The organism is Bradyrhizobium sp. 2TAF36 (assembly GCF_052114925.1).
GTDB lineage: Bacteria > Pseudomonadota > Alphaproteobacteria > Rhizobiales > Xanthobacteraceae > Bradyrhizobium > Bradyrhizobium barranii.
Genome location: NZ_JBFRFR010000051.1, coordinates 1 through 55,642, shown reverse-complemented (window position 1 = coordinate 55,642; position 55,642 = coordinate 1). Strand labels below are relative to the sequence as shown.

Genomic DNA, 55,642 nt, shown 5'->3' with positions numbered 1-55,642 from the left:
CGAGCAGCGGCAGCGACTGGTTCTCCTCGCCGACCAGCGCGATCACCGGCAGCCTTGGCCGCGGCCATGCGATGCGCTCAACGTCGAGCTGTTCGGCGAGCTGCGGAAACGAGGCGAGCACGCCCTCGATCAGCGCGCAATGCCAGCAATAGAAGCGCTGACCCGGAAAGGCGGGGTCCTCGAAGCCAGGGCGCAGCAGAAACAGGCGGTCGCGCGTCATGAATCGCTCCAAAGCATGGCGCGATCATACATGCCGGCAGCAGCGGATGATGCCGTTACTTGAACGGATCCTGGATCGATGGCGACGATTGCCGGATGCGACGTACGCTCACCGGCTTGCCGTCGGAGACGAACAGCAGCTCGTATCGGCGGCCCTCGCTGTCGGTCGCCGTGCAGGTGACGTCCGTCACCTTCCTTGCGGCGAAATTGCCGGTCTGGCGGCAGACGCCGGTCGAGGTCTGCTCGGCCGGCACCGGCAGGCCGTCGACCTTGGGCCGGTCCTTGGAATTGAGCAGCATGCGGTCGATTCGCAGCTCGTAGGAATTGTCGTCCGCGCGCTGGCCGTTCTCGCCGGAGAACGACACGACATGGTTGGCGTCGGAGGGATCGTCGACGGCGACCGCGAAATTGACCCGGCCCTTGTCACCATGGGCGTAAGCCACCGTCTTGCACGCGAAGGTGCGCCCCGCGACCTTCAGCGTCTTGCAGTGGCCCGACATCAGCGCCAGCAGGTCGATGAAGGCGTTCTGCGCCGGCGGGTTGTTGACGGGGATGGGCGCGGAAGACTCGGCAAAACAAGGGCTTGCGAGAGTCGCGAGGGCCGCGGCGAGGACCGGTCGGCGGAGGCGCATCATCAGGCTCGTATGCCAGGGGGCCACGGCGGCGGAAAAGTTCCGCTCAACAACGAGCGAACCACAAATTGGTTGCGATCCCGTTTGTTCAGCTAAACCCGACTGGAATACCACCGCACCACCCATCGGCGATTCATCCGATCGCCCCATCCCGTCCTAGCAGGCCACTTGCTGCCAGACCGATGTTTTTTTCGTGGCAGAGCTAAACGGTCGCCGCCTGCCAGCGCGTATCGCGAAGCGAGGGCCGGCGGTGCAGGCGGGCGTCGAGCAGCGCGCGGGCGCGGGGCAGCTCGCCGCTGCGCATGAGCGCGACGATGTAGGTATCCTCGATCAGTTCGCGCTGGGCATGGCTGCCGCCGATGCGCACGACCTCGCCGAGGACGGGCCCGAGCGTTCGCACGCATGAGGTGTAATCCTCGCGGGCAAAGGCCACGAGCGCACGGCAGATTGCCGGCACCACGGGACCGGCCGGCAGCCTGCCGTCGCCGAGCCGCTGCTCGATCGCCGCGAGGCGCGCGGCGAGCGCCTCCTGGTTCTGCGTCGCCGCAGCGAACAGTGCCATGTGGACGTCGGCAAAGGGCAGGCTCGATTTTGGAAACAGTTTTTGCGCGGTGGCATCGGCCTCGAGCCAGAGCGCTTCCGGCACGGTGTGGCCGTAAGCCGACAGGCGCCAGAGCAGCGAGGCGCCGTCGGTGACGACGTTGAGCGGCGGCGCCTTCGTGGCGGAGGGCCGAAGTACGTCGGCATAGATCGCAAGCGCGCGCGCCGCATCGCCATGCTCGAGCGCGCCGAGCGCCTGGTGCCAGCGAATATGGCCGTGCAGGATGCCGGTACGGTCGTAAGAGGGGATCCATGCGTCGACGAGACGGTCAGCCGCGTCGATCGAGCCGTCCTCGAACATCGCATGCAGCACGGCGTGCGCGGCGTGGGCATTCTGGCGGCGCAGGTCAAAACCGCGCTCGGTGACGCCGCGGCCGCGCGCGACGTCGCCATTCTCCGTCATCGCCCAGCCGGACATGGTGAGAAACCACCAGTCCTCGCCATAATGCTGCGCGACGCGCTCGCACAGCTCGTGCCGGGCGCGGTCGTGATCGGGCATGCCGGAAAACGCGAACAGGCCGAACGCGCCGAGCGGCAGCGACAGCACCACAGCGTCGCGCGGCCAGCTCTCGACATGCTTCAGCGTCGATGCGATGGCCTCGGGCAGCCGGCCCTCGATCGCAAGCGCCAGCGTCTCGACATGCGAGCGCTCGCGCTCCGTGCCGCGTTTCGCTGTGAGCTCGCGCGCGCGTGCCGCCTTCTGCCGCGCGAGGTCGCCCTGCTGATAGAAGGCATGCACGCGGGCGCGGGCGATATGGGGAAGCGCGAAATCCGGATCGGCCGCAATCGCGCGTTCCAGCGCCTCCGCCGTACCGGTCCAACCGGCCAGCATGAGATCGACGCCTTCGCGATAGGCGCTTGCCGCCTCGTGCGAAGACGTCGAGAGTGAAAGGCCGTAGCGGTCTTCGTGCGCCGTCATCGTCTTCAGCTCTCAAGCCGTCCGCGCGCGGCGTCCCTCGATCGGATAGGCGGGGTCGTTGTAGCCCGGCGTCGAGGGATGGCCCGGCACGACCAGCCGGTCGATCAGCGCCTCGTCATTCGCCGTGAAGCGGTAGTCGAGCGCGCGGATGTAGCCGTCCCACTGCTCCTCGGTGCGTGGGCCGGCGACGATCGAGCTGACAAAGGCGGAGTTCAGCACCCAGGCGACCGCGAACTGGCCGGCGGTGATGCCTTTCTTCTCGGCGTGGGTCTTGATCTCCTGCGCGAGCTGGAGCGATTCCGGTCGCCATTCCGTCTGCATCATGCGGGTGTCGTTGCGGCCGGCGCGTGTCTCCTTGTCCGGCGCGGCGTCGGGCTTGTACTTGCCGGTGAGCACGCCGCGCGCCAGCGGGCTGTAGGGCACGATGCCGAGGCCGTAGTAGGAACAGGCCGGGAAGTGCTCGACCTCCGGCATGCGATTCATCGCGTTGTAATAGGGCTGGCTCACCGCGGGCCGGTCGATGCCGAGCCGGTCGCAGATGTTGCAGATCTCGGCGACGCGCCAGGCGCGGTAGTTCGAGACGCCGAAATAGCGCACCTTGCCGGCGCGGATCAGATCGCCCATCGCGCGCACCGTCTCCTCCAGCGGTGTCGCATGGTCTTCCTTGTGCAGATAGTAGATGTCGATGTGGTCGGTGCCGAGCCGCTTCAGGCTCTCATCGGCGGCCTGCAACACCCAGCGCCGCGACAGGCCGACACGGTTGGGATCGTCACCCATGGGGTTGGCGAGTTTTGTGGCGAGCACCCAGGCGTGCCGGTTGTTGCCGATGGCGCGGCCGACGACCTCCTCGGATGCGCCCTTCGAATAGGCATCCGCCGTGTCGATGAAATTGATCCCGGCCTCATGCGCTTTCGCGATGATCCGGTTTGATGCGGCTTCATCGGTCGGCCCGCCGAACATCATGGTGCCCAGACAGATCGGCGAGACTTTCAGGCCGGTGCGGCCGAGCTGGCGGTATTGCATGGGCTGTTTCCTCAACGCTATCGAAGCTGGCAGCATAGCCAGCTAATTCCGTCATTGCGAGCGCAGCGAAGCAATCCAGAGATGCATCCGCGGAGAGATACTGGATTGCTTCGCTGCGCTCGCAATGACGAGATTGGGGAGGCCGCTTGCCAAACTCTCAGCTGTCATCGCCCGACTTGATCGGGCGATCCAGTATTCCGAGGAGGCAAAGATTGAACCGATAGGCCGCGGCGTACTGGATTCCCCGCTTTCGCCGGGAATGACGGCGGTGGGTGTGGTTGGAGCGGCAGCCCGACCGCGCGCCGCTACCCCGGCCCCTTCAAGATCTTGAACACGCCATTCGCCATCACGATGCAGCGGCCGTCGACGGTGACTTCGGTGCTCATGAAGATGAGGCTGCGCGTCGAGCGCACCACGCGGGGGCGGGAGATCAGGATGTCGCCGATCTGCCCGGCCTCGACGAAATGGGTGTCGAGCTGCACCGTCGCCATGAATTCCTTGCCGGAAACGTAGCGGGCGGTCATGCCGCAGGTGCGGTCCGCGAACGTCATCATCACGCCGCCCTGGACCATGCCGCGGCGATTGTGGTGCTTGTCCTCGGTGGCGAGCGCGAATTCGTAATGGCCGTCGACCTTGCGCTCCCACAAGGGGCCGATCAGGTGCAGGAAGCCCGTGGTCTCCAGGATGCTCCAGCCGTCCGATTTGAGCCTTGCGGCGGCCTTGTTGGTCATGTCGTCGTCCATTGCTGCGCGGGCCTTGCGAGCTCATTTCATCGGGGCCTGACGTGGTGTAGTCAAGCATCATGAGACCGTTCGACGATGCCACACGGCGGAATATCGCGGCTGCCTGCGCGGCCTTCACGCGCCTGCCGGAGGATGATGCGCCCGCCGCATTGAAGCACGCCGCGGTGGCGGTCGCGCTGACCGCGGCGAGTGACGGCGATGACACCGCATTCCTGCTCACGCTGCGCGCGTCACACCTGCGCGCCCATCGCGGCCAATGGGCCTTGCCGGGCGGCCGCTGCGATGCCGGCGAGACGCCGGTCGAAGCGGCGCTGCGCGAGCTTGATGAGGAGCTTGGCCTCCGCCTTTCGCATGCGGAGGTGCTCGGCACGCTCGACGATTATCCGACTCGCTCCGGCTATCTGATCACGCCGGTGGTGGTCTGGACGGCCGACAGTGCCGCGATCCGGCCGAACCCGGATGAGGTCGCCTCGGTCCACCGCATCGCGCTCGCGACGATCGAGCGCGAAGACGCGTTCGACTTCATCGCGATTCCCGAAAGCTCCCGCCGCGTGATCCGCTTCCATCACGAGAAGAGCCTGATCCACGCGCCGACCGCGGCGCTGATCTACCAGTTCCGTGAGGTGCTGGCGGGACGTCACACCCGCGTCACCGAGCTGGAACAGCCGGTGTTCGCCTGGAAGTGACGATGGTAAACGGCGCGTTAACGTGACGGTTACCGGATGCCTGCTAAGAGGGCAGCATGCATCATTCGATTCGAAAACATCTCGCGCTAGTTCCATTCGCGCTCGTCCTGCTCGCGCCCACTGCGCGAGGCGGCGAGGCCGACGCGCTGCCGCCGGCCGTCCGCGATGCCAAGGCCCAGTTGCTGTCGCAGTTCTTTGCGCAGGGTGGCGCGTCGCCGGCCGTGCTCGAATATCGCCGCAAGCTGCAGGAATATCAGGCGGCGCGCGGGGCCTTCGACGAAGAGGCGGGTGCCTATTGGAGCCAGATCTCCGAGAAGCGGAAAGGCCGCAACGCCAAGCGGCGCAGCGGACAGCAGGTGACGCTTGACGATTATGTGCTGCAGCATCCGCCGCTCTATAACGGGCCGAAGCGGCCGGTGAATCCGGAGCCGGAAGAAACGCCGGATCGTCCGACCAGAAAGCCGATACCGGTGGTCGCCGATCTCCTGCAGGCGGCACGCGAGCTCTATCAGTTCACGCCGCAGCGGCCGTCCAGCGAGGTCGAGTTCAAGCGCGCCTATGCGCGCTACGCGCTCGCCTCGGGGCTGACGCGCGAGCAGGCGGTGCGGGTCTATTCGTTCGAGACCGGCGGCACCGGCAATTACGACGTGCAGGCGGGTATTGAGCATGGCGGCAAGCGCGCGATCTCGACCGCGATGGGCTACAACCAGCTCCTGACCACCAACAGCGTCGAGCTGCTGGCCGAGCAGGGCCATGAACTCATTCGCGCGCTTTCCGACAAGGTGGCGCGGACGTCCGGGCCGGCGCGCCAGCCGCTCGAGCACAAGCTTGCCGTGCTGAAGAAGATGGTGGCGCAGGCGAAATCGGTGCCGGACACCTGGTCGGAGCACGAGAAGATCGGCAACACCGCGCAGGGCTGGGCCATGCATGCCATGGTGCTGGACATCGATATCGGCCCGATGCTGCAAACCCATAAGCTTTTGACTTCGGTGCTGTTCGCGCGCACCAAGGGCTACACCCGGCCGCTCACCGCCGCCGAGCTCGAGATGATGAACCTCACCGGCGACGGCACCGGCCTCGACATGGTGACGATGCCGCAGGCGATGCGCGAGCAGGTGCCGACCTCGAACTTCTTCCAGCGCGGCGGCTACGAGCGCAACCCGGTCGCGATCCGCCACAACACGGTGGCCAAGCTGCTGGCGGTGACGGATACGCGGATGGACTCGAACAGCAACAATGCCGGCGCACGGGAGCTGGCGGGGGCGTTCTAGTCCTCGCTGCCACATCCTCCGCTGTCATGCCCCGGCTTGACCGGGGCATCCAGTACGCCGCAGCCTCTCGATTGAAGCACAACGGCCTCTGGAATACTGGATCACCCGCCCCAGTGCGCAAGCGCGCACAAGGCGGGTGATGACACCGAGTGCTTGGGTTGGCCGTCGCCCCTTACTGATCCGACCCGAACTTGAACTTGCCGTCGCCTTCGAGATACGGGCCGCTGCGCATGTAGAGCTGGCCGTTGTGGCCGATGAAGAACAGCGTGCCTTTCGGCACCTTCTTGGCGCCCTTCAGGAGTTCACCGGCATTGTTGGTGCCCATCTTGTAGGAGAAGGTCTTGCCGTCCTTGTCATAGGCATAGCCGGTGTCGGGCTTGAGCTCCCAGGGCGTTGCCGCGGTCTGCGCCAATGCGGGTGCGCTGAATGCGCCGAGCGTTGCTGTGAGTGCAAGTGCAAATGTCTTCGTTGAAAATGCCATCATCCCATCCTCCCCATCGTTGGGGTTGCCATCTTGAACAAATCACGAACGGCGTTTACAGGTCAATTTGCGAAAGCGCCGCAGCGCATCACGTCCTGCCCAGCAGTTTGTGATTTTCCCTTCGTCCCCGCGCGACTATGTTCCGCTTTCAGTCTAGAACGCAATTCGACAAAAATATTGGTAGGGGGATGATTCGGATGAACCAAGTCGTGAAAGCCTGCTCAGCCGCCGCGCTGTTGGTGACGGCGCTGGCGCCCGTCGCCCGGGCGGATGACTACCAACTCAGCCACAACCAGCGGATTTCGTGCAGCCGTGGCCTCGCCCCGGGCAAGCTGAACACCGCGACCTGCAAGTCTTACACCTACCTGTTCAACACCAAGACCTCGGAATATTTCCGCTGCCAGGTCTCGCTGGCGCTGACCCGCGACAACAAGGAAGTCATCAACGTCCAGACCGACGGCGGCTGCACCAAGAAGCCGCGCATCTTCGAGACCGACGGCAAATACGATTTCGACGCGACCGAGACCGAACCGCCGAACACCAACTCGTTCTTCGGCCCCGGCGGCTATTCGGTCTGGGCCGCCGACGTCACCGCGCAGAAGGTGCGCGGCTGCATCATCATCTCCTCCGGCCTCGGCTCCGACATCTCCAAGTGCCTGGACATGACCTTCCAATAAGGGCTTGCCAGCAAGAGCTTGCCAGTAAGGCTTGCCGGCGAGGGCGAGACACGCGCCAGACCCTGATTGCGCCACCTCGCCGCACCCGCGGGTTCCCCAAAAATCGAGCCGGGTCAGCCGTTTACCGCAGTCCTGTTGTGACTTTTGGATGGGTTGACCCGCTTCCCCCATCCGGCCAATTTCCCGGCCGGTTTGGGGAGTACAACAACCATGAAACGGACGATTTTCGGCGCGGCCGCGGCTCTTGCCCTGGCGGCGTCGGCACCTTGCGCGCATGCGCAATCCTTCATCAACGTGCTGACCGGCGGCACCTCCGGCGTCTACTATCCGCTCGGGGTCGCGATCGGAAAGATCTACGGCGACAAGATTCCGAATGTGAAGACGCAGGTGCAGGCCACCAAGGCGTCGGTCGAGAACCTGATCCTGCTCCAGCAGGGCCGCGGTGAAATTGCGTTCACGCTGGGTGACTCGCTCAAAGCCGCCTGGGAGGGCGACGAGGAAGCCGGCTTCAAGTCCAAGCTGGACAAGCTGCGCACCATCGGCGCGATCTATCCGAACTACATCCAGATTGTCGCGACCGCCGAATCGGGCATCAAGACGCTCGCAGACCTCAAGGGCAAGAGCCTCTCGGTCGGCGCGCCGAAGTCGGGCACCGAGCTCAATTCCCGTGCGATCCTCGCGGCCGCAGGTATGACCTATCAGGACCTCGGCAAGGTCGAATATCTGCCGTTCGCCGAATCCGTCGACCTCATGAAGAACCGCCAGTTGGGCGCGACGCTTCAATCGGCCGGCCTTGGCGTCGCCTCGCTGAAGGATCTCTCGAGTTCGGCCTCGATCACCGTGGTGTCGGTGCCGAAGGAGACCATCGACAAGATCGGCCCGCCCTTCATCTCGGCAATCATTCCGGCCAATACCTATACCGGCCAGGACAAGGACGTGCCGACCGCGGCCGTGGTCAACTATCTCGTGACGAGCTCCGCGGTGTCGGACGACCTCGCCTACCAGATGACCAAGCTGATCTTCGAGTCGCTGCCCGAATTGCAGAACGCCCATGCCGCGGGCAAGGAGATCAAGCTCGAGGCGGCCGCCACCGGCAGCCCGGTTCCGCTGCATCCCGGCGCGATCCGCTATTACAAGGAAAAAGGGCTGATCAAGTAAGATCAGCTCCATTCGTGTCGTCATGCCCGGGCAAAAGCGCGAAGCGCGTCTTCGCGCAGATGTCCCGGGCATCCACGTTCTTGGCGACACCGTAGGCCGTGGATGGCCGGGACAAGCCCGGCCATGACGCGTGCGGTGGCACTGCCAATGTTATAATGACGCACCATAAGGGCTCGGGGACATATCGATGTTGCAGGCAGAGGGCTCCGCAGGGCCTATCAAGGTTGAATTCGACAATTTCGAGCACGGTTTTCCGGAAGGTTTTGGTCCGGGCTGGTGGGGCACTCTCGCCTACTGGATCGGCATTGCCTTCGCCACCTTCCAGCTCTATGTCGCCGCCTTCAACTATCTGCCGAGCCAGGTGGTGCGCGGGGTACATGTCGGTTTCCTCGTTCTCCTCACTTTCGGCCTGATCGCCAACTTCACCGCGAAGAGCGATGTCGGTCGCGCGCTTGGCTGGGTGATCGGCGGCGCCGGCTTCTTCTGCGGCCTCTATCAATGGATCTTCTATGCCGACCTGATTGCGCGCGACGGCGATCCGACGCGGCTCGATCTCGCGGTCGGCACGCTGCTCGCGGTGCTGATCTTCGAGGGCACGCGGCGCCTGATGGGCGCGGCGCTACCGCTGATGTGCGGCGCGTGTCTCGTCTACTGGTTCTTCGGGCAATATCTGCCGTCGCCGCTCAACCATCGCGGCTACGACTTCGACCAGATCGTCACGCATCTGTCGTTCGGCACCGAAGGTTTTTACGGCGTGCCGATCTACGTCTCGGCGACCTACATCTTCCTGTTCATCCTGTTCGGCTCGTTCCTGGAACGCGCCGGCATGATCCAGCTCTTCACCGATGTCTCGCTCGGCCTGTTCGGCAGGACGCGCGGCGGACCTGCGAAGGTTGCGGTGTTCGCCTCGGGCATGATGGGCACCATCTCCGGCTCCGGCGTCGCCAACGTCGTCACCGTCGGCCAGTTCACGATTCCGCTGATGATCAGGTTCGGCTATCGCCGCGCCTTTGCCGCCGGTGTCGAGGCGACGGCCTCGATGGGCGGGCAGATCATGCCGCCGGTGATGGGCGCGGTCGCCTTCATCATGGCGGAGACGCTCGGCGTCCAGTACTCGGAAATCGTCAAGGCGGCGGCGATCCCCGCCATCCTCTATTTCGCGTCCGCCTTCTGGATGGTGCATCTGGAAGCCGGCAAGCACGGCCTCGTCGGCATGAAGCGCTCGGAGATTCCGAGCGCCTGGAAGGCGCTGGTGACGCGTTGGTATCTCGTGCTGCCGCTCGCGGCGCTCGTCTACATGCTGTTCGAGGGCTTTACGCCGCTCTATGCTGGCAGCATGGGCCTTGCGCTCACGGTGACACTGATCCTCGGCGCCAGCATCACGGCCGGYGCCTCCTCGATGGTCGTCCGCTCCATCTTCTGGATCGGACTTGCGCTCGTCGTCGGCGCGCTGTCGCGCGACGGTCTCCAGATCGTGCCGGTCGCGAGCGTCGTCGTCGGGCTGATCGTGATCACGGCGTTCGTGCGCGGCGGGTTCGCGGCCTTGCGCGAATGCCGCAATGCGCTGGCCGAGAGTGCGAAGTCGGCGATCACGGTGGGTATGGCCTGCGCCATCGTCGGCGTCATCATCGGCATGATGTCGCAGACCGGCGTCGGCACCATTTTTGGCAGCTGGGTGATCGGTCTCGGCGAGAAGAGCCTGTTCCTGGCGTTGATCATGACCATGCTGCTGTCGATCCTGCTCGGCACCGGCATTCCGACCATCCCGACCTACATCATCACCGCCGCGCTCGCCGCGCCGGCGCTGGCGAAGCTCGGCGTGCCCCTGATCGCGAGCCACATGTTCGCGTTCTATTACGGCATCATGGCCGACCTCTCGCCGCCGGTGGCACTCGCCGCATTGGCGGCGGCGCCGATCGCGAAGGAGAATCCGGACAAGATCGGCTGGGAGGCGATGCGTATCGCGCTAGCCGGCTACGTCATTCCGTTCATCTTCGTCTATTCGCCGGCGCTGATGCTGCAGGCCGGCGATCCCATGGCGGCCAAGCTCGGCTTCTATGGTGCGGTGGCGCTCGCGACCTTCAAGGCGCTGGTGGCGATCGGCCTGTTCGGCATGGTCGCGATCGGTTTTCTGTTCACGCGCATGACGCTGCTCGAACGCGTGCTCGCGCTCGGAGCCGCGCTCTGCCTGCTCGGTGACTTCGCCTTCAGCGACACCGCCGGCTTCGTGCTCTCCGCCGCGCTCTTGCTGTGGCAGTGGCGGCAGCGTCCGCCCGCCGTCGTCGAAGCCGCGTGAGCCTCTGCTTCGCAACAGCGGGTGGCGTGAAAGCGCTGGCGCTTTCCGCCTTCACGCTGGTGTGGACGCATTCGATCGCGAAGGTCGACTGGCAGGAGGACTGGCGCGTCACGCCTGCCGGCCTCGACCTGGTGCAGGCGCGGGTCAAAGGCACCGGGCCCGGCATGGAGCCGCCGCCCGAGGCGCGCCTCGTCGACGGCTGGTTTCAATGGCAGCCGCAGCGTGCACCGATGCAGGAGGTCGTGCTTGGCAATTCCGGCGCGGCCGGGGAATGGCGGTTATGCCATGATGGAAGCTGCCGGACTCTTTCGGAGATTGTCGGGCATCCCATCGGTGCTAACGTCACCACGATGAAGGTCTGTAACGATCCGTAGCTCGCCACGCCCGGGCTACAATTAACAACAACACGGGAGACACGCGATGGATCGGCTCAAGGGCAAGGTTGCGATGGTGGTGGGCGCCGGCTCGATCGGGCCCGGCTGGGGCAACGGCAAGGCGACCGCGGTGACCTTTGCGCGCGAGGGCGCGCAGGTGTTTTGCGTCGATCGCAACGGTGCCGCAGCCGAGGAGACCGCGAAGATCATCACGGGTGAGGGCGGCAATGCGACTGCCTTCACCGCGGACGTCTCGCGCGCGAGCGAGATCGAGGCGATGGTGGCGGCGTGCCTGAAAGCCTATGGCCGCATCGATGTGCTCGACAACAATGTCGGCATCGCCGAGATGGGCAGCGTGGTCGAGGTCGCCGAGGAGAGCTGGGACCGCGTCTTCACTGTCAACCTCAAGAGCGCCTATCTCGCCATGAAGCACATCGTCCCCGTGATGGTGAAGCAGGGCGGCGGCTCGATCATCAACATCTCCTCGATCGCCTCGATCCGGCATGTCGGGATTTCCTATGTCAGCTACAACGCCAGCAAGGCGGCAATGAACCAGCTGACGCGCTCCACCGCGATCGAGTTCGCGAAGAACCATGTGCGGGTGAATGCAATCCTGCCCGGCCTGATGAAGACGCCGATGGTGGAGCATTCCGCGGGTCTCGCGAACAGCTACGCCAAGGGCGACGTCGAAGCGATGTGGCGCGCGCGCGATGCGCAGGTGCCGATGGGGCACATGGGCGAGGCCTGGGACGTCGCCAATGCCGCGCTGTTCCTGGCGTCGGACGAGTCGAAATATGTGACGGGGATCGAGCTGGTGGTCGACGGCGGGATCACGTGCAAGGCGGGGGCGTAGCTCCAATTTCCTTCGTCGTCCCGGGACGCGCAAAGCGCGAACCCGGGACCCATAGCCACAGGACGAAGTTGCCGCGCGAGCTAGCAACTCCGAGTCTTCGCCAAACCACGTCCTGTGGCTATGGATCCCGGATCTGCGCTGCGCTTGTCCGGGACGACAGCGGTGACTACTGCGCCAGCGCCAGGATGCCTCCGGCAAACGAATGCCACGCCGCACTCTCGCTGATCGGCCAGTTCAGCACCTTCACCGCCAGCAGCGCGAGCGTACCGTAGATGTAGACCGGGTGCACGCGGCCATCGGTGCGCCAGTCGCGCACCATAGCGACGACGAGCAGGAGCGAAGCGACCACGGCCGGGGCGATCGTGACGGGCACCGGCGGCGGGCCGGGCGGTCCGGGAGGCGCGAGGAAGGTAATGAACCAGCGCGCGATCGCGGCGTCGAGGATCGAGACCGCGGCAAGCAGCATAAGGCGCTTGTGAATCTCGGGCTTTCGCGTGTTGATGATCGCGAGCACGAACACCACCGCGAAGAACGCGATGCCGCTCATCGGCACGATCGAGAAGCCGATGCCGGCATCCTTCTGCCCAAGTGCGGCGGCGTGCTGCATCACGTGCACCGAGGCGAGGAAGCCGAAGATCGTCATCGCGGTCGCAAGCGACACGCCGGCAATCCCGAGCGCGCGGTGATTGACCACGCGGCCCGACGCCGCGAGCCAGGTCTGGATCGCGAAATAGAGAGACCAGGTGAAGAACAGGAGTCCGTGAAAATGAATCACCGGGCTCGCGGAAAACGTCCGCTGCGCGAGCGGTACGAAATAGGTCGGCGCGAAGCCGAGAAACGCGGTGGCCGCGCAGGCCAGTGCCATATTGAGATAAAAATATCGTGCAGGCGACGCATCACGCGCGCGTACACGACGGTCGTCGATCAAGGTCGTCATCTGGAATGAGTCTGGAGAGGCGGTGTTTGGTTCAAGCTCCTGACCACCTGGATAGGCCGGGACGCCGCTCAACGCTCGAGCGGAGTTTAACCGCCCGCGCTCAACTCTGCGCGATCGAGCTCTTCCTCGATCCGGTGAAACGCGTCGTCGCCGATCACTTCGGTATCGCGAAGGCCGAGGATCGATTTGCGCGCGGCCTCGATGGCGCGGCGGCGCAGCGGATCGGCGGGCAATTCGCCGCTGGCGATGCCGCCGTGCGGATCGTCGTCGGCCTGCATCAGGATGGCGCGGTATTCGAGCCGCAGGATTTCCGCCTCCTCCGACGGATCGTCCTCGATCGCATCGAGCGCGGCGCGATAGGCGACTGCGCGGGCGCGCGCGACCTCGATACCGACGGGATCGTCGTCCTTGAGGCCGAAGGCGAGAATCAGCGGCCGCAGCGTCAGGCCCTGGATGACCAGCGAGCCCAGCACCACCGCAAAGGCGATGAAGACGATGAAGTCGCGATAGGGGAAGCTTTCCGGCAGGGCGAAGGCGGTGGCGAGCGTGACGAGACCGCGCATGCCGCACCAGGAGATGATGAGGCCACCCTTCGGCGAGGCAACCTGCTTGGGATCCTTCGGATGATAGAGCCCGTGCGCGATCAGGACGCGCAGCGTCGCGCGGTAGAACGTGATCCAGGCAAGCCGCACCAGGACCACTGTGAGCAGGATCCAGGCGGCCGCCACGCAATATTCCCAGCGGACCTCCGCGTCGAGCCGCGTCCAGATCGGCCGCATCTGCATGCCGATCAGCATGAAGGCGAGCACGTTGAGCACGAACACCATCGTCTCCCAGACCGCATAGGACGGCACCCGCAACCGCGCCGGCATGCGCGCCCCCGCGGTGCGCGCGACGGTGATGGCGTAGACGACGATGGTGAGGATGCCGGAGAGGCCGAGATGCTCGGCTGCGATCCAGACCATGAAGGTGGTGGCGAACTGCACGATGATCGCGCTCGGCGCTTCCTTCACGCGTTCCAGGAACAGCGGGATGATGCGCCCGGCCAAAAGACCGGCGAGGACGCTGCCGACCAGCCCGAGTGCAATCGTCGGCGCGACCTCGCTCCATTTCAGATGCTCCATGACGACAGCGCCGACCGCGATGCGATAGATCAGAAGCGCGCTGGCGTCGTTGAGCAGGCTCTCGCCTTCCAGCACCTTCACCATGCGATAGGGCAGCTTGACCTGGCTCAGGATCGCGACCGCGGCCGCCGCATCCGGCGGGGCCACGATGGCGCCGAGCGCAATGGCGGCGGCCCAGGGCATGTCAGGCATCAGCCGGTGCGCGACGAAGGCCACGCCGACCGTGGTCAGGCCGACCGCGGCGACCACCAGGGTCGAGACCGGAACCCAGTTGTTGCGGAGATCGCGCAGCGAGGTGTCGAAGGCGGCATCCATCAGCACCGGTGCGACAAAAAGCGCCAATGCCAGGTCGGGTTCGAGCGTCCAGGACGGGCTGTTCGGCACGAACGCGATCAGCGCGCCGCCGATGGCGAGAAAGGTCGGGTAGGGGACCTTGATCCGCCGCGCCAGCGCCGATAATGCAACGGCGCCGAGCAGAAGCACGATGATCCATTCGAATGTCGACACGTTGATCCCCGAAACCGATTTTGGCTGTGCCACAAGCTAGCACCAATCCGGCCGTATGATGGATAGTGCACCCTCAAGGCAAGGCTCAAGCCAAGACCCAAGCCAAGACCCAGGCCAAGATTCAAGCCAAGACTTTCCGACTGCAGCTAGCATGCGTTCTCAAAATCTCATTCGATTGTCCGGTGCGGTGGCGCTCTTTGCGCTTTCGCTCGGGGCGGCCCGTGCCGCGACCGGCGGCGAGCCCGCCGCCGTCGTGCAGGTCGATGTCGCGCCGTGCCTCGCTGCTGCTGCCGCCGACGACATGGACAAGGCCGGCTCCGCCTGCGCCTCCGTCATCGACAACGAGAAGACGGCCAAGGCGGACCTGGTCAAGGCGCTGGTCGCGCGCGGCGCGCTTTATGCGCGGCATGACCAGGTCGACCGTGCGATCGCCGACGACAGCCGCGCTCTTCAACTCGATCCGACCCTGGCCGACCTCTTCAACGCCCGCGGCGAGCTCTGGCTGAAGAAGGGCGACAAGCCGAAGGCGGTGCAGGATTTCGGCGCCGCACTGAAGATTGATCCGAACCACGAGAAGGCCAAGGCCAATCACAAGGCGATGGCGCGCGAGCTCGAGCGGATCGGCGCGCAGATGGCTGTGGCCGGCAAGCCAAGCTTCAATTGCAAGAGTGCGGCCCGGGCGGTCGAGAAGGCGATCTGCGCCAACCGCGAGCTCGCCGATCTCGATCGGGAGATTTTTGCATCGAATGCCCGCGTGGTCCGGGAGGCGCGCAATCCTGCGGAAGCCAAGGCACTTCAGCGCGAGCAGGACGAATTCATTGCCCGCCGCAATGCTGGTTATGGGCGGGCCGGGTACGATCTGAAGAAGGCGATGCAGGAGCGGCTGCAGCGGATCAACGGGGTGGACGGGTATTGAGGGCTTCCTTCGCCTCTCCCCGCAAACCGGGCGAGGGAGTGCAGGCGCCCGTGCGTCCCTAACAGGCCCGAATTGAACCCATTCCTCGCCCGCCGCGACAATGGTGAACACCTGATGTCACGGAGTCTTCCCGATGTGCGGCACGCGTTCTTCCGCGCAAATGTTCCCGTTTGCCAAAATCCCGCTTCGCGCCTTCCTGCTCAGCGCCGCGATGAGCCTTATCCTCGCCGCCCCGGCCTCTGCTACCGTCGATTGCGTGATGGGCAGCAAGACTGCGCCCGCCGAACTGATCACGGCGTGCGGCGCCATCATCGACCAAACCACCAATTCGAGCTCCGACCGCGCCGCCGCGCTGCTGGTGCGCGCCGACGCCAATGCGCGAACCTCAGGCGGCCTCACGCAGGCGCTGCGGGATATCGACCGCGCCATCGCGTTGGACGGCAAGAACGCAAAGGCCTGGCGCCTGCGCGGCGACCTGCTGCGCGAGGCCGGCGGCGATCTCAACCGTGCCGCGGCTGATCTCAGCAAGGCCATCGAACTCGATCCGCAGGACGCGGAAGCCTACGAGCTGCGCGGCGTCGTCTACACCAATCAGCGCCGGCTCGACCGCGCGCTCGCCGATTACGATCAGGCGATCAAGCTGAAGCCGGATGATGCGCAGGCCTGGTCCGACCGCGGCGTGAACTATTATCTCGGTGGCGACAACGAGAAGGCGATCCGCGATCTCAGCGAGGCGCTGCGGCTCGATCCGAACCGGCCGCGCGCCTACACCAATCGCGGCGCGGCCTACAAGAAGCTCGGTCAGCTCGACAAGGCGGTCGCCGACGACGGCGAGGCGATCAAGCTCGATCCGAAGGTCCCCGAATATTACGACAATCGTGGCCTGGTGCTGGCCGCGATGGGTGAGTACGACAAGGCGATCGCCGACTACGACCAGGCGCTGCGGCTGGCGCCGCGGCCGAACTTCTTCACCAACCGCGGCGACTCTTACCAGCTCAAGGGCGAGCTTGGCGCGGCGCTCAGCGACTACGAGGCTGCGCTCAAGATCGATCCGAATTTCGCGCAGACCTTCAACAACCGCGCGGTGCTTTACAAGAAGATGGGCGAGCGCAAGAAGGCGCTGGCCGATTACGAGACGGCGCTGAAGCTCGATCCCGGCAACGAGAACGCGGCCAACGGCCGCCGCACCATGATGGCGGAGATCGCGAAGTTCGGCGCCGAGCCGCTGCGTCCGCTCGCGGCGAATTCCGGCAACGGCCCGTCGTTCGATTGCGCCACGGCGAAGCGCGAGGTCGAGAAGGTGATCTGCGCCGATCCGCAACTCGGCGTGCTCGATCGCCAGATCGCCGAGACCTATGAGCGCGTGCTGAAGGCCACGAAAGGCCGTTCGGCCGGCGACCTGCGCAAGACCCAGCGCGATTTCCTCGCCACGCGGAATACGAGCTTCGGCCGGCCCGGCTATGATCTGAGGAAGGTCATGCAGGAACGGTTGCAGCGGCTGAATGCGATGGAGAGTTGAGGCGCCTCTACGCGCACACTGCGTTCCCTCCCCCCTTGCGGGGGAGGGTTAGGGAGAGGGGTGGCCACAAACTCCAGACAGAGTTCGTGGCCACCCCTCTCTCCCGCTCTCCCCCGCAAGGGGGAGAGGGCTCACCTTTGTCGTGGCTCCAGCTTGCTGCGATGGCCTTTCTTCCCTCCCTCCCAAAGACCCATCCTTTTCAGCTTGAACCGCGGCCCGTTCCCGGGAAAATACCTCTCAAACAACGCCGGCACTTGATCCCTGTCATGGCGGGACGCTCGTCCTGTCGGTCAAGTCAAGGCTAGGCGAAAGGGATGGGAGCGCGGGAATGAACGTCAAGGGAACGAGCCTCTATCACGAGGTCCATGCGCGCTCGCTGGCTGATCCCCAGGGCTTCTGGGCCGAGGCGGCCACGGAGATCGACTGGATCGAGCCGCCGAAGACGATCTTCGATGCCTCGCAGGGCGTCTACGGCCGCTGGTTCATGGGAGGCGTCGTCAACACCTGCTACAACGCGCTCGACCGCCATGTCGAACGCGGCCGCGCCGACCAGGTCGCGCTGATCCATGATTCGCCGCTGACGGGCTCGGTCACCAGGTTCACCTATGCCGAGCTATTGGGGGAGGTGCAGGCGCTCGCCGCCATCATGCAGGATTTTGGCGTCGCCAAGGGCGATCGCGTCATCCTCTATATGCCGATGGTGCCGGAGGCCGTCGTCGCGATGCTCGCCTGCGCGCGCATCGGCGCGGTGCACTCGGTGGTGTTCGGCGGCTTTGCCGCCAAGGAACTCGCCACCCGCATCGACGACGCTCAGCCGAAGCTCATTCTCTCCGCAAGCTGCGGCATCGAGCCCGGCCGGATCGTGCAGTACAAGCCGCTGCTCGACGAGGCGATCAAGCTTGCGAGCACGAAGCCGAAGGCCTGCATCGTACTGCAACGTTCCCAGCATATCTGCGACCTCACACCGGGCCGCGACTACGATTGGGAGAGCCTTCGCCGCAAGGCGATGAACGACGGCAAGAAGGCCCCTTGCGTGCCTGTCGCCGCCACCGATCCGCTCTACATCCTCTACACCTCAGGCACGACCGGCATCCCCAAGGGCGTGGTGCGCGACAATGGCGGCCATCTCGTCGCGGTCAAATGGTCGATGTTCAATCTCTATGGCGTCAAGCCGGGCGAGGTCTGGTGGTGTGGCTCCGACATCGGCTGGGTGGTCGGCCACAGCTACATCATCTATGGCCCGCTGCTGCATGGTGCGACGTCGATCATGTACGAGGGCAAGCCAATCGGCACGCCCGATGCCGGCGCGTTCTGGCGCGTCATCAGCGAGCACAAGGCGGTCGCCTTCTTCACCGCACCGACGGCGTTCCGCGCGATCCGCAAGGAGGATCCGGAAGGCAAGTTCATCCGGCAATACGACCTGTCGCAATTCCGCACGCTGTTCCTCGCCGGCGAGCGCGCCGATCCGCCGACGGTGGAATGGGCGGAGCAGCAGTTGAAGGTGCCGGTGATCGACCATTGGTGGCAGACCGAGACGGGCTGGTGCATCGCCGGCAATCCGGTCGGTCTCGGCATGCTGCCGGTGAAGCATGGCTCGCCGACGGTGCCGATGCCGGGCTACCAGGTCGACGTCGTCGACGAAGCCGCAAAGCCCGTCGGCCCCAACACCATGGGCTCGATCGTCATCAAGCTGCCGATGCCGCCGGGTTGCCTGCCGACGTTGTGGAATCAGGACGCGCGCTTCAAGGACGCCTACCTCACTGAATTCCCCGGCTACTACAAAACCTCGGACGCCGGCTACAAGGATGAGGACGGCTATGTCTTCGTGATGGGCCGCACCGACGACATCATCAACGTCGCCGGCCACAGGCTCTCCACCGGCGGCATGGAGGAGATTTTGGCCTCGCATCCGGACGTCGCCGAATGCGCCGTGCTCGGCGTCAAGGACGCGATCAAGGGCGAGGTGCCCTGCGGCTTCCTGGTGCTCAAGGCCGGCGTGAAGCGCGCGCCTGCGGAGATCGAAAAGGAGATCGTCGCGCTGGTGCGCGACAGGCTCGGCCCCGTCGCCGCCTTCAAGCTCGCCATCACCGTCGGCCGCCTGCCGAAGACGCGCTCGGGGAAGATCCTGCGCGGCACCATCAAGAAGATCGCCGATGGCGAAGCCTGGACCATGCCGGCCACGATCGAGGATCCCAAGGTGCTGGACGAGATCGGCGAGGCGCTGAAGGGCAGGGTGTGAGGCGATCTCCGCTGTCATCACCCGCGAAAGCGGGTGATCCAGTACGCCGCGGCCGGAGTTGTGTGACCCAATGACCGCCGCGGAGTACTGGATTCCCCGCCTGCCGCCTACGCTAAAGCTTCGGCGCCCCTGGACCTCAACCCCGGCGAAGCCTTGGCGTAGCCGGGTCGCGGGGAATGACAGCGCGTGGAGAACGACGCCCAGGGACTTACAATCTCCTCATTCCGGGCTAAACAGGGCCGGCCAACAGGGGACCTCGTATGCCACTCGCCACCGCGCCGCGCCTGCTTGTCGCCGTGCTGCTCGCCATCGCTGTCTCCGCCTGCTCCGCGCGCTACCAGACGCCGGTGGCGGTGGGCGGTGACGATGACGACGCGGTCTGTCAGAGTCGCGGCTATGCGCAGGGCTCGCCCGAATACGTGGCATGCCGCAAGGACCGCGACGTCCAGCGCAACGCTGCCACCGCCCGGTCCGACCGCCGTCAGCGCGATCTCGGCGAGTACATGCTGAACCATCCCGAGCGGCCGTGACATCGGCTACGGAATTATCCTGCGCATTCATTCGCGTTTCTCGTGACACATCGGCAACGCCACAACCAAATCGTGTCGCGTCAGTCCTGATTTGATCGGCGTCAAATCCATCACCATCCCCTTTCTGCTCTGACGCTGATGTCGCGCAACGACGCGCGAGAGATGGCTGAAGGGGAATGCAATGAACGGAACGACAAAAAACCTGGCGCGGCTTGCGACGGTTGGCGCGATGCTCGTGGGGACTTTTGGCTCGGTGCAGGCGGCCGATCTGCCTGTCTATAAGAAGGCACCGCCGCCGGTAGAAGCGTTCAATCCGTGGATGGTGCGTCTGCGCGTGCTCGGCGTGTTGCCGGATGCCGGTGGCTCAACCGTCAATGTCGCAGGCGTGCCGTCGCTGTCGTCGCCGAATTCCGGGCTCTCGATCAGCGACCAGGTCGTGCCCGAGCTCGACATCAGCTATTTCTTCACCAAGAACATCGCGGCCGAGCTGATCCTCGGCGTGACCAGGCACTCGATCAGCGGCAACGGCTCGCTCGCGAACCTGCCGATCGGCAAGACCACGCTGCTGCCGCCGACGCTGACCTTGCAATATCACTTCGACAATTTCGGCGCGTTCAAGCCGTATATCGGCGCCGGCGTGAACTACACCGTGTTCTTCAACAATTCGGCTGCCAATGCGCCAGCCGCCATCGTCGGTCCGCCCGCGATCGTTGCCACCACCACCAGCGTGCACGTCAGCAACGCCTGGGGCGGCGCCGTGCAGTTCGGCTTTGACTACATGCTCGACCGGCACTGGGGTCTCAACGTCGACGTCAAGAAGCTCTGGCTGCGGCCGGATTACTCAGCGACCGTCAGCGGCCTGCCGGTCACAGGCACCGCGCATATCGATCCGTGGCTGGTCGGTGGTGGTGTGACGTACAAGTTTTGACGCGTTGTTTGAAGACGAGCTGTGGCCGCGGTTGACCCTGCGCTCCCTCCCCCCTTGCGGGGGAGGGCGGGGGAGAGGGGCAGCCCAGCAAAAGGCGCGAGAGAGCTTCGCCAGACGCTTTGAATTGATGGAGGAAGTCCCCGTGGGGCAACCCCTCTCCCTAACCCTCCCCCGCAAGGGGGGAGGGGACTGCAGCTTGCGTGTGGCTGCATCTGTGCCGATCGCGAGGGTCTCCGCAAAACAAAAACGCGGCAGGTTTCCCTGCCGCGTTCGAATTGCGTTCGATCGTAACCGGGAGCGGAGCCTTACTCCTCCTCCTCGTCCTGCTTCTTGCCGCCGAGCGTCTTCAGCTTGGCGAACACGGCGTCGACGTTGAGATCGTCGTTCGATCGCTCCGCCGGCTCGAACTCGTCCTTCTTGGTGGTCTCGGAGGCCGGCAGCAGGGTGGCGCCGCCATAGGCTGTGTCGATCGGCTTTTCCTTCGCCGCGCGCGCCACTTCGAAATCGAGCTCGATCTGCGAGCAAAGGCCAAGGGTCACCGGGTCGATCGGGGTCAGCTGGGAGGTGTTCCAGTGGGTGCGGTCGCGAACGCTGGCGATGGTGCTCTTGGTGGTGCCGACCAGGCGCATGATCTGGGCGTCCTTGAGCTCTGGATGGCTGCGCAGCAGCCAGAGGATGGCGCTCGGGCGCTCGTGGCGGCGGGAGACCGGGGTGTAGCGCGGGCCCTTGCGCTTGGGCTGGGGCGGCAGCACGACCTTGCTCTCCTGAAGGCGGAGCCGGTAATCCGGGTTCTTCTCGCCCTTTTCGATCTCCTCGCGGGTCAGCTGGCCGTTGGAGAGGGGGTCCATGCCCTTGATGCCCTGGGCAGCGTCGCCGTCGGCGATCGCGCGCACCTCGAGGGGATGCATCTTGGTGAAATCGGCGACCTGGTCGAAGGTCAGCGCGGTGTTGTCGAGCAGCCAGACGGCGGTCGCCTTGGGCATCAGAGGTGCGTTGCTCATGGCAAATCTCCTTTGTGCTTCGCCCACCCCTCTGGAGGCGAAACCGGTGGTCATCAGCGATGACAGGGAATTCGCGCTATATAAGCCCGGAGGGGCTAGCCACGCAATGGTTCTGCTATAGATAGTGCCTTGACAGAGCCCGAAAGGGGGCCCAATTCCCTTGGAAGCGCCTGTAAAGTCCTAGCAGACCCATTAAAGCCCAATTCCATCCATTGACCGCCCCCGCCAGAAGGCGAAACGGGTGATTCGGTCCCGAGATCGCTCAATGTCAGCCAAACCAGACCTCAAGATCGTGCTTTGTTCTCCCCGCGGCTTCTGCGCCGGGGTGGTCCGGGCGATCGACACCGTGGAACGGGCGCTCGATAAATACGGCGCCCCCGTCTATGTTCGCCATGAGATTGTGCACAACAAATACGTCGTCGACGGGTTGAAGAAGAAGGGCGCGATCTTCGTCGAAGAGCTCGCCGAAATCCCGGAAAACACCACCGCGCCGGTGGTGTTCTCGGCCCATGGCGTGCCGAAATCGGTGCCGGCCGACGCCACCTCCCGCAATTTGTTCTCGCTGGATGCGACCTGCCCGCTGGTGACCAAGGTGCACYGCGAGGCCGCGATCCACTTCAAGCGTGGCCGCGAGATCTTCCTGATCGGCCACTCCCACCACCCCGAAGTGGTCGGCACGCTCGGCCAGCTTCCGGTCGGCGCCGTAACCCTGATCGAGACCGCCGAGGACGCCAAGACCATCGTCCCGAAGAACCCCGACAACATCGCCTTCGTGACGCAGACCACGCTGTCGATCGACGACACCGCGGAGATCGTGGCGCTGCTCAAGGAGCGTTTCCCGAACATCAACGGCCCGCACAAGGAAGACATCTGCTACGCCACCACCAACCGCCAGCTCGCGGTGAAGAAGGTGGCGCCGGTGGTCGACGCCCTGATCGTGGTCGGTGCGCCGAACTCGTCGAATTCGCAGCGCCTGCGTGAGGTCGCTGAGCGCGAAGGCTGCGGGATCGCGGTACTGGCGCAGCGCGCCACCGACATCGACTGGACCAGGTTTGGCAACATCAAGAGCCTCGGCATCACCGCGGGCGCGTCCGCGCCGGAAGTGATCGTCGAGGAGATCATGGATGCGTTCGCCGAGCGCTACACGCTGCATGTGGAGACGGTCTCGGCCGCGGAAGAGAACGAGTTCTTCCCGCTGCCGCGCCAGGTGCGCCCCGAAGCCGCCGCCGAGTAGACTTTTATGGCGGTCTACACCGACGTTGCCGCCGACGAGCTTGCGGATTTCCTGAAGCAATACGATCTCGGCGAATTGCTCTCCTACAAGGGCATCGCCGAGGGCGTCGAAAACACCAACTTCCTGCTGCACACCAGCAAGGGCTCGTTCATCCTCACGCTCTATGAGAAGCGCGTGGCGAAGACCGACCTGCCGTTCTTTCTCGCGCTGATGACGCATCTCGCTGAGCACGGCGTCACCTGCCCGCTGCCGGTGAAGGCCGGGGACGGCGAGGCGTTGCGCGAGCTGTCGGGCCGGCCGGCCGCGATCATCACCTTTCTCGAAGGCGTCTGGCCGCGCAAGCCGAACGTGGCCCATTGCGCCGGCGTCGGCGAGGGGCTGGCCAGGATGCATCTGGCCGGCGCCAATTTTGCGATCAAGCGTGGCAATGCGCTGTCGGTCTCCGGCTGGCGGCCGCTGTTCGACGCGGCGGCAAGCCGCGCCGACGAGGTCCAGCCGGGCCTGCATGCGTTTCTCGCCGCCGAGCTCGACTATCTCTCGAGCGGGGTCTGGCCGAGCAATCTGCCGGAGGGCGTGATCCACGCCGATCTCTTCAACGACAACGTCTTCTTCCTCGGCGACAAGCTCTCCGGCATCATCGACTTCACCTTCGCCTGCAACGACATGCTGGCCTATGACGTCGCGATCTGCCTGAATGCCTGGTGTTTCGAGCCGGACCATTCGTTCAACGTCACCAAGGCGCGCGCCTTCCTCAATGCCTATCGCCGGGTGCGAAAACTCTCCGAGGCGGAAGAAGCCGCGCTGCCGCTGCTCGCGCGCGGCGCCGCGATCCGCTTCCTGCTGACGCGGCTGGTCGACTGGCTCAACGTGCCTCCGGGGGCGCTGGTCAAGCCCAAGGATCCGCTGGAATATTTTCGCAAGCTGCGCTTCCACCAGAGCGTTTCCAGCGTGCGCGACTACGGGCTGATGCCGTCAGGACTGGTCGCGTGAGCGAGCTTCCCCTCGTCACGATCTATACCGACGGCGCCTGCTCGGGAAATCCCGGGCCCGGCGGCTGGGGCGCGATCCTGAAGTTCGGCGACAAGGAAAAAGAGCTGAACGGCGGCGAACGCCACACCACCAACAACCAGATGGAATTGATGGCGGCGATCTCCGCGCTCGAAGCGCTGAAGAAGCCGTGCACCGTCGATCTCTACACCGACAGCCAGTATGTGCGGCAGGGCATCACCGGCTGGATCCACGGCTGGAAGCGCAACGGCTGGCGCACCGCCGACAAGAAGCCGGTGAAGAATGTCGAGCTATGGCAGCGCCTCGATGCGGCGCTGAAGCAGCACGAGGTCCGCTGGCACTGGGTCAAGGGCCACGCCGGGCACCCGGAGAACGAGCGCGCGGATCAACTGGCGCGCGACGGGATCGTGAAGGCGCGGTTGCAGCAGCGGGTGGCGGAGTAGGCGACGCGCTGTCGGCGGCGTCGCCCGGTTTCGTAGGGTGGGCAAAGCGAAGCGTGCCCACGGCTTTTTCTCAATCGAGGAAAGATGGTGGGCACGGCGCTGACGCGCCTTTGCCCACCCTACGGGACTTCCTGCTTGGAAGGAGCCGGGGCCTAAAGCTTACAGCTGCCCCAGCAGCGTATCGCCACCGGAGACCTCGACCTTGCCGGGCATCGCTTCGAGGTTCAGCTTCTTCACCACGCCGTCCTCGACCAGCATCGAATAGCGCTTGGAGCGGATGCCGAGGCCGTTGCCGGAGGCGTCCAGCTCCATGCCGATCGCCTTGGCGAAGTCGGCATTGCCGTCGGCGAGGAAGATGGCCTCGTCGCGCTGGTCAGTATCGCGCTTCCAGGCGTTCATGACGAAAGCGTCGTTGACGGAGACGATGGCGATGGTGTCGACGCCCTTGTCCTTCATGGCATAGGCGTTGAGGAAGATGCTCGGCAGATGCATCTTGTGGCAGGTGCCGGTGTAGGCGCCGGGCACTGCGAACAGCGCCACTTTCTTGCCCTTGAAGATGTCGTCGGTGGTCTTCACCTGCGGACCCTCGGCCGTCATCACGCGGAATTTCGCCTCGGGCAGCTTGTCGCCAGTCTGGATCGCCATCGTCAGTCTCCCTGAAAATCGGTCCCGCTTTTTAGACCGTGCGGCGGCGCTGCACAACATTGGCGGCGAGGGTCGTGGTCCTTCACCGTTATGTCATCAGCCGGCAAAACCGCCGGCGTCGAGGAAGGCCTGTTCTTCCTCGGTGGTGGCGCGGTCGAGCAGGCGGTTGCGGTGGGGAAAGCGGCCGAACCGCTGGATGATGTCGGCGTGCTCCCGCGCGTATTTCAGGTTCTCGGCATTGTCTGTGTTCTGAAACAGCGCGACGCAATGTAACTGGTCGGGCAGGTGCTCGGAATGCATGAAGGGCAGATAGAGGAATTCGAGCAGGATGGGATCGATCCTGCGATCGACGCCCCGATCGATTGCGCGGCGGGCGACGTCGCGCGCCGGCGCGTCGCTGGCAAAGGCTTCCGGCGTGCCGCGAAACATGTTGCGGGGAAACTGGTCGAGCGCGATGATGAGCGCGAGCGCGCCCTCGTCGCTTTCTTCCCAGGAGGCCAGCTCGCCGGCGGTCGCCCGCTTCCATAGCGGAAGAAAGCGACGCCCGACCTCCGCGTCGAAAGCGTCGCTGCGCTTGTACCAGCGCTCGCGGCCGGCCTCGCGCCAGAAGGCGAGAATGCCTGATGGCGTGATGTCGCCGACGTCAGTCATGAACCCAAGGCGCGGCTTACGCCGCCTCCGCCTTCTTCTCGTCGCGGAGCTGCCGGCGCAGGATCTTGCCGACATTGGTCTTCGGCAGGTCGGTGCGGAATTCGATGTGCTTGGGCACCTTGTAGCCGGTGAGCTGCTCCTGACAGAACTTGATCACGGCTTCCGCGGTGAGGTTGGGATCCTTCTTCACCACGAACGCCTTCACCGCCTCGCCCGACTTGGAATCGGGGATGCCGATCACGGCGCATTCGAGCACGCCCGGATTGCTCGCGATCACTTCCTCGATCTCGTTCGGATAGACGTTGAAGCCCGAGACCAGGATCATGTCCTTCTTGCGGTCGACGATCTTGGTGTAGCCCTTCTCGTCCATCACGCCGATGTCGCCGGTGCGGAAATAGCCGTCGGCGGTCATCACCTTGTCGGTCTCTTCCGGCCTGTTCCAGTAGCCCGACATCACCTGCGGGCCCTTGGCGCAGATCTCGCCGGGCTGGCCGAGCGGGACTTCGTTGCCGTCGTCGTCGCGGATCGAGATCCAGGTCGAAGGCACGGGGATGCCGATCGATCCCGAGAACTCGGTCGTGGTCGCGGGATTGCAGGTCAGTGTCGGCGAGGTCTCCGAGAGGCCGTAGCCTTCGGCGATGAAGCAGCCGGTCACGGCCTTCCACTGCTCGGCGACGGGGCGCTGCACCGCCATGCCGCCGCCGTTCGAGATCTTCAGCTTGGAGAAGTCGAGCTTCTTGAAGTCGGGATGGTGCATCAACCCGTTGTAGAGCGTGTTCACGGCCGGGAAGCTGTTGACCTGGTACTTCGCCAGCTCCTTGACGAAGCCCGCGATGTCGCGCGGATTGGGGATCAGCAGATTGCAGCCGCCGGCGCGCACCGCGAGCAGGTAGCAGGCCGTCAGCGCGAAGATGTGATAGAGCGGCAGCGCGCAGACGATCATCAGCTGATCGACATGCGGCGGCGCGGCGAGTGCCGGCTGGAGCCAGGCGTCGTTCTGCAGCACGTTGGCGACGATGTTGCGGTGGAGCAGGGTGGCGCCCTTGGAGACGCCGGTGGTGCCGCCGGTATATTGCAGGAAGGCGACGTCGCCCGGCGACAGCTTCGGCTTGTTGAACGTCAGGCTGCGGCCGGCCGATACCGCGTCGTTGAAGGACACCGCGCCTGGCAGCGACCAGGCCGGCACCATCTTCTTGACGCGGCGGACGACGACGTTGACGATCATGCCCTTGAAGCCGAGCAGGTCGCCCATGCTGCCGACGATGACATGCTTGACTTGCGTCTTCGCGATCACCTGCTCGACCGTGTGGGCGAAATTCTCCAGCACGATGATGGCTTCGGCGCCGGAATCCTTGAGCTGATGCTCGAGCTCGCGCGGCGTGTAGAGCGGGTTGACGTTGACCACCGCGAAACCGGCGCGCAGCACGGCAGCGGTCGCGACCGGATATTGCAGCACGTTCGGCATCATGATCGCGACGCGGGCGCCACGTTGCAGGCCACGGCCCTGTAAATAGGAGGCGAGCGCCAGCGACATCTGGTCGAGGTCGCGATAGCTGATCGCCTTGTCCATGCAGATGAATGCCTTGCGGTCGGCGAACTTGGCGAAGCTCTCCTCCAGAAGGTCGACCAGCGATGCGTATTGGGTCGGCTCGATATCAGCAGGGACGCCGGGCGGATATTGCTTGAGCCAGATGCGCTCCATGGAAAACTCCCCTCAATTTACCAGAGCCCGTTGTGTCTCGGGCTTGCCTCATTGCGGCCAGTATCGAGCCTGCCGGAACGGGTGGCAAGCCGGTCGAGGCTTAGGACAAAGGTCAGGGAGTGGCTACTGGAATTGTCGCAAGCCGCTCTGCCGCAGGTGCGAAGCGCGGGCGCGGCTTGCGATGGGTGCCGTTAACTGTTGTTGGCCGGCTTGGCGGCGGGCTTGGTCGCGGCCTTGGGCTTGGCGGGCTTGGCCGCCTGATCGCCGCCTGCCGCAGGCTTCTCGGCGGGTTTCGCCGCCGCATCGTGCTTGGCCGCGGCATGCTTGGTCCCGGCCGGCTTCGCAGCGGACTTGGTATCGCTCTTGGCGTCAGGCTTGGCGGCAGCCGGCTTTGCCGCCGCCGTCTTGGCATCCTTCGGCTTGTCGGCTGGCTTGTCGGTCGCGTCGGGCTTCCTGGCGACGCGCGACTTCTTGCCACGCGGCTTTGGCGTGGCCTGCTGGTCGGCATCGGCCGCGACCGCCGCGATCAGGGCAGTGCCGGTGCGGGTCGGGCCGGTATAGACCAGCACGGGCTCGGCCGCCGCGGGCGCCGTGGCCATCAGCTCGGAGGCCTTCATCAGGGGCGGCTGAAGGCCCGCGGTGAAGAAGGTCACCTGGGCTTCGCCGCCGGTGGCGGAGGCCGATCCGGACGTGCCGCCATTGGTGGCGATCAGCGCGTCGTCATCGTCGCTGGCCGGCCGCTTGCGATGACCGCCGCACATGTCCTCGCGCAGGTTCGGCGGCGAGGCGTCGACCGGCACCAGCCTGTCGACGGTGCCGAGCGAGGGGCGGAGCCAGGTAAGATTGTCCTGGCTGAAGCCGCGCTCGAGCAGCTGCGCCGCCTTCACCGCACGCGCAGTGCCGGAGTTGGCGCCGAGCACGACGGCGATCAGCCGGCGGCCGTTGCGCGTGGCCGACGCCACGAGATTGTAGCCGGAGGCGCAGATGAAGCCGGTCTTGAAACCGTCGGCCCCGGGGTAGCGGCCGATCAGCTTGTTGAAATTGCCGGTGACGCGCTTGCCGAAGCGGATTGCCGGGATGTGTACGAAATATTCGTATTCCGGCAGGTCGCGCAGGAACGAGCGCGCGAGAATGCCGAGGTCGCGCGCGGACGTGATCTGGCCGTCAGCGGGCAGGCCGTTCGGATTGACGTAGCTCGTCTGCGTCATGCCGAGCTTCTGCGCGGTGTCGTTCATCATCGCCGAGAAGCCGTCGATCGAGCCGCCGACGCCTTCGGCGAGCACCACGGCCATGTCGTTCGCCGACTTCACCATCATCATCTTCAGCGCGTTGTCGACGGTGAGCTGCGTTCCCGGACGGAACCCCATCTTCGACGGCGATTGCGAAGCCGCCGTCGGCGACACCGTGATCAGCGTGTCGAGCGTGAGCCTGCCGTCCTTCACCGCCTTCAGCGTCACGTAGGCCGTCATGATTTTGGTGACGGAGGCCGGATACCACGGGATGGTCGCGTTCTCGGCCTGCAGCACCTTGCCGCTGTCGGCTTCGATCAGCAGCAGTGCTTCGGCGCTGGCCGTGCGCGGCGCAAGCAGCACCGCGGATGCGAGGGCCGCGGCGAACAGGTTGAACAGGGACTTGCGAAGCAGCGGGCGAAGGGCGTGCACTATCCGATTCCGGTCCTTGGAGACCCGCCGGTTCCGGTCGGCTCTCGTGATCTGATGTTCGGTTCTGAAATCCGGCGCCGCCGCTTGCGGCGTCGCAAACCTATACCGGCTTGTGCGTCGAGAATAGGGGCTTCGGCCGGGTATTCCGTGATGAAATAGGCCGAATTTCGACGATGCTATGGGGACTTGACCGCAGTCGCCGCAGCCTCAGCGGCCGTCACGCTGGCCCGTGCATTTTCCTGAACCATGAACTGGGCCCTGGCGAGCTCGGCAAAATGGCCGCCTTTGGCCACGAGTTCATCGAAAGTTCCGCTTTCGATCACGCGGCCGTTCTCGAACACCAGGATCCGCGTGGCGTTGCGGATGGTGGAGAGACGGTGGGCGATCACGAACGTGGTACGTCCCTTCATCACTTCGTCGAGAGCGGCGTTCACCTTGGCCTCGGTGACGGCGTCGAGCGCGCTGGTGGCCTCGTCCAGGATCAGGATCGGCGGATCCTTCAGCAGCGCGCGGGCGATCGACAGCCGCTGGCGCTCGCCGCCGGAGAGCATGCGGCCGCGCTCGCCGGCGTTGGTCTCGAAGCCGCCGCTGCGCTCGATGAATTCGAGCGCCTGCGCGCGCTCCGCGGCCTTGCGCATCTCCGCTTCGGTCGCATCCGGCTTGCCGACGTGCAAATTCTCCGCGATCGAGCGGTTGAACAGCAGCGCCTCCTGGAACACCACGCCGATGTTCCGGCGCAGCGACGTCAGCGTCACGCCGCGGACGTCCATGCCGTCGATCCTGATGAAGCCGGACTGCGGATCGAAGGCGCGATGCAGAAGCGCGATCGCGGTCGACTTGCCGGCGCCGGTCGCACCGACCAGCGCGATGGTCTGGCCGGGCAGCGCGGTGAAGGAGAGGTCCTCGACCGCCGGCCGCTTGCCGTCATAGGAGAAGGTGACGTCGTTGAATTCGACGAGGCCGGAGAGCCGCCCCGCATCGATCGCGTCGGGGCGGTCGTGGACTGTGGGCACGGCGTCGAGCACGTTGAAGAACTCGCGCAGCCGCGGGGCTTCCATGAACACGTTGTTGATGAAGCTCACGACCTGCTCGAGCTTCTGGATCAGCATCGTCGCGAAGCTCACGAACATCACGATCTCGCCGACGGAGGTCAGCCCCTGGTCGTGCAGCGCGATGCCGAGCGTGAAGATCGCGAGCACCGTGATGGTGGTGGAGGCGCGCGTGATGACGGTGACGAGCGCCCACCACGACAGCACCGGCATCTGCGCCGCGAGCAGGTCATCAGCGACGGAGCGCAAGCCCTTCACCTCGGATTCGACGCGCACAAAACTCTGCACCAGCGCGACGTTGCCGAGCGCGTCGGAGGCGCGCGCGGAGAGCTCGCTGTAGTGCTCCTCGACCTGCATCTGCATGCCGAAGGTTCGGCGCACGACGAAGGTCGTCAGCGCGGTGAAGACGACGCAGAGCACGAACAGCAGGACCGCGAGCCGCCAGTTCAGGTAGAGCGACAATGGCAGCAGCACCACGACCGACAGGATCGCGGCAAAGTGCTCGCGGAAGAAGCCGAGCCACAACCGCCACAGCGCATCGGTGCCGTTGAGCATCACCTTCATGAGCCGGCCCGAATGGGTGCCTGAGTGGAAGGTCAGCGGCAGTTGCAGAATATGCTCGAAATAGTCGGTCAGCACCGCTTGGCGCTGGCGGTGGGAGAGCCGGTCGGCTTGCAAAGCCACGATCGCGCTGCAGCCGATGGTGAACAGCCCGAACGCCACCCAGGCCAGCAGGAACGGCCAGGCCGAATTCGACCCGGCGACCGACTTGCCGGAGAGCACGTCGACGATCCGGCCGAACAGCACGGGTTCCGCGAACTGCGAGGCGGCGAGCAGCAGATTGGCGAACGCCAGCAGCCAGCCCAGCCGCGCCTCCTTGCCGAGCAGCTCGAGAACGCGGGTGTAGAGGCTGAAAATGGACATGCGGGCGAGGAACTCAGGCGGATCGAACGAGGTGAGTCCACATTCTAATCAGGGATCGCCCGCGAGATACAGCGGAAGCTGCGGGTTTTGCTCAGTTGATCAGTCGTCCCGCGACCGGCGGCAGGAACCGGTCGTCGAAGATATCGCCGGCCGCCGGCCGTTTGCGAAATTTGAAATCCTGCGCGATCTGGTCGATCGAGCGGTCCAGGCGCGCCGGGTCGATGCCGCCGAGGCCGTTGCGCTTGACCTCGTCCGTCAGGATGTTGTCGATGAGCACGCTGCGCAGGCGTTCCCGCTCGAGGTCGCGGTCGCCGTCGTCGATCCGGCTCGTGGCTTCGTCCGCCGCACGGGCCGGCTCTTTGATGGTCGCGTTGACGCCGGCGATCAATGCGCGGACGAAGCCCTTCACGGCGTCGGGCTTCGCGGCGGCGAAAGCGGGGTTGGCCACAACGGCGAAGCCGTAGGCCTCGCAGCCATAGTCGGCATAGCGGAGTACCACGAGATCGCCACCGGGCACGCCGCGGTCGCGCAGGTTCACCGCCGAGAGATAGCTGAAGCCGGCGACGGCATCGACCTGGCCCGCGGAGAGGAGCGGCTCGCGGACCGCGGCGCTGATCTTGTGGAATTTCACTTGCGACGCGTTGATGCCGTTCTGCTGCGCCAGCGCCGGCCACAGCCGCATCGACAGATCGCCGTCGGCGACGCCGACGGTCTTGCCGTCGAGGTCGGGCAGCAAGTGAATGCCGCGGCTCCTGCGCGCGACGATCGCGTAAGGCGCGCGATTGAACAACACGAACACGGCTTTGACCGGCGCCGCATCGTCCTTGTCGCGAAAGCGGATCAGCTCGTTGATGTCGACGAGCGCGAGCTCGCTGTCGCCCTTGGCGACGCGCGCGAGCGCCTCCGGCGATCCGGTGGCGCTCTTGAAGGACACGTTGAGACGCTCGGCGCCGAAATTGCCGTCCTTCGCGGCAAGGAAGAACGGCGCCATGCTCGCATCGACAGGACGATCGAATGTGAAGTGGATCGCGGTGGACGGCGCAGCAGTCTCGGCCGCGCTGACGTCGCGCGCAGCCAGCGCGGCGAGCGAGATTGCAATGGCCAGCAGGCCGCGAAGGGCGATCGTCTTGAATGCAAACATCAGTGGCGCCGGTCCCGCATTGTTGTGGTTTCGTGACGCTCGCAGCGCCGGCCAGCGACGAGCCTGCGCGCGCCAACATGAACGGCGGATGAGCGGGGGTTGCGTGATCATGACGCAACCCCGTTCAGCTTCTGTTGGGGTTCCGGAACCCAACATGGGCTGCGGGTGTTTGAAAGACATGAGCCTGTCGTCAGGCACCATTCGAGGTCCCAAGGAGGGTCCAGGACATGTTTGACCGATTTTCGAGATTTGCCGGCCGCAAGGCCGTCTTTGCCACCGCCGCGGTGCTGGCGCTGACCGCGGTCGCCCCGACCGCCTCATACGCAGGCGGCCGCCACTGGCATGGCGGTGGCGGCGGTGCTGCGGCTGCCGCGGCCTTTGCCGGCATCATCGGCACCGGCCTTGCGATCGCTGCGACCCGTGACGCCTACGCTTATGATTACGGTCCGGGTCCGGGTTATGGCTATTACGGCGGCCCTGCCTATTACAGTGGCCCCGCCTACGGTCCTTACTACGGCCCGGGCCCGAACTACCAATATCAGCGCTATGGCGGCACGGCTCCGTCGGAGCTCTGTGGCCAGGGCTACATGCAGAACTGCTACTAGCCTTGGCTACCAAGTCCTTGGCTACCAAGTCTTGACCACAACGGGCCGTCGCGCTTGCCGCGGCGGCCTGTTTTTCGCTTTTAACCCTGCGCGTTAACGCGCTCGCCATTGGTTTAGGGTAGTTTTGAGTACCATGAGTGATTCGCTTGAGCGGCTATATCTGGCTGTGCTCGCGGCCAAGGATCTTGATCCGGCAACATCGCGTACCGCCCGGCTGTTTCAGCGTGGGCCATCCAAAATGGCGAAGAAACTGGCCGAAGAAGCCATTGAGGTCGTCATCGACGCGGTCAATGGCGATAGCGAGGCCGTGATCCGGGAAAGCGCCGACCTGCTCTACAATCTCACGGTGCTCTGGGCCTCGGCCGGCGTGCGCCCGGAGGATGTCTGGCGCGAGATGGCGCGGCGGGAAGACATGCTCGGCATTGCCGAGAAGCTGCCGAAGTCGCCGATGAAGCTGCCCAAAGTCGCGTCACCGCGCGTTGCCGCCAGGCGGCCAATTGTCGCGCTGGAAGGGCGCGTCTCGCGCAAGCGCCACTAAAGCGCGGTGAAACCGGAGCAAAGCGTCATCGCGCTTTAGGTTGTTGTTTGCGCGCGATCTTTCGGAAAACCGCGACACACTGTTCCGGATCACGCCAAATCGTCACAAAACTCGCGATGGACAAATCCGTCCCATGGTGCTTCATCGCGGCGCCATGCTGAAACGTATCTACGACTGGTGCATCGACGCCGCCCACAAGCCCTACGCGCTCTGGATCATGGGAGCCGTGGCTTTCGCAGAAAGCTCCTTCTTTCCGGTCCCGCCGGATGTGATGCTGATCCCGATGTCGCTGGCGCGCCCGCAGCGCGCCTGGCTCTACGCCGCGGTCTGCACCGCGACCTCGGTGGTGGGCGGTCTGCTGGGCTACGCCATCGGTGCGCTGCTGTTTGACTCGGTCGGCCATTGGCTGATCCAGGTCTATGGTCTCGGCGACAAGGTCGATGCCTTCCGCGCCTCCTATGCGGAATGGGGCGCGGTGATCATCCTGCTCAAGGGCCTGACACCGATCCCCTACAAGCTCGTCACCATCACCTCGGGCTTTGCCGGTTACAATATCGGCCTGTTCATCCTGTGCTCGATCGTCGCGCGCGGCGGCCGTTTCTTCATCGTCGCGATCCTGCTCAACCGCTATGGCGACTGGATCCGCGTCAGGATCGAGAAGCATCTCGGTCTCTGGGTGGCGCTCGGCGCCGCCGTGCTGGTGCTCGGCTTCGTCGTAGCGGTCAAGCTGATCTAGGGAATGATCCGGACCCGAAGGGCCGCCTCAGCGCAACGTGTGAAGCCGTTCTCCGCAAAGATCATGTTCGCTCAATAACCCCGCGCTTTGCCGCTGCGCCGGGTTCGGCTACGGTTGCCGTCATGATGGTTCGATCCGGCAATCCGGTCCTCCGACCGGGGACGCTGATATTCGCAGTGCTTTCGCTCCTGCTCGGTGCCGGCAGCACCAGCTGGCCGCAATCCGCGCCGCCGGCGCTCGGCTTGCAGGAGCAGGGACCGCAGACCGCGCCGCCGCCCTCGACATCAGCTCCTTCGTCGCCGCCGGCGCGGCAGGAAAATCCCGGACTGATCAACGAAATGGGCAAGCTGTTCGACAAGCTGCCCTCGATCCTGCCACCGATCAAAAGCCCGAGCGAGACCATGAACGACCTGTCGCGGCTGGCGACGCCGTCGGCCATGGTGTCGGGGCGCATGGCCTGCCCCGCCTCGTCGAATGGCGCGCCCGACTGCAAGCAGGCCGCCGACCAGCTCTGCCAGAGCAAGGGCTACAAGGAAGGCAAGAGCCTGAACGCCGATTCCGCGGAAAAATGCTCGGCCAAGGTTCTGATCCCGGGCCGGCAACGCAAACCGGATGACTGCCGCACCGATACCTTCGTCACCAGCGCGCTGTGCCAGAACTGAGGACGTAGCGCCAGCAAAGGAGCGCCCATGAGCCGCACGGAGCAGGACTTCCTCGGACAGCGCGAGATCGCCGACGACATCTACTACGGCGTCCAGACCATCCGCGGGAAGGAGAACTTCCACATCACCGGCATTCCGATGAACCAGGAGCCTTACTTCGTGAAGGCGCTCGGTTACGTCAAGAAGGCTGCCGCGATGGCCAACCGCGACCTCGGCGCGGTCGATGCGAAAGTTGCGGACGCGATCATCCAGGGCTGCGACCGCGTCATCGCCGGCGACATGATGGATCAGTTCGTCACCGACTTCATCCAGGGCGGCGCCGGCACCTCCACCAACATGAACGCCAACGAGGTGATCGCCAATCTCGCGCTGGAATCGCTCGGCTTCAGCAAGGGCGACTACCAGCATGTCAGCCCGAACGACCATGTCAATTACGGCCAGTCGACCAACGACACCTATCCGACCGCGTTCCGGCTGGCGCTGATCCTGCGGCTCGAGAGCTACATGACGGCGCTGCGCCAGCTCCAGGAGGCCTTCTTCACCAAGGGCCGCGAGTTCGAGCGCGTGCTGAAGATGGGGCGCACGCATCTTCAGGACGCCGTGCCGATGTCGCTCGGCGCCGAATTCCGCGGTTGGGGCACCACGATCGGCGAGGAGGTCGACCGCATCTCCGAGGCGCGCGCGCTGCTGCGCGAGATCAATCTCGGCGCCACCGCGATCGGCACCTCCGTCACTGCGGCTGTCGGCTATCCAAAACTCGCGGTCCGGCATTTGAGCGCGCTGACCGGCGTCGACTTCATCCTCGCCGGCGATCTCGTCGAGGCGACCTCGGACACCGGCGCCTATGTGCAGCTCTCCGGCGTGCTCAAGCGCACGGCGAGCAAGCTGACGAAGATCTGCAACGACATCCGCCTGCTGGCCTCGGGCCCGCGCGCCGGCTTCAACGAGATCAACCTGCCGCAGCTCCAGCCGGGCTCGTCGATCATGCCGGGCAAGGTCAACCCTGTCATCCCCGAGGTCGTCAACCAGACCAGCTTCCTCGTCATCGGCCTCGACACCACGGTGACGCTGGCCGCAAGTGCCGGCCAGCTTCAGCTCAACGTGATGGAGCCGGTGATCTCGTTCGCGCTGTTCTTCTCGATCCGCACCATGGAGCGCGCGGTCAACAGCCTGCGCGAGAACTGTGTTGTCGGCATCACCGCCAACGAGGAGYACACCCGCAACATGGTGCTGAACTCGCTCGGCATCGTTACGGTGCTGAAGCCGCTGCTCGGCTACAAGCAATGCGCCGAGATCGCGCGCGAGGGCTACAAGAGCGGCAAGTCGCTGCACCAGATCGTGGTGGTCGAACGCAAGCTGCTGACGCAGGAGAAATGGGACGAGATGTTCTCGTTCGAGCGGCTGATCAATCCGGATTTGATCGGGTGATGCCGCCCGCGTTTGCGTAGCGAATTCCGCATGTTGGAATTGCGGTAACGGCATCCGCCACGGCGTCAAAACGCAATACTTGACAGTGGAAAGATTGCCTTGTTGGTATGGCCTCCAGCTTTCGATTTGCTCGCCACCAAAGGATCGTTTCGCCTATGTCCATGCCTGCCTTGTTCAAGGGGCGCTTGTCGATCCCCGTGATCGGTTCGCCGCTCTTCATCATCTCGGTGCCCGATCTCGTGATCGCGCAGTGCAAGGCCGGCGTGGTCGGCTCGTTTCCGTCGCTGAACGCACGGCCGCCGGAGCTGCTCGACGAATGGCTGGCGCGGATCACCGAAGAGCTCGCGGCCCATGACCGTGCCCATCCCGACAAGCCGTCGGCGCCGTTCGCGGTGAACCAGATCGTGCACAAGTCGAACAACCGGCTCGATCACGACATGCAGCTCTGCGCCAAGTACAAGGTGCCGATGATCATCTCGTCGCTCGGCGCGCGCGAGGAGCTCAATCAAGCGGTGCACGGCTGGGGCGGCATCGTCTTCCACGACGTGATCAACCAGAAGTTCGCCCACAAGGCGATCGAGAAGGGCGCCGATGGCCTGATCCTGGTTGCGGCCGGCGCCGGCGGCCATGCCGGCACCATCTCGCCGCTGGCCTTCGTTGCAGAAACGCGAAAATGGTTCGATGGCCCGATCGCGCTGTCGGGTGCGATCGGCAACGGCAAGGCGATCCGCGCCGCGCGCATCCTCGGCGCCGACTTCGCCTATATCGGCTCGGCCTTCATTGCGACCAAGGAAGCCAACGCGGTCGAGAAATACAAGGAGATGATCGCGGGCTCGACGGCCGACGACATCGTCTACTCCAACCTCTTCACCGGCGTGCACGGCAACTATCTGAAGCCGTCGATCCTCGCGGCCGGCATGGATCCGGAAAACCTGCCGACGTCCGATCCGTCCAAGATGAACTTCGGCACGGATGCCTCCGGCGAGCGCGCCAAGCCGAAAGCCTGGAAGGAGATCTGGGGTTCGGGCCAGGGCATCGGCAGCGTCGACGGCATCATCCCCGCCGCCGATCTGATCGCGCGCTTCAAGAAGGAATATGACGAGGCGATCGATCCGCCGCTCTAACCGCTCTCGTGTCCCGGACGCGCTGCAGCGCGCAACGCTGCTGCGCAGAGCCGGGACCCATCGCTGCAGCACATGACCCCGGCGCTGCGCTGCGTCCGGGGGACGCCAGCCGAGATACCGCGCAAACATGACCGCCATCTACCGCGTCGACGGCAACAACGTCGTCACCAGCCCTAATGCTGCCGGTCCGTGGGACCGGCGCATGCAGCACGGCTCAGCGCCGTCCGCGCTGGTGACGTGGGCGGCGGAACGCATTCCGACGCCGGTGCCGATGAATGTTGCGCGCGTCACCATCGACTTGATGCGCCCGGTGCCGGTGGCGCCGCTCACGATCGAGAGCGAGGTTTTGCGCGAGGGGCGCAAGATCCAGCTCTGCGAGATCAAGTTGTTCGCCGACGGTATTCAGGTCGTCGATGCCACCGTGCTCAAGATCAAGCGGCAATCACAGCCTTTGCCGGACGACGTCAAGGAGTTGCCGGTCACGCTGCCGTCGCCCGAGGACTCGCTGGTCGAGGACGGCCATGGCGCGACCAGTCCGTTCGCAGGCATGGTCTCGATGCGCGCCGCGCGCGGCCGGTTCGGCCAGGCCGGGGCCGGCGCGATCTGGTTTCGCCTCGACCATCCGCTGGTCGAAGGCGAAGCGGTCTCGCAGGCGATGCGCGCCGTGGTCGCTGCCGATTTCTCCAACGGCACCGCCTCGACGCTCGACTTCCGCGCCTGGACCTACATCAATGCCGACCTTACTGTGAACCTATCGCGCCAGCCGGTCGGCGAGTGGATCTTGCTCGACGRCGAATCCTGGATCGGTCCCGACGGCGCCGGCCTCGCGATGTCGCGGCTCGCGGATCGTCGCGGCTATTTCGGCCGGGCGGTGCAGAGTCTGGTGATCGAAAAGCGGTAAGCGTGTCGGCAAGCGCCGTGATCGCTCCTTGCGCCGATGGAACGGCAGACTTCCGCCGCCGCGGAAGGGATGCCCTGGTCGCGAACCTCTTCTTGTCCGGAGGTCTCTGTTCGACGCCAGCGTCCTGCCAGTTCAGCTGCCGTAGACGATCTTGATCTCCCACAGCAGGACGATGATAGCCGTGATCAACGTGATCGCGGCCAACGCACTTTCCAAGGAAGCGACTCTCATTTGATACTCCGCTTCCCAGCCCCGTCAGCGGTCTAATTGATTCGTTGATTCGCCTGCAATTGCGCGGACGGCGTGCCTGAAAAGTCCCTTCCGAGCTGTTGTTCGCGGGTCACAGCGACCCGTAGAACCCCGGAGTGCGGCCGCGGGAATACGTGCGGTGCTACCTGCCACAAGTTGCAGATCGGGGATGACTACCCCACCATCCGGTCCCGTCCACTCCAGAAGCCCGCGCGCAGCACCTTCTTGTCGACCTTGCCGACGCCGGTCATCGGCAGCTGCTTGACGAACTGGATCTGCTTCGGTGCATGTGCCGAGCCTTTTCGCGTCCTCACCAGATTGATCAGCTCGTCCGGATCGGGCTGTGCCCCCTCACGCGGCACGACGATGGCGGTAACGGCTTCGCCCCATTTCTCGTCGGGAATGCCGACGACCGCGACCATCGCGACATCCGCATGCTGCGACAGCACGTCCTCGACCTCGCGCGGAAAAATGTTGAAGCCGCCGGAGACGATCATGTCCTTCTTGCGGTCGAGGATGAACATGTAGCCGCGCTCGTCCTTGCGCGCGACGTCGCCGGTGTGGACCCAACCATGCTTCAGCGTCTCGGCCGTGATGTCGGGCCGCTTCCAGTATTCGGCCATGACATGCGGCGCGCGCACGCAGATCTCGCCGGCTTCGCCCGTCTTTACTTCCTGGTCGTTGTCGTCGAGAATCCTGACCTCGCAGGTCGAGATCGGGAAGCCGCAGGACAGGAACAGCTCCGGCGTCCTGGGATCGTGATCAGCCTTTCGCAGCACCGAAATCGGATAGCATTCGGTCTGCCCGTAAAGCTGCGAGAACACCGGCCCAATGCGTTCGATGCCCTCGACCAGCCGGCTCGGCGACATCGCGGAGGCGCCGTAGAGCACGAGCTCGAGTGAGGACAGATCGGTCCTGCTCAGCGCGGGATGATCGAGCAGCACATAGATCATGGTCGGCACGAACAGCGTGAAATTGATGCGCTCGCGCGCGATCGTCGCCAGCACCGCCTCGGGATCGAAGCCTTTCAGCATGTGCACGGTGCCCCCGCGCATCAGGGTCGGCACTACTTTCGTGCCGGCGACATGGCTGATCGGGGCAACCGCGAGGTAGTGCGGGGTGTCAGGGATCTCGAAGTCGGCGAGGATCGCGGCAGCACCACCGGCGTTCTCGCGGTGATAGCGCAGTGCGCCCTTGGATTTTCCGGTCGTGCCACCGGTGTAATTCAGCGTTGAGAGATCGTCGGGGCCGGCGAAGCAATGCGCGCCGGCGTAGCCTTCGATCTCGATCGCCTGCAACAGGTCGACGCCATAGTCGGCCGGTCCCGTGGTGAAGACCGCCTTGAGCCGGCTCGCACTCGCGGCAAGCTCGCCGCCGCGATCGCGGAAGGTGGCGGCATCGACCACCAGCATCTCGGCCTCGGAATCCTCGAGCTGGAAGAGCTGGTCTGCCCTCGATCCCAGCGGATGCAGCCAGGTGACGCAGAGCCTGGATAATTGCGCGGCGACACCGGCGCACCAGGTGTCGGCACGGTTCGCGGTGAGGAACGCGACGCGCGCGCCGGGCTGCAAGCCCAGCCGCATGAACACGGCCTGGATGCGTCCGATCAGGTCGATGGTGCCCTGATAGCTCAGCGATCCACCGGGCCAGGCGAAAGCGGTGCGGCCGGGATAGCGCGACAGTGCCCGCAGCGTCTGCGCGCAAGTCGGGGACGATGCGTGGAGCGGATCGGACATATGTTTCCCCGTTGTTTTGTCATCGGCTTTTGACGTGCCAATGTTTGTGCGCAACGCTAGCACAGAGAATGCGGGATGGAACGACAAAGCCCGTGCAAGGAGGCGTGAGTGACATCCGATCGACTGCAACACTTCCGTGATCGTCTCGCTCTGCCCTTGATCGCGGCGCCGATGTTTCTGGTGTCGGGCGTCGAGCTCATGGTCGCGGCCTGTCGCAATGGCGTGATCGGCAGCTTCCCCACCGTGAATTGCCGCGGCACGGAACAGCTCGAGGCGTGGCTCACCGAGATCGAAACGCGACTGCGGCAACACGAAGATCACACAGGTCGTAAGGCCGCGCCGCTTTGCCCGAACCTGATCGTGCATCGCTCCAACGCGCGGCTGGAGCAGGATCTCGCGGTGCTGCTGCGACACAAGCCGGAGATCGTCATCACCTCTGTTGGATCGCCCGCGCCGGTGTTGAAGCCGCTGCACGATGCCGGCGCGCTGGTGCTGGCGGACGTGGCCTCGATCCGCCACGCCCAGCGTGCGGCGGAAGCCGGCGCCGACGGGCTGGTGCTGCTCACCGCGGGCGCAGGCGGGCAGACCGGCTGGCTCAATCCGTTCGCTTTCGTCCGCGCGGTGCGCGCATTCTTTGACGGCATCATCGTGCTCGCCGGAGGCATCAGCGACGGCCGCGCGCTGCGTGCGGCTGAAGTCCTCGGCTGCGATCTCGGCTACATGGGCACGAAATTCATCGCGACGCGCGAGAGCATGGCGGACGAGCGCCACAAGGAGATGCTGGTCGACAGCAGCGCCGACGACATCCTGCTGACCACCGCGTTCACGGGGTTGCAGACCAGCATGCTGAAGCCGTCGATCTTGGCTGCGGGCCTCGATCCCGACGATCTGCCGGCACGTGGCGCGATCGATATAGGCAAGGACATTGACGTCGACGCGCGCGAAAACCGCCCGAAACGCTGGCGCGATATCTGGAGCGGGGGACACGCGACATCGGGCGTGACCGACGTGATGGCGGTCGACGATCTCGTGGCGCGGACCCTCGCCGAATATCGCGATGCGGGCGGGCGGTAGGCGGCGTCCTTCCCCTCGCCCAGCTTGCGGGGGAGGGAGAGGAGGGGCCGTCGCTCCCGATCACAGTTAATCGAGCGCTCCTCCGCGGCCCCGTACTTAACGGCAGATTAACCAACGCCCGCCAAGAATCCCCCTCACGGCCGCCAATCAGGACCGAGAGGGACAGGCGATGGACTTCGATTTTCTCAATAGCAAGACAGCCGCGACGCTGGACGAAATCCGGGTCCGCGTGGCCCATGCTCTGGCCCGTCATCCGCTGTGCCGCAACGTGCGCTTCGACATCCTCAGCGTCCCCCGCACCCGCCGGGGCGGCAATTGGACGGTGACGCTGCAATCGGTCGAGCCGCGCGCGGTCTGGGAGGCCTCCGAGATCGTCGCCGACATCCAGGATGCCTACGACCTGGCGCTAGCTGCCTGATTTCCTTGAGATTTCGGGGCATGTCGCCACAGTCCGCGCGATTGCCGTCGCGATGGCTCGGTTAAGCCTTATTTACCGCCCAGTTTCCGGGCACTCGTCACGTGGACTTGAAGCTGGGCCTGGAGAGACGTTTGTCCAAAGCCATCACCATCGTCGTGCTGACCTGTTTCCTCGTCCTCGGCGCCGCCACCACCGCCATCCTCGGCCGTGACAGCGTGCCCAGCGTCAGCGCGGAGATGATCACGCAGGCCCCGCCGCCCAAGCAGCTTTCGACAAATCGCGCCGCCAAGGCCGACCGCCTGGTCCCGACGCTGGCACTGGCCTCGGCCGCGATCGATCCGGTCCAGGTCTCCGCCGACAAGCTTTCGCAGGCGCCGGTGCTGACCGAGCCGCTGCGCCAGGCGTTTGCCGCCGCAACGCCCGCCGATTTCCCGATGCCCAAGGCGAGTGTGCATGAAGCGCCCGCTGCCGCAGAGGCTCCCGTCGAAGCTCCGGCCAAGCCGAAAGCCGCCGCCAAGCCGCAGCCGCAGAAAAACTATTCGTTGCTGTCCGACGTGCAGATCGCGGGCATCAGAGATCGCCTGAAACTGTCGTCGTCGCAGGAATATTACTGGCCCTCGGTCGAGACCGCGCTGCGCAATGTCGTCCGCAAGATCTCCGCGAACAAGCTCTCCAATCCGAACGCGCCGGGCGTGCCGATCGATCCGAACTGCGACGAGGTCCAGCAGTTGAAGTCGGCCGCAATGCCGCTGCTGTTCCAGCTGCGCGAGGATCAGAAGGAAGAAGTTCGCAAGCTCGCCCGAATCATCGGGCTTGAAAAAGTCGCGCAGCAGATCTGACGCGCAAGTTCCTCCGGGAACTGCGTCCCGCATCGGGAACATCCGGCAATCGACAAACGTTGCCCGCTCCAAAGAGGGAGTGGACCAATGCGCGCCTCGACAGCTTATTTCGTCGGTGCCGGAACGATCGTCGCGGCCATCGCCATTGGTCTCGGTGGCGGCATCGTCGCCGGCAATATCATGAATCCGGTCGCGCCCAAGCAGGGGCCGGACACGAGCAAGATGGCGCAGCGCGCTGAAGCTGCCAAACCCGCGATGACGGACGCGCCTTCCGAGCGCTTGCAATATCTCACCGGCTCGCAAGCCTTCGGCGCCATGATCGCCGCGCCGGCGCAGGCCGAAGCCAAATCCGAACCCGCAAAGCCCGACACGCAGGCAAGGCAAGCGAACGCCGAGCCGCCAGCGCCGCAGCCTTCCCAGGCGGCCGCGGCCGAGCCGCCCAAGCCGGCACCGGCATTGCCTCCGCAAGTCGCAAAGCCTGCCGAGCAGCAGGCATCGACAGAGCCGCCATCCTCACCCGACAACGCCTATGCCAAGGCCAGAGATTCCGACATGAAGCGCGCCGCGTCCGAACGGCGCCGCATGGAGCGCCGCGAGCGCTGGGCCGAGCGCCGGCACTACGATCCCCGCGAGCCGCGCGGCATGCGCGACCGCACCGATTGGGATGACGTCGCGCGCAACATCCGCGAAGATTCCGATGCGCGCGATGTCGCGAGCCGGCCGCGCAGCGGCTTGCCGCAGATCAGGCTGTTCGGGCCCGACGACGACTAGCGCCCATCCTCGCCGTCGTGCACGCGATCGTGAGCGACGGTTCGTTCTGCGGACGCGCTTGCCTCGAATTTCAACTTCCAGACGATCTCCGTTCAATGCATGATTGGCGTGGCTAGCCAAAGGCCTCGTCATGGGCGTAGCGCTGTTAGCTCGGGGTCGCTTCTTCGCGCCGTACCGCGAAGGCGTCACCGTGCCGACGCCGGTTGATAGAGCCGGCATTGCCTGGCTGCTCCACTTTCTCGCGCGACACGCGCGGAATCGCGGTTTCACCGCGCTGCAATTGCCCTCGAAGGCGGACGACGGGGCGGCCTTCTCGACTGACCTCACTTATCTCGCATTGCAAACCTTTTAGAGGTTTCCATGTCGATACATCTGTTGTGGACGTCCGCGGACAGTCTCATCGTGGCCTTTGCGCTCGCACTCATCGTTCCGCAACCGCATGTGCTGCCGCTCATTCTGATGTTCGGCGCTTGCGATGCGCTGGGTTCCGCGCTCGGCGTCACGATGCCGGTCGCGGGCGGGCTCGCAGCGATCCTGTTGATCGCGTGCGGCGCATCGCTGGTGGTGCGCCACCCCATCGCGCAACGTCTTTTGAATGCGCCGGGGTGGTTCTATGTGCTGCCACCGCTGCTGGCGATCGACAATCTCGTGTCGCGCACGCCTGATGCGCCGGCCGTTGCCGCACTGTCGAGCGCGATGATGGCCGGGCTCGGCTTTGCCTGCGGAGCCGTCGTGTCGCGCGGGTGGCGCGCAGGCTTGCGCGACGTACGACCGCTTGCAGCGGCTTGCCTGATTGCGGCCGGAAGCCTCCTCGCCTACGGAGCCTGAGCATGGTCGCCTCCGTCACGACCCGCAGCTACGACCGTGCCCGTACCGGTACGAACAATTCCGAGACGGTGCTGACGGCGACCGCCGTCCGCAGCAGGGGCATCGTCAAACTCTTCAGCCTTCCGATTCCCGACGATCCCAGGCTCGAGGCGCAGCCGCTGGCGGTCGGCGGCCTGCACACAGCCGACGGCAAGATCCGCGACCTGATCTTCCAGGCCAGCATGGGCAATTGGGTCTATGCATTCGACGCTGTGACCGGCGAGAAGATCTGGGCGACCAACTTGGGGCGTCCCATCGTCGGAACGAGGGCGATCGACGGCCACATGACCAACGTCCATTGGGGCATTCTCTCGACCCCGGTGATCGACGAGGGGGCGGGCATTCTCTATGCCTGCGCCTGGATCAGCGACGACGGCAGCGTCGCCAAGGGGCAGCATTTCCTCGCGGCGCTGCGGATCCGCGACGGCTCGAAGGTGCACGGGCTGCTGAACCTGGAGGGCGCGGTCTACACGCCGCCGAGCGGCCTGCCGGTGCAGAAATTCGTCTCGGCCCAGCGCAAGCAGCGCAGCGCCCTGACGCTGACGCGGAACCACGTGCTGATCCCCTTCGGCACGATCGCCGAGACCTCGAAGACGGCGCGCGGCTGGCTGCTCGCGGTCGACGTCCATGCCTGGCGGCTCGCTGCGTCGTGGTGCTCCACCGTCACCGGCTCCGGCGGCGGGCTGTGGCAGAGCGGGGCCGGCCCGGCCCTCGCTCCCGACGGTTCAATCTACGTCATCACCGGCAACGGAGCGTTCTCGCCGCAGCATGGCGATTTCGGCGAGAGCATCGTGCGGCTCGCCTTGCACACCGGAAGCCATGCGCATTTCGAAGTCATGTCGTGGTGGGCGCCATGGACCGACGCCAACCGGGTCGGCGCGGCTGCGGACGCAGCAACCGCCGACGATGACGACAATGACGAACTGCCGCTGCCGTCGAACGTTTCCCTGCCCTCCGTGATCGCGCATGCAAGGCGTATGGGAATGACGCTGAAGCCTCGGTATGCGCGCGAGATGCCGCATGTCGCGGTCACCTCGGGTCGCAGTGCAACCGATGCGCAGATCGCGCCGGTCGTGGCGCATCACATGGAGGCGATGAACGAGTCGATGTGGGGCGACCAGGATTTCGGTTCCGGCGGTCCGGTCTATGTCGCCTCCGCCCATGCCATTCTGGCCGCGGGCAAGGACGGCATCCTCTACACCGGCAATGCCAATGCGCTCGGCAAGACGCAGCCGGGCGAACTTGCGGCCGGCCATTTCGCGGCGAACTACAACAGGCTTCTCATGCCACCGATCCTGTACACGTATTTCGATCCCGCCGTGCCGCCTGCGCCGGCGTCACCGATGGAGCTGAACGTGTTTCCCGGCGGCGCGACGCGGCATCTGCATGGCACGCCGCTGCTGTTCCAGTCCGCCACCCACGGCACCATGCATTTCGTCGGCGGCGAGAACAGCGCCTTGCGGGCATGGTCGATTGCGGCCGACGGGAGAACGACCTATCTCGCCGGGGGCAACGAGATCGCCTCGCCGCAATCGCCGCGTCCGCCGGGCGGCATGCCCGGCTGGAGCATCACGCTTGCCGCCAACAACGGCACTGATGGCATCATCGTGGCGATGGTGCCCTATCAGGACAGCAACATGATTCTCAGTCCGGGCCGCTTCCTGGTCTACGATGCGCAGAATTTCGCCACCAATCCGGATGGTTCCAAACGGCTCCAGGTGATCTGGGACAGCGAGGACTGGGGCCCGGAGCACGCCTTCATGCATCCCAAGTTCAACCGTCCGATCGTCTGGAAAGGCCGCATCTATCGCCCGACTTATGACGGCCGCATCGACGTCTATGGCCTGACGAATTAGCTGCTGTCCCTCTCCCTTCTTCGCGGGAGAGGGTGGCTCGCGGCAGAGAGTCTCTGCTCTTGGTGCGTCGAGGCAGCTCTCATCCGCCTTGCCATCGGCAAGGCACCTCCCACAGGAGGGAAGGAAGAAGATCACCCGCCGTGCGACTCCACCACCTTGCGGCAGGCGTCCGAGAGCTTTGTCTTGTTCTCGCGCAGGCAGGCATTCATCTGCGGCGGCTTGCCGATATGTTCGGCGCAGAATTTGCCGGCGTCGCCGCGGCAGGCCATCTGCTCCTGCGGCGTCGGACCGGATTGGGCAGCGGCGGGCAGGATGGCCGCAGCGAGCAGCAGCGCGGCAAGAACTGAAGTCTTCATGAAACACCTCTTTGGGATTGTGAAGGGTCCCGCTGGGATCGGGTGAGCCGGACCATCTCGCGGAGGGCCGTTGCCGGTCCATGCCATGTTCATGGCATCGGCTCGCTCGGCGCACCCCCATCTTCATGGCATGTATCCGCGCGCCGTCTTTTGCCATTCAGGCTGCACGTCGGCTGCGAAACCCGGTGATTGCATCGGGGCGCCGAACGGGAAGCAGGAGAGCAAGATGTCGAAAAACGTGGGAGCGCTGAGCGCCGGGCTGACGGTCATGATGCTCGCGGGCGCGGCGATGGTGTCGCTGGGCACGAGCCCGGCGCAGGCGGTGGTCTATTGCAAGACGGTCGGCGTGCCCAAGGGCTGCGTGGTGCGGCCGGCCGGGGCGGTGGTGGTCGCGCCGGCCGCCGCGGTCGCGGTGGCGACGCCCGGAGTCGGCGCGCCCGGCGTCGGCGTTCGTGCGGGAACGCCGATGAATCGCGGAGGCCCGGTCAATCGCGTCGGCGTGCGCTGACGATCTCGTTTGATTGAGTTGATTGCATTGCTTCGGGCGAAAGGATGATCTGCGGACGACCCCCCCGTCCTCCGCATGACGATAATCCGGCCCGTCCCCTCTCTCCGTGCGTCCCACACGTTCGGGGAGGGGGCTTTTCAGCCCGCGGCGGCGGCGTCGCTATCGGGAAAGATTTTCGGCAGTTGCAGCCGCACGCGCGTCCCCGAGGAATCCGAGGCCAGATCCAGCACCGCGCCGCAGCGCGCGGCGCGGCTTCGCATGTTGCGCAGACCCCGCGCGGTCTGGCCCGCACTGCCGGCTTCGCCGTTGCCGGACAGGGCAAAGCCCTTGCCGTCGTCCGCGACGCTGATCATGCCACACGGCCGGTCACCATCTCCTTGGCCATCGTCGAGCGTCTCGATGGTAACAACGATATGGCGCGCCTGCGCGTGCTTGACCGCGTTGGTCACGGCCTCGTCGAGGATGCGCACGATCTGGATGACGTGCCATGGCCGCAGTTCGGGATGGAGCGGCAGGCCCTGCGGCGTCGCCACGTGCCATTCGAGTGCGACGTCGTGTGGCCGCAATTGTGCCGCCGCACGCTCGCGCCAGGAGCCGAGCGCAAGCATCAGGTCGCCGCCGATGTCGTCCATGGAATCGATGACCAGGCGCAGATCCTTCAGCGCGGCGCGCGCAGCGTCCGTGATGGTCGCGCCCTCGTGTCCACGCTCGGAGAGCGCGACGATGCTGACGAGCTGACCGCCGAGGCCGTCATGCAGGTCGCGCATCAAGCGCGTGCGCTCGTTGGCGAGTGCGGCGGCACGGGCGCGCTCTTCTTCGCGGGCGAAGCTTGCCTTCAGCCGCTCCTCCGCCTCGCGCACGCGTGCGATGAGCTGGCCGGCGAAGCTGTCGACCTCGTTGAGCGCGCGGGCGAAGCGCCAGGTCAGTCCGGCGCCTATCGCCACCAGCATCGCGGAATAGGACAGCCGCGTGACGAAGGTGCGATCGTCCGGCACGAACTCGAACGCCGAGAGCATGTCGTGAAACCAGCAGGTCAGCACGATGGTCACGGCGCAGCCGAAGGTAAAGCTCGCCGCGTCCTGCCGCCTGATCACCGCCCACGTCAGGATGACGACCAGCAGCATCAGGCACAGGCCCACGGTCGGCACGCCGAGGAACAGGAAGGTGATGCGCGGGATCGGCTGGCCCGCAAAGAGCCCGACCAGCAGGATGACGAGCCCCGGCGCGAACAACAGCAGCCCGTAGCGCGGCCAGCGCCAGCCGAAGAACAGCACCGCGAACGTCACGACCAGCGCGCTCTCGATCGGCGCGGACGCCAGCAGGATGGCGGCCAGCCGCGGATAAGGCGCGGGCGGCAGCGGCGCCGGCGCGAAGGCCTGCATCGCGCCGACGAGCATTCCTGCCGCCAGCACGCCATAGACCGGCTCGCGGCGTCGCATCAGCCACATGATGGCGAGGATCACCGCCAGCAACGATTGCCAGGCCGAGAACACCACGGGCAGCGTCACGAACAGCAGCGTGCGCGTCTCGTAGGCTCCCCGCAGGCTTTCGTCCGGCCCGACATAGACGGTGTCGAGGAAGCCTCGCAGCGGACCCCACACCAATAGCCGCACGGTGATGGCGTTGCTGCCGTCGCGCAGCAGCGACGACGGGATCACTGTGATCTCCGGCGTGTTGCGGTCGGGCCGGTTGGCGGTGGGATCGCGCCGGGAGTCCAGGATCGCGACGCCGTTGACCGCGACCTCCACGCCATTGCTGAAGCGCGGCAGAAAGACCGACCAGGCCGTGTTTGCCGCATCGGGCTTGAAGACGAACGTGCCCGAATAGAGCGGCGGGTCCTGGAGCGCGTAGCGCGACGACGTGAAATGCGGCAACGTCACCGCCCGGGTCGTGCCGTCCTCCCGCAGCGAAAATTCGCTCACGGCAAAATCGTCGGGGTCGCTGGGCTGGAGCAGCCGCAGCCCCTGGATGGTGACGATCACGATCAGCGCCTGGAGCAGCAGATAGGGCACGAGGCGCGCCGCGATCAGCCGGCGCCGCGGTCGCGCAGGTGCTTTCGCTGCAATCTCGCTCACAGCTTGATCAGGCCCTGCTGCACCGCCTCGAACACCGCTTCGCTGCGCGTGTGCACTTCGAGCTTGCGATAGATGTTCTTGATGTGGCCGGGCACGGTCTGCCTGGACAGGCCGAGATGGCTAGCGATCTCGGCGTAGCTGAAACCCTTTGCGATGCCCCAGAGGATATCGATCTCGCGCGGGGTGAGTCGTGCGGTGTTGAGCACGGGCCCGCGCGGCGGCTCGGCCGAACTCGGCGCGGCGCCTTGCGTTCTGCGCACGATGAAACGGGCGATCGAGGCCGAGATCGGCGAATGGCCGGCGACCAGATCGCGCACGGTGGTGGCGATGTCGGTCGGGAAGGCGTCCTTCAGGAGATAGCCGGTGGCGCCGACGGTGATCGCCGAGATCACGCTCTCCTCGTCGCCGAGCGCCGAGATCACCATGATCTCGGTGTCGGGAAAGCGCTGCCGGGTCTCGCGGATCAGCTCGATGCCATGGCCGTCGGGCAGCCGCAGATCGGTCAGCAGCACGCGCGGTGCGCCGCCGTTCAGGGCCTGGCGCGCCTCGCCGAGCGTTCCTGCGCTGCGCACCTTGTAGCCGGCCTTGACCAGCGCATCCTGGAGCCGCCAGCAGGTCGGCGCGTCGTCCTCGACGAGGAGGATGGTGATGGCCTCACCCGTCTCGCCCTGTTCGCTCATGTTCATCGTCCCGCACCGCGTGTCCCCCGCGGCGCGAGGCCAAGTTTAGCCGCGGCGCGGACGCCGCGACACCCATAATCATGGGGGCGTTGTCACTCTTCCGCTCCGGTGTGGCCGGCGCCTACTGCTTTGCCGCAGCCGATGGCGTCGGCGGCGCGGGCAGACGCTGTACCGTGATCCGCGCCGTGCCGCTGTTGTTCTTGTAGTATTGTTCGTCCGGCCCGAAATAGTCGACGTATTTTGCCGGGGCCAGCCATCGCAGGAAGCCCGGGACGATCTGCACGGCGTCGTTGACGTAGAAGAACAGCTCGCCGGAATCAGGTGCGGTGAATTCGGCCACCATCCGGTCTGCAAGTTTCTGCGTGTCCCAGACCTTGCGTGCCGACTCGTCTGGCGGAAGCGCATCGAATGTGCCCATCTTCGCGATGTCAGCCTTGAGTGTCGTCAGCTTCGCCGCATCGTCCGTGCTCGATTCCTCAGCGTTTTCGATGCGGACGGGATATCTGTTTTTTGGCTCATCCTGAGCATTTTCCTCGGGAAGGGTCGGGTCAATGCGGCGCGGCAGTTCATCTGCCGACATCACGTTCATGGCCTGCAGCGGCTGATCGTTCAGGCCCTTCTCGCCGACGCGTACGACCGGCTGGAACCAGTCCGCGCCGAACAGTCGCCGGGTCGGGAGAGCGAGGTAATGGTGGTTTTCGTAGGTCTGGAATCCGGTGACGCCGGTCATGATCGTGCGGTCGAACCAGCGTTGGTCGATATCGATCCAGACCCGGTATTTGCGGCCCTTCTCCACGGCGAGCCTGCTTGCCCAACAGAACTGGTTGACGTTGAAAAGCTCGACCGCAGGAAGCGCGTTGTCGCCCACCGGCTTGGCAGGCGGAATGTCTACCGCGACGTTCGCTCCCTTTCTCTTCGCCTCTGCGGCTTTTCTTTCCGGGGTTTCACAAACCTGTCCGGTCGCGACGCGCCAGGTGAAGAAGCTGCTCGAGGCGATCAGCAAGGCCGCGGCGTAGATGACGACGATGGAGACGATGGGAAAGATGATCTTGGTGAACGGAAAGCTCATCCACCGCGCATTTCGCTGCATCAAACCGCCAAACCTGAACAACAAACTCATCCGGCTGAGGTTTTTTGCGCTCGCCTTCCGTTCCGGCCGGTACCAGGCGAGTCGCGCCCGCTCCTGGATGCCATCACGCAGCGAGGCGTTGATGCTCCAGACCCACCACGTGACCAGCACGACGAGTGCGGTCGCGACAGGATAATAGAGTGCGATATTGAGCCATGGCCCCGCATAGGAGGGCAACACGTTCTTGAGCAGGTTCGCGACGGAGCCGAGTATGGCGCTGAAACCCCAGTCGATGTTGCTGACAAAATCGCGCAGGCTCTTGCCGGATGTATCTATGATCTTGCGGGCGATCCACGGCCAGGCGGCGATGATGCCCGTCATGATCAGGAGCGAGAAATAGGCCACGCGTCGCCACCACACGGCGCCGCGCGCCAGATTCGCCATGTCCGCGTCTGGCGCTTTCATTCCAGTGAAGGCGTCGGATTCCTCCTTGCTTATCGGGCGCCTCGCTTTCTTCGCGTAGGCGTCATGCATGGCTTGGTGCGCGCCGTCATTGGTGAGCTCCCTGATGCTTCCGTCGGGCATCAGCACCCGCGCGTTCGCCGGCAGCATGATCGGCGCATAATCGTCGCATCCGAACAGCATTCGTTCGACCACGGCGAAGTGAACGACCGGTTTGCCGCCGTTCACATCGCCTTCGAGGATCGGCCGCGGACCGTAGCGGTAAAGCACGGCGGCGCCGCTGCGTGAATCGTGCTTTGGCCCGATCGCCGATTGATACTCGCGGAAGCGCTCGATCGTGCCGTTCTGGAAGCGCAATTGGCCACCGAGCTGCTCGGTCATCCAGACCAGCGGAACGAAGGAGAGGGTGGATTCCGGGTAACCGCCGCCAATGTCGGAATGGACGCCCGCGAACCACACCTCCTTCACAGTCTGGTCATTCGCTAGACGGCTCTGGTCGATCCGCAGCGGATGAAAGGTGGTGCGCTCGTCGTCGAGCGCGAGCGCGTGACAGATGTGCTTCGCCTTGCGCGAGGGCCGGTGATTGCGGAACGAAATCGGCCAAATTGCCCAGTCGATCGCGACGCGCAGCTCCTCGATCGGTACGCCGAAAGCCTCGACGGTGTCGAACAGCCCGAGGAATTCGATCTTGACGTTCTTGCGGCCGGCCATGGCCTTGCGGACCGTGCAATAGGAGCGGTGCCCGCAGACGAAATGGTAGATGATGAGCAGCAGGTCGCGAATCCAGCGCGTAATCCAGATCGTCGGCAGGCTGCGATAGCCCACCGATTCCTTGCGGTATTCCCGCCATGCGGACATGGCGTTGCGCTCCATCTCGGCATGCGAGACCGGCTCGCCCTTGATTTCCGCCGGCACTAACCCCTGACTCGCGATCAGCGCCGCCAGCGTGCGCGCAGTGAAGGCGCCGCGGCTGAAGCCGAAGATGTAGATCTCGTCGCCCTCGCGCCAGTTCCAGCACAGGAAGCGGTAGAGCTTGCGGACGTTGGAGGGAACGCCGATGCCGGTGGCGCCGTCGATGGCTGCGAGCGGCGCCCAGCCGGCGGTGCCGACACCCTTGATGTAGTGGGCGATCTGGTCCGGCTGGGTGTGGTCGAGCGCTTCATAGAGCCGCCAGACGCTGGATTCCTGGGCGGTGAACGCGTTGCCCGTGCCGTCGGCGAACAGCACCAGCTTGCGCTTCGACAGGGTGGTGGCGGTCGTCCCGCCGGCGCTTGCATCGTCATGCGTGTGCTTGGGTCTGGCAGAATCACCATTCTGCGCGCCATCATGCTGGGTCATGGGGCCCCTCTGGCAATCGACGGTGAAGCACTTCGGGCTGGAGCCGTTCAGCACTCCACGATTTCAATCAATGGTTGTGTTATGAAAAACAGGTGCATTCTGTGCATAGTCCCGTTGAGGTAGCAAGCGGGATCGCGCCGCCGCCCTGCCGCGGTCGGACGCCGCGGCATGACGGTTACGAAAACGTTTGGTCTTGCTGGTGCCGGTGGCGAGAGGCGTGATGTCGGCGGACGCCTCTCCCCTGCGAGCGGGGAGAGGCGGAGTGTTCAGCTCCTACCTGCCATTGCCGCGGCAAGCGCCGCCGGGGCCGATATGGTAGCCGCGCGGGCAGGCATGCGCGGCGGGGTTGGCGTAGTTCCTGAGGCAGCCGCCATAGGGGCCGCGGTGCCAGCCGGGGCCGCAGCCGCCGGCGACCGCGATGACGTCGCCGTTCGCGCCTGCGTTGAGCAGGGTGAGCGGCATGGCCTGGGCAACGCCCGTGATCACGCCGAGCGTGAGAGCCGTGGCAAACAGGGTGCGTATCATGTCTTCCTCCCGAATGCCCTTGCTTCAATGGCCGGCGGCGAACGCGATGCCGGCGCGTACTTCGGCGATCGCCTGGTCGATCATCCCGATCGCCTTCTCGCGATGACCGCCCTTGTTCGGCTCTGCCTTGCCGAGCTCGGCGCGGGCCGATTGCAGGATCGCGATGGCTTCGTCCATGTGCGGCTGCGCGCCAAGCGCGTAACCGATGCAGAGGCTGGTCGCGATGGCGCCGCCGAGCACGAGGCTGCGGGGTAGAGAGGTTCGCATGTCGTTGTCTCCTCCAGCGGGCGTCAGGCTGGGGCCGCCCGTTTGCCCGGATGCAGTCCTTGTGTGGCGTGCCGCATCCGCTGCCTGAATAGGGCCCGCTTGTGTGGGGCGTCTTGGACTGTCCGGCGCCAGCGCCGTCGCAGCTTGGACTGACCGGCGCGGCTTGATTCACGTTGGCGTGCTGATAGCTTGCGGTATGCTGGTCTTCTGCGGGCGTCTGTTTGGCGTGCGAGGTTCGGCGAGCGCCAAGCCTTTTTTTAAGAACTTAGAAAAGCCATTCTCGAAAAGTCGTTCTCGATGTCCGTCATCAGGAAGTCGCTCTCGACCGAGATGCTGCCACAGGACTTGTCCGACCGGCAGCGCTTCATCCGCTTCGCGGAGCTGTTCGAGCATTTCTCCAACACCGGCGAGCTCGATCCGGCGTCCGACGTGCCGTTTCGCGCCACGATGAACTCGATCCATATCGGCACCACCATGCTCGGCCGTTGCGACGGCAGCTTCGTCACGGTCCGGCGCGAGAAGCGCCAGGTGATCGAGACCGGCGACGACCGCTTTTGCCTCGCGCGCAACACCGGAGATCTTCCGTCTCAGGTGATCCATCGTGGCCGCGAATTCACCATGCGGCCGGGAGCGATGGTGCTGCTCAAGCTGGACGAGCCGTTCTTCGCGGCCGACGGCGCGAGCCAAAAGCGTTTCACCAACGTGCATCTGCCGGTCGATACGCTGCGCGCGATGGTCGCCGACATCGACGATCTCGTCGGCTGCGAGCTCGAGCCCGGCGGCGCGCTGTTGCTGGCGATGGATTACAGCGATCTCCTCCTCCGCAATCCCACGGCCGCCGACGAGGCCGGCATGGCGATCGCCGGCCATCTGCTCGACCTTGCCGCGATCGGTCTCGGTGCCCGCAGCGATATCGCCACTGCCGCGCGACGCGGGGGCCTGCGCGCCGTGCGGCTCAAGGCCGTGCTGTCGATTCTTGAGGCGCGCTTCCACGAGCCGGGTTTTTCCGCCCAGAAGCTTGCCGCCGCCGGCGGCCTTTCCGAGCGCTACGTCAACGAGCTGCTGTTCGAGGCCGGCGCCAGCTTCACCACCCGCCTCACTGAGCTGCGTCTGCGCAAGGCCGCCGACCTCCTGGCACATCGCGAGGGCCGCATCAGCGACATCGCCTTTGCCTGCGGCTTCAACGATCTCTCTTATTTCAACCGCTGCTTCCGCAGGCGGTTTGGGTTGACGCCGACCGCGGCGAGGGGGAAGTGAGAGAGCGCTAGGTCTCCACCCTCGGTGGCGGATAGCGGCGCGCCAGCGCTGACAGCGGCAGGTGCCGTTCGCCTTCCGGCAGCTCGAGAAAGGCCAGCACTTGCGGCCGCTTCCAGTCACCGATGCCGAAATCCATCGCCATCCATTTCTGCGGCTCGGGGCCTTCGAGGCCCCGGACCCAGACGAAATAGCGGGGGAGGTCGTCGGCGTCCGCTTCCGTCGTGCGTCTCCTGGCCATCGAAGCTGCTCACTGCATCACCATTTCGTTGCGATAGGATATAGGTATCGRCTCGCTGAAGTCGAACTCCCGGCTGCGGGTCCTGAGAGGCTGGGCCGGCTGGTTAATTGCGCAGGTCTGAAGATATGAATGAAGTGATGATCGACGGCTGGGGTGACGCCTCGGACGTCACGAAAAGGCTGATCGGCTCGTGGTCCTTCAACCGTGTCATCGAAGGCCAGGCTACGATGCAGGGTATCGCGATCTTCACGCCACTGGACGGGGGGCGGTTGGCCTATCGCGAGCAGGGACATCTGAAGCTCGCGAACGGCGCCATTGTGCAGGCCGAACGCGAATACGTCTTCAGCAACAGCGAGGGCGGATTCAAGGTCTTCTTCAGGGAAGATCCGCCGCGGCTGTTTCACGAGATTTCATTGTCCGCATCTTCCGGGGGAGAGCTGAGCGGACGTGCGCGCCATCTTTGCAAGCACGACGACTATCAGTCGGCCTACATGTTTCGGCCGGATGGAACGTTCGTCGTCCGTCATGTCGTATCGGGTCCACGCAAGGACTACACGATGAACACGACCTACACGCGTCTCGCGTGATCAAGCCGGGGCGATGGCGACGGCCGTGCCGCCTCTCACCGCCAGAGCTCACTCTCCGCCACGCGGTTGATGTCGGCGAGCCGGCGGTCGGCGTCGCCGTGAATATCGATGCTCTCGACCAGCGTTAGCAGACGCTGATATGCGCCATCGGCGATTTCGACCGGCAGCGGCTCCTCGTCAAAGGCCTCGACATAGCTGCCGACGAGGCCGCTCAACAGGCGGCAAAGACCGCGCTGGGCGGGATCGTCCCGGCCGAGCGTCTCGAGCTTTTGCTGAAATGTCCGGAAGGTGCGCAGGCCGTGGTGCTGCTGCGAAAGCCACGTATGCAGGTCGTTCATGTGAGCTCCTTCGAGTTACAGAAGAAGCTACCGGTTTATACAGGTAG

At 65.1% G+C, this 55,642-nt stretch carries 56 protein-coding genes (1 of these 56 cut by a window edge); 32 read left to right on the top strand and 24 right to left on the bottom strand.

The window, feature by feature from the left end:
- The 5 genes from AB4Z51_RS27640 to AB4Z51_RS27620 form a co-directional block, all read right to left on the bottom strand.
- On the bottom strand, positions 1-220 hold the 5' portion of the coding sequence (locus tag AB4Z51_RS27640; protein WP_085400925.1) for a DUF3088 domain-containing protein. The gene continues 128 nt to the left of window position 1, outside the view; the window shows 220 of its 348 coding nt (coding positions 1-220); its start codon is at positions 218-220; the stop codon falls past the left edge of the window.
- Positions 221-275: 55 nt separating this feature from the next.
- A complete protein-coding gene (locus AB4Z51_RS27635; RefSeq protein ID WP_071917092.1) occupies positions 276-851 on the bottom strand; it encodes a hypothetical protein in 576 nt (191 codons plus the stop codon).
- A 202-nt stretch (positions 852-1,053) separates the two neighbouring features.
- Positions 1,054-2,370, bottom strand: coding sequence for a tetratricopeptide repeat protein (locus AB4Z51_RS27630; protein ID WP_085400926.1), 1,317 nt, complete (start codon positions 2,368-2,370; stop codon positions 1,054-1,056).
- Between the two features lie 12 nt (positions 2,371-2,382).
- On the bottom strand, positions 2,383-3,393 hold the full coding sequence (locus tag AB4Z51_RS27625; RefSeq protein ID WP_085400928.1) for an aldo/keto reductase: 1,011 nt from the start codon (positions 3,391-3,393) through the stop codon (positions 2,383-2,385).
- A gap of 305 nt (positions 3,394-3,698) precedes the next feature.
- Positions 3,699-4,124 carry a PaaI family thioesterase gene (locus AB4Z51_RS27620; protein WP_063986737.1) on the bottom strand — a complete coding sequence of 142 codons (426 nt, stop codon included), beginning with the start codon at positions 4,122-4,124 and terminating at the stop codon, positions 3,699-3,701.
- A 71-nt stretch (positions 4,125-4,195) separates the two neighbouring features.
- Between AB4Z51_RS27620 and AB4Z51_RS27615 the strand changes: the two genes are divergently transcribed.
- Positions 4,196-4,822 carry an NUDIX hydrolase gene (locus tag AB4Z51_RS27615; protein ID WP_085400930.1) on the top strand — a complete coding sequence of 209 codons (627 nt, stop codon included), beginning with the start codon at positions 4,196-4,198 and terminating at the stop codon, positions 4,820-4,822.
- A 56-nt stretch (positions 4,823-4,878) separates the two neighbouring features.
- Entirely contained in the window at positions 4,879-6,093 is a 1,215-nt protein-coding gene (locus AB4Z51_RS27610; protein ID WP_085400931.1) for a hypothetical protein, read from the top strand.
- A gap of 172 nt (positions 6,094-6,265) precedes the next feature.
- Here AB4Z51_RS27610 and AB4Z51_RS27605 read toward each other — a convergent pair whose 3' ends face one another.
- On the bottom strand, positions 6,266-6,574 hold the full coding sequence (locus AB4Z51_RS27605) for a hypothetical protein (RefSeq protein ID WP_085400981.1): 309 nt from the start codon (positions 6,572-6,574) through the stop codon (positions 6,266-6,268).
- Positions 6,575-6,771: 197 nt separating this feature from the next.
- On the opposite strand from AB4Z51_RS27605, the gene AB4Z51_RS27600 reads away from it, so the two are divergent.
- The 5 genes from AB4Z51_RS27600 (at position 6,772) to AB4Z51_RS27580 (ending at position 11,932) form a co-directional block, all read left to right on the top strand.
- The gene (locus AB4Z51_RS27600) at positions 6,772-7,251 is read left to right on the top strand and encodes a hypothetical protein (protein ID WP_085400933.1); all 480 of its coding nucleotides are present in this window, start codon (positions 6,772-6,774) and stop codon (positions 7,249-7,251) included.
- A 210-nt stretch (positions 7,252-7,461) separates the two neighbouring features.
- Positions 7,462-8,409 carry a TAXI family TRAP transporter solute-binding subunit gene (locus tag AB4Z51_RS27595; RefSeq protein ID WP_441498369.1) on the top strand — a complete coding sequence of 316 codons (948 nt, stop codon included), beginning with the start codon at positions 7,462-7,464 and terminating at the stop codon, positions 8,407-8,409.
- 187 nt (positions 8,410-8,596) lie between these two features.
- On the top strand, positions 8,597-10,705 hold the full coding sequence (locus AB4Z51_RS27590) for a TRAP transporter permease (RefSeq protein ID WP_085400935.1): 2,109 nt from the start codon (positions 8,597-8,599) through the stop codon (positions 10,703-10,705).
- Positions 10,702-11,079, top strand: a complete 378-nt coding sequence (locus tag AB4Z51_RS27585) for a DUF1850 domain-containing protein (RefSeq protein ID WP_167768178.1) — start codon at positions 10,702-10,704, stop codon at positions 11,077-11,079. Before AB4Z51_RS27590 ends, AB4Z51_RS27585 begins: the two co-directional genes overlap by 4 nt.
- Before the next feature lie 46 nt (positions 11,080-11,125).
- Positions 11,126-11,932 (top strand): SDR family NAD(P)-dependent oxidoreductase, encoded by an 807-nt coding sequence (locus tag AB4Z51_RS27580; protein ID WP_085400938.1) that lies wholly within the window; start codon positions 11,126-11,128, stop codon positions 11,930-11,932.
- Between the two features lie 166 nt (positions 11,933-12,098).
- Here the strand turns inward: AB4Z51_RS27580 and AB4Z51_RS27575 are convergent, their stop codons facing one another.
- Both AB4Z51_RS27575 and AB4Z51_RS27570 read right to left on the bottom strand, forming a co-directional pair.
- A complete protein-coding gene (locus AB4Z51_RS27575) occupies positions 12,099-12,869 on the bottom strand; it encodes a hypothetical protein (RefSeq protein ID WP_441498368.1) in 771 nt (256 codons plus the stop codon).
- A gap of 86 nt (positions 12,870-12,955) precedes the next feature.
- Positions 12,956-14,533 (bottom strand): cation:proton antiporter, encoded by a 1,578-nt coding sequence (locus tag AB4Z51_RS27570; RefSeq protein ID WP_085400941.1) that lies wholly within the window; start codon positions 14,531-14,533, stop codon positions 12,956-12,958.
- Between the two features lie 118 nt (positions 14,534-14,651).
- Between AB4Z51_RS27570 and AB4Z51_RS27565 the strand changes: the two genes are divergently transcribed.
- From AB4Z51_RS27565 to AB4Z51_RS27545, 5 genes are all read left to right on the top strand, one after another.
- Positions 14,652-15,416: a tetratricopeptide repeat protein gene (locus AB4Z51_RS27565; protein ID WP_085400943.1), complete on the top strand. Its 765-nt coding sequence runs from the start codon at positions 14,652-14,654 to the stop codon at positions 15,414-15,416.
- Positions 15,417-15,549: 133 nt separating this feature from the next.
- Entirely contained in the window at positions 15,550-16,935 is a 1,386-nt protein-coding gene (locus tag AB4Z51_RS27560) for a tetratricopeptide repeat protein (protein WP_135215752.1), read from the top strand.
- Positions 16,936-17,263: 328 nt separating this feature from the next.
- Complete coding sequence (locus AB4Z51_RS27555; RefSeq protein ID WP_085400945.1) at positions 17,264-19,174, top strand: propionyl-CoA synthetase; 1,911 nt, start codon at positions 17,264-17,266, stop codon at positions 19,172-19,174.
- A gap of 260 nt (positions 19,175-19,434) precedes the next feature.
- Entirely contained in the window at positions 19,435-19,704 is a 270-nt protein-coding gene (locus AB4Z51_RS27550) for a hypothetical protein (RefSeq protein WP_085400946.1), read from the top strand.
- Positions 19,705-19,885: 181 nt separating this feature from the next.
- Positions 19,886-20,632: an OmpW/AlkL family protein gene (locus AB4Z51_RS27545; protein ID WP_135215751.1), complete on the top strand. Its 747-nt coding sequence runs from the start codon at positions 19,886-19,888 to the stop codon at positions 20,630-20,632.
- Positions 20,633-20,937: 305 nt separating this feature from the next.
- Here AB4Z51_RS27545 and AB4Z51_RS27540 read toward each other — a convergent pair whose 3' ends face one another.
- Positions 20,938-21,633: a DUF1013 domain-containing protein gene (locus AB4Z51_RS27540; RefSeq protein ID WP_085400950.1), complete on the bottom strand. Its 696-nt coding sequence runs from the start codon at positions 21,631-21,633 to the stop codon at positions 20,938-20,940.
- Between the two features lie 265 nt (positions 21,634-21,898).
- Between AB4Z51_RS27540 and ispH the strand changes: the two genes are divergently transcribed.
- From ispH to rnhA, 3 genes are read left to right on the top strand one after another with little or no spacing between them, the layout of a single operon-like run.
- Positions 21,899-22,867, top strand: coding sequence for a 4-hydroxy-3-methylbut-2-enyl diphosphate reductase (gene ispH / locus AB4Z51_RS27535; protein ID WP_441498367.1), 969 nt, complete (start codon positions 21,899-21,901; stop codon positions 22,865-22,867).
- A 6-nt stretch (positions 22,868-22,873) separates the two neighbouring features.
- Positions 22,874-23,857: a homoserine kinase gene (locus AB4Z51_RS27530; RefSeq protein WP_085400952.1), complete on the top strand. Its 984-nt coding sequence runs from the start codon at positions 22,874-22,876 to the stop codon at positions 23,855-23,857.
- Positions 23,854-24,318 (top strand): ribonuclease HI, encoded by a 465-nt coding sequence (gene rnhA, locus AB4Z51_RS27525; RefSeq protein ID WP_135215750.1) that lies wholly within the window; start codon positions 23,854-23,856, stop codon positions 24,316-24,318. Before AB4Z51_RS27530 ends, rnhA begins: the two co-directional genes overlap by 4 nt.
- 159 nt (positions 24,319-24,477) lie before the next feature.
- On the opposite strand, the gene AB4Z51_RS27520 is transcribed toward rnhA, so the two are convergent.
- The 6 genes from AB4Z51_RS27520 to AB4Z51_RS27495 form a co-directional block, all read right to left on the bottom strand.
- Complete coding sequence (locus tag AB4Z51_RS27520; protein WP_007597501.1) at positions 24,478-24,963, bottom strand: peroxiredoxin; 486 nt, start codon at positions 24,961-24,963, stop codon at positions 24,478-24,480.
- Positions 24,964-25,059: 96 nt separating this feature from the next.
- A complete protein-coding gene (locus AB4Z51_RS27515) occupies positions 25,060-25,614 on the bottom strand; it encodes a DUF924 family protein (RefSeq protein ID WP_085400955.1) in 555 nt (184 codons plus the stop codon).
- A 16-nt stretch (positions 25,615-25,630) separates the two neighbouring features.
- Entirely contained in the window at positions 25,631-27,316 is a 1,686-nt protein-coding gene (locus AB4Z51_RS27510; protein WP_085400957.1) for a long-chain fatty acid--CoA ligase, read from the bottom strand.
- 191 nt (positions 27,317-27,507) lie between these two features.
- The gene (locus AB4Z51_RS27505) at positions 27,508-28,977 is read right to left on the bottom strand and encodes a D-alanyl-D-alanine carboxypeptidase family protein (RefSeq protein ID WP_135215749.1); all 1,470 of its coding nucleotides are present in this window, start codon (positions 28,975-28,977) and stop codon (positions 27,508-27,510) included.
- Between the two features lie 176 nt (positions 28,978-29,153).
- Positions 29,154-30,950 (bottom strand): glucan ABC transporter ATP-binding protein/ permease, encoded by a 1,797-nt coding sequence (locus AB4Z51_RS27500; RefSeq protein ID WP_085400960.1) that lies wholly within the window; start codon positions 30,948-30,950, stop codon positions 29,154-29,156.
- Between the two features lie 91 nt (positions 30,951-31,041).
- The gene (locus AB4Z51_RS27495; RefSeq protein WP_085400962.1) at positions 31,042-32,091 is read right to left on the bottom strand and encodes an ABC transporter substrate-binding protein; all 1,050 of its coding nucleotides are present in this window, start codon (positions 32,089-32,091) and stop codon (positions 31,042-31,044) included.
- A 227-nt stretch (positions 32,092-32,318) separates the two neighbouring features.
- Between AB4Z51_RS27495 and AB4Z51_RS27490 the strand changes: the two genes are divergently transcribed.
- The 7 genes from AB4Z51_RS27490 to AB4Z51_RS27460 all read left to right on the top strand — a co-directional run bounded on the left by AB4Z51_RS27490 (position 32,319) and on the right by AB4Z51_RS27460 (position 38,085).
- Positions 32,319-32,696 carry a hypothetical protein gene (locus AB4Z51_RS27490; protein ID WP_071909294.1) on the top strand — a complete coding sequence of 126 codons (378 nt, stop codon included), beginning with the start codon at positions 32,319-32,321 and terminating at the stop codon, positions 32,694-32,696.
- 133 nt (positions 32,697-32,829) lie between these two features.
- Entirely contained in the window at positions 32,830-33,234 is a 405-nt protein-coding gene (gene hisE / locus AB4Z51_RS27485; RefSeq protein ID WP_028147364.1) for a phosphoribosyl-ATP diphosphatase, read from the top strand.
- 133 nt (positions 33,235-33,367) lie between these two features.
- The gene (locus AB4Z51_RS27480) at positions 33,368-33,970 is read left to right on the top strand and encodes a YqaA family protein (RefSeq protein ID WP_081369120.1); all 603 of its coding nucleotides are present in this window, start codon (positions 33,368-33,370) and stop codon (positions 33,968-33,970) included.
- Between the two features lie 122 nt (positions 33,971-34,092).
- Positions 34,093-34,632, top strand: a complete 540-nt coding sequence (locus tag AB4Z51_RS27475; protein ID WP_441498366.1) for a hypothetical protein — start codon at positions 34,093-34,095, stop codon at positions 34,630-34,632.
- 27 nt (positions 34,633-34,659) lie between these two features.
- Positions 34,660-36,060, top strand: a complete 1,401-nt coding sequence (locus tag AB4Z51_RS27470; RefSeq protein ID WP_441498365.1) for an aspartate ammonia-lyase — start codon at positions 34,660-34,662, stop codon at positions 36,058-36,060.
- Between the two features lie 155 nt (positions 36,061-36,215).
- Positions 36,216-37,184, top strand: a complete 969-nt coding sequence (locus AB4Z51_RS27465) for an NAD(P)H-dependent flavin oxidoreductase (protein WP_085400966.1) — start codon at positions 36,216-36,218, stop codon at positions 37,182-37,184.
- A gap of 127 nt (positions 37,185-37,311) precedes the next feature.
- Positions 37,312-38,085, top strand: a complete 774-nt coding sequence (locus AB4Z51_RS27460; RefSeq protein WP_441498364.1) for a thioesterase family protein — start codon at positions 37,312-37,314, stop codon at positions 38,083-38,085.
- A gap of 422 nt (positions 38,086-38,507) precedes the next feature.
- Here the strand turns inward: AB4Z51_RS27460 and AB4Z51_RS27455 are convergent, their stop codons facing one another.
- Positions 38,508-40,070: an AMP-binding protein gene (locus tag AB4Z51_RS27455; RefSeq protein WP_085400969.1), complete on the bottom strand. Its 1,563-nt coding sequence runs from the start codon at positions 40,068-40,070 to the stop codon at positions 38,508-38,510.
- 108 nt (positions 40,071-40,178) lie between these two features.
- Here AB4Z51_RS27455 and AB4Z51_RS27450 point away from each other — a divergent pair, with 108 nt between their 5' ends.
- From AB4Z51_RS27450 to AB4Z51_RS27420, 7 genes are all read left to right on the top strand, one after another.
- On the top strand, positions 40,179-41,144 hold the full coding sequence (locus tag AB4Z51_RS27450) for an NAD(P)H-dependent flavin oxidoreductase (RefSeq protein WP_085400971.1): 966 nt from the start codon (positions 40,179-40,181) through the stop codon (positions 41,142-41,144).
- A 169-nt stretch (positions 41,145-41,313) separates the two neighbouring features.
- Positions 41,314-41,562: a hypothetical protein gene (locus tag AB4Z51_RS27445; RefSeq protein ID WP_028147356.1), complete on the top strand. Its 249-nt coding sequence runs from the start codon at positions 41,314-41,316 to the stop codon at positions 41,560-41,562.
- A gap of 131 nt (positions 41,563-41,693) precedes the next feature.
- The gene (locus AB4Z51_RS27440) at positions 41,694-42,401 is read left to right on the top strand and encodes a hypothetical protein (protein WP_085399489.1); all 708 of its coding nucleotides are present in this window, start codon (positions 41,694-41,696) and stop codon (positions 42,399-42,401) included.
- 87 nt (positions 42,402-42,488) lie between these two features.
- Complete coding sequence (locus AB4Z51_RS27435; RefSeq protein ID WP_085399483.1) at positions 42,489-43,172, top strand: hypothetical protein; 684 nt, start codon at positions 42,489-42,491, stop codon at positions 43,170-43,172.
- Positions 43,173-43,302: 130 nt separating this feature from the next.
- Positions 43,303-43,524 carry a hypothetical protein gene (locus tag AB4Z51_RS27430; protein WP_144030652.1) on the top strand — a complete coding sequence of 74 codons (222 nt, stop codon included), beginning with the start codon at positions 43,303-43,305 and terminating at the stop codon, positions 43,522-43,524.
- An 8-nt stretch (positions 43,525-43,532) separates the two neighbouring features.
- Positions 43,533-44,000, top strand: coding sequence for a hypothetical protein (locus AB4Z51_RS27425; RefSeq protein ID WP_085399481.1), 468 nt, complete (start codon positions 43,533-43,535; stop codon positions 43,998-44,000).
- A 2-nt stretch (positions 44,001-44,002) separates the two neighbouring features.
- Positions 44,003-45,895 carry a PQQ-binding-like beta-propeller repeat protein gene (locus tag AB4Z51_RS27420; protein ID WP_085399480.1) on the top strand — a complete coding sequence of 631 codons (1,893 nt, stop codon included), beginning with the start codon at positions 44,003-44,005 and terminating at the stop codon, positions 45,893-45,895.
- A 131-nt stretch (positions 45,896-46,026) separates the two neighbouring features.
- Here AB4Z51_RS27420 and AB4Z51_RS27415 read toward each other — a convergent pair whose 3' ends face one another.
- Positions 46,027-46,251: a hypothetical protein gene (locus tag AB4Z51_RS27415; RefSeq protein WP_014491555.1), complete on the bottom strand. Its 225-nt coding sequence runs from the start codon at positions 46,249-46,251 to the stop codon at positions 46,027-46,029.
- Between the two features lie 226 nt (positions 46,252-46,477).
- Here AB4Z51_RS27415 and AB4Z51_RS27410 point away from each other — a divergent pair, with 226 nt between their 5' ends.
- A complete protein-coding gene (locus AB4Z51_RS27410) occupies positions 46,478-46,759 on the top strand; it encodes a hypothetical protein (protein WP_085399488.1) in 282 nt (93 codons plus the stop codon).
- Between the two features lie 137 nt (positions 46,760-46,896).
- On the opposite strand, the gene AB4Z51_RS27405 is transcribed toward AB4Z51_RS27410, so the two are convergent.
- The 5 genes from AB4Z51_RS27405 to AB4Z51_RS27385 all read right to left on the bottom strand — a co-directional run bounded on the left by AB4Z51_RS27405 (position 46,897) and on the right by AB4Z51_RS27385 (position 53,175).
- Complete coding sequence (locus AB4Z51_RS27405; protein ID WP_085399479.1) at positions 46,897-48,834, bottom strand: sensor histidine kinase; 1,938 nt, start codon at positions 48,832-48,834, stop codon at positions 46,897-46,899.
- Complete coding sequence (locus AB4Z51_RS27400) at positions 48,831-49,514, bottom strand: response regulator (RefSeq protein ID WP_038933185.1); 684 nt, start codon at positions 49,512-49,514, stop codon at positions 48,831-48,833. Before AB4Z51_RS27400 ends, AB4Z51_RS27405 begins: the two co-directional genes overlap by 4 nt.
- Before the next feature lie 121 nt (positions 49,515-49,635).
- Positions 49,636-52,383 carry a DUF2235 domain-containing protein gene (locus AB4Z51_RS27395; protein WP_441498363.1) on the bottom strand — a complete coding sequence of 916 codons (2,748 nt, stop codon included), beginning with the start codon at positions 52,381-52,383 and terminating at the stop codon, positions 49,636-49,638.
- Between the two features lie 273 nt (positions 52,384-52,656).
- Positions 52,657-52,908, bottom strand: a complete 252-nt coding sequence (locus AB4Z51_RS27390) for a GCG_CRPN prefix-to-repeats domain-containing protein (protein WP_085399477.1) — start codon at positions 52,906-52,908, stop codon at positions 52,657-52,659.
- Positions 52,909-52,932: 24 nt separating this feature from the next.
- Entirely contained in the window at positions 52,933-53,175 is a 243-nt protein-coding gene (locus AB4Z51_RS27385) for a hypothetical protein (protein ID WP_063985829.1), read from the bottom strand.
- Between the two features lie 297 nt (positions 53,176-53,472).
- On the opposite strand from AB4Z51_RS27385, the gene AB4Z51_RS27380 reads away from it, so the two are divergent.
- Positions 53,473-54,432, top strand: coding sequence for an AraC family transcriptional regulator (locus AB4Z51_RS27380; protein ID WP_135215746.1), 960 nt, complete (start codon positions 53,473-53,475; stop codon positions 54,430-54,432).
- Between the two features lie 7 nt (positions 54,433-54,439).
- Here the strand turns inward: AB4Z51_RS27380 and AB4Z51_RS27375 are convergent, their stop codons facing one another.
- On the bottom strand, positions 54,440-54,670 hold the full coding sequence (locus tag AB4Z51_RS27375; protein WP_063985827.1) for a hypothetical protein: 231 nt from the start codon (positions 54,668-54,670) through the stop codon (positions 54,440-54,442).
- Positions 54,671-54,795: 125 nt separating this feature from the next.
- On the opposite strand from AB4Z51_RS27375, the gene AB4Z51_RS27370 reads away from it, so the two are divergent.
- Complete coding sequence (locus AB4Z51_RS27370; protein ID WP_085399475.1) at positions 54,796-55,257, top strand: DUF6314 family protein; 462 nt, start codon at positions 54,796-54,798, stop codon at positions 55,255-55,257.
- 35 nt (positions 55,258-55,292) lie between these two features.
- Here AB4Z51_RS27370 and AB4Z51_RS27365 read toward each other — a convergent pair whose 3' ends face one another.
- The gene (locus tag AB4Z51_RS27365) at positions 55,293-55,595 is read right to left on the bottom strand and encodes a hypothetical protein (protein ID WP_085399474.1); all 303 of its coding nucleotides are present in this window, start codon (positions 55,593-55,595) and stop codon (positions 55,293-55,295) included.
- Positions 55,596-55,642: the final 47 nt, after the last annotated feature.

Bases quoted from the DNA above. Each gene is read 5' to 3' on its own strand.
- AB4Z51_RS27635 (WP_071917092.1), bottom strand. From the start codon at position 851: ATGCGCCTCCGCCGACCGGTCCTCGCCGCGGCCCTCGCGACTCTCGCA.
- AB4Z51_RS27630 (WP_085400926.1), bottom strand. From the start codon at position 2,370: ATGACGGCGCACGAAGACCGCTACGGCCTTTCACTCTCGACGTCTTCG.
- AB4Z51_RS27625 (WP_085400928.1), bottom strand. From the start codon at position 3,393: ATGCAATACCGCCAGCTCGGCCGCACCGGCCTGAAAGTCTCGCCGATC.
- AB4Z51_RS27620 (WP_063986737.1), bottom strand. From the start codon at position 4,124: ATGACCAACAAGGCCGCCGCAAGGCTCAAATCGGACGGCTGGAGCATC.
- AB4Z51_RS27615 (WP_085400930.1), top strand. From the start codon at position 4,196: ATGAGACCGTTCGACGATGCCACACGGCGGAATATCGCGGCTGCCTGC.
- AB4Z51_RS27610 (WP_085400931.1), top strand. From the start codon at position 4,879: ATGCATCATTCGATTCGAAAACATCTCGCGCTAGTTCCATTCGCGCTC.
- AB4Z51_RS27605 (WP_085400981.1), bottom strand. From the start codon at position 6,574: ATGGCATTTTCAACGAAGACATTTGCACTTGCACTCACAGCAACGCTC.
- AB4Z51_RS27600 (WP_085400933.1), top strand. From the start codon at position 6,772: ATGAACCAAGTCGTGAAAGCCTGCTCAGCCGCCGCGCTGTTGGTGACG.
- AB4Z51_RS27595 (WP_441498369.1), top strand. From the start codon at position 7,462: ATGAAACGGACGATTTTCGGCGCGGCCGCGGCTCTTGCCCTGGCGGCG.
- AB4Z51_RS27580 (WP_085400938.1), top strand. From the start codon at position 11,126: ATGGATCGGCTCAAGGGCAAGGTTGCGATGGTGGTGGGCGCCGGCTCG.
- AB4Z51_RS27575 (WP_441498368.1), bottom strand. From the start codon at position 12,869: ATGACGACCTTGATCGACGACCGTCGTGTACGCGCGCGTGATGCGTCG.
- AB4Z51_RS27565 (WP_085400943.1), top strand. From the start codon at position 14,652: ATGCGTTCTCAAAATCTCATTCGATTGTCCGGTGCGGTGGCGCTCTTT.
- AB4Z51_RS27560 (WP_135215752.1), top strand. From the start codon at position 15,550: ATGTGCGGCACGCGTTCTTCCGCGCAAATGTTCCCGTTTGCCAAAATC.
- AB4Z51_RS27555 (WP_085400945.1), top strand. From the start codon at position 17,264: ATGAACGTCAAGGGAACGAGCCTCTATCACGAGGTCCATGCGCGCTCG.
- AB4Z51_RS27550 (WP_085400946.1), top strand. From the start codon at position 19,435: ATGCCACTCGCCACCGCGCCGCGCCTGCTTGTCGCCGTGCTGCTCGCC.
- AB4Z51_RS27545 (WP_135215751.1), top strand. From the start codon at position 19,886: ATGAACGGAACGACAAAAAACCTGGCGCGGCTTGCGACGGTTGGCGCG.
- AB4Z51_RS27540 (WP_085400950.1), bottom strand. From the start codon at position 21,633: ATGAGCAACGCACCTCTGATGCCCAAGGCGACCGCCGTCTGGCTGCTC.
- AB4Z51_RS27530 (WP_085400952.1), top strand. From the start codon at position 22,874: ATGGCGGTCTACACCGACGTTGCCGCCGACGAGCTTGCGGATTTCCTG.
- AB4Z51_RS27520 (WP_007597501.1), bottom strand. From the start codon at position 24,963: ATGGCGATCCAGACTGGCGACAAGCTGCCCGAGGCGAAATTCCGCGTG.
- AB4Z51_RS27515 (WP_085400955.1), bottom strand. From the start codon at position 25,614: ATGACTGACGTCGGCGACATCACGCCATCAGGCATTCTCGCCTTCTGG.
- AB4Z51_RS27510 (WP_085400957.1), bottom strand. From the start codon at position 27,316: ATGGAGCGCATCTGGCTCAAGCAATATCCGCCCGGCGTCCCTGCTGAT.
- AB4Z51_RS27500 (WP_085400960.1), bottom strand. From the start codon at position 30,950: ATGTCCATTTTCAGCCTCTACACCCGCGTTCTCGAGCTGCTCGGCAAG.
- AB4Z51_RS27495 (WP_085400962.1), bottom strand. From the start codon at position 32,091: ATGTTTGCATTCAAGACGATCGCCCTTCGCGGCCTGCTGGCCATTGCA.
- AB4Z51_RS27490 (WP_071909294.1), top strand. From the start codon at position 32,319: ATGTTTGACCGATTTTCGAGATTTGCCGGCCGCAAGGCCGTCTTTGCC.
- hisE (WP_028147364.1), top strand. From the start codon at position 32,830: ATGAGTGATTCGCTTGAGCGGCTATATCTGGCTGTGCTCGCGGCCAAG.
- AB4Z51_RS27480 (WP_081369120.1), top strand. From the start codon at position 33,368: ATGGTGCTTCATCGCGGCGCCATGCTGAAACGTATCTACGACTGGTGC.
- AB4Z51_RS27475 (WP_441498366.1), top strand. From the start codon at position 34,093: ATGATGGTTCGATCCGGCAATCCGGTCCTCCGACCGGGGACGCTGATA.
- AB4Z51_RS27465 (WP_085400966.1), top strand. From the start codon at position 36,216: ATGTCCATGCCTGCCTTGTTCAAGGGGCGCTTGTCGATCCCCGTGATC.
- AB4Z51_RS27455 (WP_085400969.1), bottom strand. From the start codon at position 40,070: ATGTCCGATCCGCTCCACGCATCGTCCCCGACTTGCGCGCAGACGCTG.
- AB4Z51_RS27445 (WP_028147356.1), top strand. From the start codon at position 41,314: ATGGACTTCGATTTTCTCAATAGCAAGACAGCCGCGACGCTGGACGAA.
- AB4Z51_RS27435 (WP_085399483.1), top strand. From the start codon at position 42,489: ATGCGCGCCTCGACAGCTTATTTCGTCGGTGCCGGAACGATCGTCGCG.
- AB4Z51_RS27430 (WP_144030652.1), top strand. From the start codon at position 43,303: ATGGGCGTAGCGCTGTTAGCTCGGGGTCGCTTCTTCGCGCCGTACCGC.
- AB4Z51_RS27425 (WP_085399481.1), top strand. From the start codon at position 43,533: ATGTCGATACATCTGTTGTGGACGTCCGCGGACAGTCTCATCGTGGCC.
- AB4Z51_RS27420 (WP_085399480.1), top strand. From the start codon at position 44,003: ATGGTCGCCTCCGTCACGACCCGCAGCTACGACCGTGCCCGTACCGGT.
- AB4Z51_RS27415 (WP_014491555.1), bottom strand. From the start codon at position 46,251: ATGAAGACTTCAGTTCTTGCCGCGCTGCTGCTCGCTGCGGCCATCCTG.
- AB4Z51_RS27410 (WP_085399488.1), top strand. From the start codon at position 46,478: ATGTCGAAAAACGTGGGAGCGCTGAGCGCCGGGCTGACGGTCATGATG.
- AB4Z51_RS27400 (WP_038933185.1), bottom strand. From the start codon at position 49,514: ATGAGCGAACAGGGCGAGACGGGTGAGGCCATCACCATCCTCCTCGTC.
- AB4Z51_RS27395 (WP_441498363.1), bottom strand. From the start codon at position 52,383: ATGACCCAGCATGATGGCGCGCAGAATGGTGATTCTGCCAGACCCAAG.
- AB4Z51_RS27390 (WP_085399477.1), bottom strand. From the start codon at position 52,908: ATGATACGCACCCTGTTTGCCACGGCTCTCACGCTCGGCGTGATCACG.
- AB4Z51_RS27385 (WP_063985829.1), bottom strand. From the start codon at position 53,175: ATGCGAACCTCTCTACCCCGCAGCCTCGTGCTCGGCGGCGCCATCGCG.
- AB4Z51_RS27380 (WP_135215746.1), top strand. From the start codon at position 53,473: ATGTCCGTCATCAGGAAGTCGCTCTCGACCGAGATGCTGCCACAGGAC.
- AB4Z51_RS27375 (WP_063985827.1), bottom strand. From the start codon at position 54,670: ATGGCCAGGAGACGCACGACGGAAGCGGACGCCGACGACCTCCCCCGC.
- AB4Z51_RS27370 (WP_085399475.1), top strand. From the start codon at position 54,796: ATGAATGAAGTGATGATCGACGGCTGGGGTGACGCCTCGGACGTCACG.
- AB4Z51_RS27365 (WP_085399474.1), bottom strand. From the start codon at position 55,595: ATGAACGACCTGCATACGTGGCTTTCGCAGCAGCACCACGGCCTGCGC.